Annotated in this window: 56 protein-coding genes and 4 tRNA genes (1 of these 60 cut by a window edge); 22 read left to right on the top strand and 38 right to left on the bottom strand. The window is 60.3% G+C overall.

Annotation, left to right across the window (positions count from 1 at the left end; genetic code table 11):
* The 7 genes from B3M58_RS16750 to B3M58_RS16720 all read right to left on the bottom strand — a co-directional run.
* Positions 1-741: the 5' portion of a cupin domain-containing protein gene (locus B3M58_RS16750; protein WP_296220805.1), read on the bottom strand. It extends 426 nt beyond the left edge of the window; only the first 741 of its 1,167 coding nucleotides appear in the window; its start codon is at positions 739-741; the stop codon falls past the left edge of the window.
* Positions 742-819: 78 nt separating this feature from the next.
* Positions 820-2,190: an adenylosuccinate lyase gene (gene purB, locus B3M58_RS16745; protein ID WP_296220804.1), complete on the bottom strand. Its 1,371-nt coding sequence runs from the start codon at positions 2,188-2,190 to the stop codon at positions 820-822.
* Between the two features lie 87 nt (positions 2,191-2,277).
* A complete protein-coding gene (locus B3M58_RS16740) occupies positions 2,278-3,135 on the bottom strand; it encodes a DMT family transporter (protein ID WP_414704102.1) in 858 nt (285 codons plus the stop codon).
* A 2-nt stretch (positions 3,136-3,137) separates the two neighbouring features.
* Positions 3,138-3,758, bottom strand: coding sequence for a high frequency lysogenization protein HflD (gene hflD / locus B3M58_RS16735; RefSeq protein WP_296220801.1), 621 nt, complete (start codon positions 3,756-3,758; stop codon positions 3,138-3,140).
* On the bottom strand, positions 3,755-4,873 hold the full coding sequence (mnmA, locus tag B3M58_RS16730; RefSeq protein ID WP_296220800.1) for a tRNA 2-thiouridine(34) synthase MnmA: 1,119 nt from the start codon (positions 4,871-4,873) through the stop codon (positions 3,755-3,757). The genes hflD and mnmA overlap by 4 nt, the downstream gene beginning before the upstream one ends.
* 75 nt (positions 4,874-4,948) lie before the next feature.
* The gene (locus tag B3M58_RS16725; protein WP_296220798.1) at positions 4,949-5,395 is read right to left on the bottom strand and encodes an NUDIX hydrolase; all 447 of its coding nucleotides are present in this window, start codon (positions 5,393-5,395) and stop codon (positions 4,949-4,951) included.
* 123 nt (positions 5,396-5,518) lie between these two features.
* Positions 5,519-7,744: an NADP-dependent isocitrate dehydrogenase gene (locus tag B3M58_RS16720; RefSeq protein ID WP_296220797.1), complete on the bottom strand. Its 2,226-nt coding sequence runs from the start codon at positions 7,742-7,744 to the stop codon at positions 5,519-5,521.
* A 356-nt stretch (positions 7,745-8,100) separates the two neighbouring features.
* On the opposite strand from B3M58_RS16720, the gene icd reads away from it, so the two are divergent.
* Positions 8,101-9,357 (top strand): NADP-dependent isocitrate dehydrogenase, encoded by a 1,257-nt coding sequence (gene icd / locus B3M58_RS16715; RefSeq protein ID WP_296220795.1) that lies wholly within the window; start codon positions 8,101-8,103, stop codon positions 9,355-9,357.
* A 71-nt stretch (positions 9,358-9,428) separates the two neighbouring features.
* Here icd and cspD read toward each other — a convergent pair whose 3' ends face one another.
* Entirely contained in the window at positions 9,429-9,692 is a 264-nt protein-coding gene (gene cspD, locus B3M58_RS16710) for a cold shock domain-containing protein CspD (RefSeq protein ID WP_296220794.1), read from the bottom strand.
* A gap of 229 nt (positions 9,693-9,921) precedes the next feature.
* On the opposite strand from cspD, the gene clpS reads away from it, so the two are divergent.
* Both clpS and clpA read left to right on the top strand, forming a co-directional pair.
* A complete protein-coding gene (gene clpS / locus B3M58_RS16705) occupies positions 9,922-10,284 on the top strand; it encodes an ATP-dependent Clp protease adapter ClpS (RefSeq protein ID WP_296221042.1) in 363 nt (120 codons plus the stop codon).
* A gap of 29 nt (positions 10,285-10,313) precedes the next feature.
* Positions 10,314-12,584 carry an ATP-dependent Clp protease ATP-binding subunit ClpA gene (gene clpA, locus B3M58_RS16700; RefSeq protein WP_296220792.1) on the top strand — a complete coding sequence of 757 codons (2,271 nt, stop codon included), beginning with the start codon at positions 10,314-10,316 and terminating at the stop codon, positions 12,582-12,584.
* 71 nt (positions 12,585-12,655) lie between these two features.
* Here the strand turns inward: clpA and infA are convergent, their stop codons facing one another.
* The 4 genes from infA to trxB all read right to left on the bottom strand — a co-directional run bounded on the left by infA (position 12,656) and on the right by trxB (position 15,419).
* On the bottom strand, positions 12,656-12,874 hold the full coding sequence (gene infA, locus B3M58_RS16695; RefSeq protein ID WP_002553999.1) for a translation initiation factor IF-1: 219 nt from the start codon (positions 12,872-12,874) through the stop codon (positions 12,656-12,658).
* A 100-nt stretch (positions 12,875-12,974) separates the two neighbouring features.
* A complete protein-coding gene (locus B3M58_RS16690; RefSeq protein WP_296220790.1) occupies positions 12,975-13,682 on the bottom strand; it encodes an arginyltransferase in 708 nt (235 codons plus the stop codon).
* Between the two features lie 54 nt (positions 13,683-13,736).
* Positions 13,737-14,417: a leucyl/phenylalanyl-tRNA--protein transferase gene (gene aat / locus B3M58_RS16685; RefSeq protein ID WP_296220789.1), complete on the bottom strand. Its 681-nt coding sequence runs from the start codon at positions 14,415-14,417 to the stop codon at positions 13,737-13,739.
* Positions 14,418-14,468: 51 nt separating this feature from the next.
* Positions 14,469-15,419 (bottom strand): thioredoxin-disulfide reductase, encoded by a 951-nt coding sequence (gene trxB / locus B3M58_RS16680; protein WP_296220787.1) that lies wholly within the window; start codon positions 15,417-15,419, stop codon positions 14,469-14,471.
* A gap of 243 nt (positions 15,420-15,662) precedes the next feature.
* Between trxB and ftsK the strand changes: the two genes are divergently transcribed.
* The 6 genes from ftsK to cysG all read left to right on the top strand — a co-directional run bounded on the left by ftsK (position 15,663) and on the right by cysG (position 23,235).
* Complete coding sequence (ftsK, locus tag B3M58_RS16675; RefSeq protein WP_296220785.1) at positions 15,663-18,065, top strand: DNA translocase FtsK; 2,403 nt, start codon at positions 15,663-15,665, stop codon at positions 18,063-18,065.
* Positions 18,066-18,094: 29 nt separating this feature from the next.
* Positions 18,095-18,721: an outer membrane lipoprotein chaperone LolA gene (gene lolA, locus B3M58_RS16670; protein ID WP_296220783.1), complete on the top strand. Its 627-nt coding sequence runs from the start codon at positions 18,095-18,097 to the stop codon at positions 18,719-18,721.
* Positions 18,722-18,740: 19 nt separating this feature from the next.
* A complete protein-coding gene (locus B3M58_RS16665; RefSeq protein WP_296220782.1) occupies positions 18,741-20,066 on the top strand; it encodes a replication-associated recombination protein A in 1,326 nt (441 codons plus the stop codon).
* Positions 20,063-20,437, top strand: a complete 375-nt coding sequence (gene crcB, locus B3M58_RS16660) for a fluoride efflux transporter CrcB (RefSeq protein ID WP_296220781.1) — start codon at positions 20,063-20,065, stop codon at positions 20,435-20,437. The genes B3M58_RS16665 and crcB overlap by 4 nt, the downstream gene beginning before the upstream one ends.
* Positions 20,438-20,453: 16 nt before the next feature.
* Entirely contained in the window at positions 20,454-21,734 is a 1,281-nt protein-coding gene (gene serS, locus B3M58_RS16655) for a serine--tRNA ligase (RefSeq protein ID WP_296220780.1), read from the top strand.
* A gap of 118 nt (positions 21,735-21,852) precedes the next feature.
* Positions 21,853-23,235 carry a siroheme synthase CysG gene (gene cysG, locus B3M58_RS16650; RefSeq protein ID WP_296220779.1) on the top strand — a complete coding sequence of 461 codons (1,383 nt, stop codon included), beginning with the start codon at positions 21,853-21,855 and terminating at the stop codon, positions 23,233-23,235.
* A gap of 65 nt (positions 23,236-23,300) precedes the next feature.
* Here the strand turns inward: cysG and B3M58_RS16645 are convergent, their stop codons facing one another.
* The 7 genes from B3M58_RS16645 to B3M58_RS16615 form a co-directional block, all read right to left on the bottom strand.
* A complete protein-coding gene (locus B3M58_RS16645; RefSeq protein ID WP_296220777.1) occupies positions 23,301-24,302 on the bottom strand; it encodes a glutathione S-transferase family protein in 1,002 nt (333 codons plus the stop codon).
* Positions 24,303-24,398: 96 nt separating this feature from the next.
* A complete protein-coding gene (locus B3M58_RS16640) occupies positions 24,399-25,382 on the bottom strand; it encodes a glycosyl transferase family protein (protein ID WP_296220775.1) in 984 nt (327 codons plus the stop codon).
* The gene (locus tag B3M58_RS16635; RefSeq protein WP_296220773.1) at positions 25,379-25,714 is read right to left on the bottom strand and encodes a TusE/DsrC/DsvC family sulfur relay protein; all 336 of its coding nucleotides are present in this window, start codon (positions 25,712-25,714) and stop codon (positions 25,379-25,381) included. The genes B3M58_RS16640 and B3M58_RS16635 overlap by 4 nt, the downstream gene beginning before the upstream one ends.
* The gene (gene tusB / locus B3M58_RS16630; protein WP_296220771.1) at positions 25,711-26,010 is read right to left on the bottom strand and encodes a sulfurtransferase complex subunit TusB; all 300 of its coding nucleotides are present in this window, start codon (positions 26,008-26,010) and stop codon (positions 25,711-25,713) included. Before tusB ends, B3M58_RS16635 begins: the two co-directional genes overlap by 4 nt.
* Entirely contained in the window at positions 26,010-26,369 is a 360-nt protein-coding gene (gene tusC / locus B3M58_RS16625) for a sulfurtransferase complex subunit TusC (protein ID WP_296220770.1), read from the bottom strand. The genes tusB and tusC overlap by 1 nt, the downstream gene beginning before the upstream one ends.
* 1 nt (position 26,370) lies before the next feature.
* Positions 26,371-26,763 (bottom strand): sulfurtransferase complex subunit TusD, encoded by a 393-nt coding sequence (gene tusD / locus B3M58_RS16620; RefSeq protein WP_296220768.1) that lies wholly within the window; start codon positions 26,761-26,763, stop codon positions 26,371-26,373.
* A gap of 110 nt (positions 26,764-26,873) precedes the next feature.
* Positions 26,874-27,542, bottom strand: a complete 669-nt coding sequence (locus tag B3M58_RS16615; protein WP_296220767.1) for a Bax inhibitor-1/YccA family protein — start codon at positions 27,540-27,542, stop codon at positions 26,874-26,876.
* A 135-nt stretch (positions 27,543-27,677) separates the two neighbouring features.
* Between B3M58_RS16615 and B3M58_RS16610 the strand changes: the two genes are divergently transcribed.
* The 9 genes from B3M58_RS16610 (at position 27,678) to galU (ending at position 33,975) form a co-directional block, all read left to right on the top strand.
* Positions 27,678-27,767, top strand: a tRNA-Ser gene (locus B3M58_RS16610).
* A gap of 158 nt (positions 27,768-27,925) precedes the next feature.
* On the top strand, positions 27,926-28,570 hold the full coding sequence (uvrY, locus tag B3M58_RS16605; RefSeq protein ID WP_296220766.1) for a response regulator transcription factor GacA: 645 nt from the start codon (positions 27,926-27,928) through the stop codon (positions 28,568-28,570).
* Between the two features lies 1 nt (position 28,571).
* Entirely contained in the window at positions 28,572-30,395 is a 1,824-nt protein-coding gene (gene uvrC / locus B3M58_RS16600; protein ID WP_296221041.1) for an excinuclease ABC subunit UvrC, read from the top strand.
* A gap of 33 nt (positions 30,396-30,428) precedes the next feature.
* Entirely contained in the window at positions 30,429-30,989 is a 561-nt protein-coding gene (pgsA, locus tag B3M58_RS16595; RefSeq protein WP_296220764.1) for a CDP-diacylglycerol--glycerol-3-phosphate 3-phosphatidyltransferase, read from the top strand.
* Between the two features lie 67 nt (positions 30,990-31,056).
* Positions 31,057-31,132 (top strand) — tRNA-Gly (locus tag B3M58_RS16590).
* A gap of 39 nt (positions 31,133-31,171) precedes the next feature.
* Positions 31,172-31,245, top strand: a tRNA-Cys gene (locus B3M58_RS16585).
* A gap of 112 nt (positions 31,246-31,357) precedes the next feature.
* A tRNA-Leu gene (locus B3M58_RS16580) sits at positions 31,358-31,444 on the top strand.
* Positions 31,445-31,732: 288 nt separating this feature from the next.
* Positions 31,733-33,094, top strand: coding sequence for a UDP-glucose dehydrogenase family protein (locus B3M58_RS16575; protein ID WP_296220763.1), 1,362 nt, complete (start codon positions 31,733-31,735; stop codon positions 33,092-33,094).
* A 41-nt stretch (positions 33,095-33,135) separates the two neighbouring features.
* Positions 33,136-33,975: a UTP--glucose-1-phosphate uridylyltransferase GalU gene (gene galU, locus B3M58_RS16570; protein WP_296220761.1), complete on the top strand. Its 840-nt coding sequence runs from the start codon at positions 33,136-33,138 to the stop codon at positions 33,973-33,975.
* A 45-nt stretch (positions 33,976-34,020) separates the two neighbouring features.
* Here the strand turns inward: galU and B3M58_RS16565 are convergent, their stop codons facing one another.
* On the bottom strand, positions 34,021-34,443 hold the full coding sequence (locus B3M58_RS16565; RefSeq protein ID WP_296220759.1) for a VOC family protein: 423 nt from the start codon (positions 34,441-34,443) through the stop codon (positions 34,021-34,023).
* A gap of 95 nt (positions 34,444-34,538) precedes the next feature.
* Here B3M58_RS16565 and gorA point away from each other — a divergent pair, with 95 nt between their 5' ends.
* From gorA to B3M58_RS16550, 3 genes are read left to right on the top strand one after another with little or no spacing between them, the layout of a single operon-like run.
* On the top strand, positions 34,539-35,897 hold the full coding sequence (gorA, locus tag B3M58_RS16560; protein ID WP_296220756.1) for a glutathione-disulfide reductase: 1,359 nt from the start codon (positions 34,539-34,541) through the stop codon (positions 35,895-35,897).
* Between the two features lie 7 nt (positions 35,898-35,904).
* The gene (locus tag B3M58_RS16555) at positions 35,905-36,528 is read left to right on the top strand and encodes a trimeric intracellular cation channel family protein (protein ID WP_296220754.1); all 624 of its coding nucleotides are present in this window, start codon (positions 35,905-35,907) and stop codon (positions 36,526-36,528) included.
* Positions 36,529-36,530: 2 nt separating this feature from the next.
* The gene (locus B3M58_RS16550) at positions 36,531-36,941 is read left to right on the top strand and encodes a VOC family protein (RefSeq protein WP_296220752.1); all 411 of its coding nucleotides are present in this window, start codon (positions 36,531-36,533) and stop codon (positions 36,939-36,941) included.
* On the opposite strand, the gene B3M58_RS16545 is transcribed toward B3M58_RS16550, so the two are convergent.
* The 10 genes from B3M58_RS16545 to ribBA all read right to left on the bottom strand — a co-directional run bounded on the left by B3M58_RS16545 (position 36,938) and on the right by ribBA (position 48,052).
* Positions 36,938-37,774, bottom strand: coding sequence for an HD-GYP domain-containing protein (locus tag B3M58_RS16545; protein WP_296220750.1), 837 nt, complete (start codon positions 37,772-37,774; stop codon positions 36,938-36,940). The two genes, B3M58_RS16550 and B3M58_RS16545, sit on opposite strands and share 4 nt — an antisense overlap.
* A gap of 404 nt (positions 37,775-38,178) precedes the next feature.
* Positions 38,179-39,543 (bottom strand): purine-cytosine permease family protein, encoded by a 1,365-nt coding sequence (locus tag B3M58_RS16540; protein ID WP_296220747.1) that lies wholly within the window; start codon positions 39,541-39,543, stop codon positions 38,179-38,181.
* Positions 39,544-39,548: 5 nt separating this feature from the next.
* Entirely contained in the window at positions 39,549-40,223 is a 675-nt protein-coding gene (locus B3M58_RS16535; protein WP_296220746.1) for an isochorismatase family cysteine hydrolase, read from the bottom strand.
* 335 nt (positions 40,224-40,558) lie between these two features.
* The gene (locus tag B3M58_RS16530) at positions 40,559-41,602 is read right to left on the bottom strand and encodes an LLM class flavin-dependent oxidoreductase (RefSeq protein ID WP_296220745.1); all 1,044 of its coding nucleotides are present in this window, start codon (positions 41,600-41,602) and stop codon (positions 40,559-40,561) included.
* A gap of 267 nt (positions 41,603-41,869) precedes the next feature.
* Positions 41,870-42,355 (bottom strand): flavin reductase family protein, encoded by a 486-nt coding sequence (locus B3M58_RS16525; protein WP_296220744.1) that lies wholly within the window; start codon positions 42,353-42,355, stop codon positions 41,870-41,872.
* Between the two features lie 315 nt (positions 42,356-42,670).
* On the bottom strand, positions 42,671-43,825 hold the full coding sequence (locus B3M58_RS16520) for an ABC transporter ATP-binding protein (RefSeq protein ID WP_296220743.1): 1,155 nt from the start codon (positions 43,823-43,825) through the stop codon (positions 42,671-42,673).
* 17 nt (positions 43,826-43,842) lie between these two features.
* Positions 43,843-44,652, bottom strand: a complete 810-nt coding sequence (locus B3M58_RS16515) for an ABC transporter permease (RefSeq protein ID WP_296220742.1) — start codon at positions 44,650-44,652, stop codon at positions 43,843-43,845.
* A 6-nt stretch (positions 44,653-44,658) separates the two neighbouring features.
* Complete coding sequence (locus tag B3M58_RS16510; RefSeq protein ID WP_296221039.1) at positions 44,659-45,495, bottom strand: ABC transporter permease; 837 nt, start codon at positions 45,493-45,495, stop codon at positions 44,659-44,661.
* A 79-nt stretch (positions 45,496-45,574) separates the two neighbouring features.
* Positions 45,575-46,600 (bottom strand): ABC transporter substrate-binding protein, encoded by a 1,026-nt coding sequence (locus tag B3M58_RS16505; RefSeq protein WP_296220741.1) that lies wholly within the window; start codon positions 46,598-46,600, stop codon positions 45,575-45,577.
* A gap of 342 nt (positions 46,601-46,942) precedes the next feature.
* The gene (gene ribBA, locus B3M58_RS16500) at positions 46,943-48,052 is read right to left on the bottom strand and encodes a bifunctional 3,4-dihydroxy-2-butanone-4-phosphate synthase/GTP cyclohydrolase II (protein WP_296220740.1); all 1,110 of its coding nucleotides are present in this window, start codon (positions 48,050-48,052) and stop codon (positions 46,943-46,945) included.
* Positions 48,053-48,145: 93 nt separating this feature from the next.
* On the opposite strand from ribBA, the gene B3M58_RS16495 reads away from it, so the two are divergent.
* Positions 48,146-48,439 (top strand): DUF1330 domain-containing protein, encoded by a 294-nt coding sequence (locus B3M58_RS16495; RefSeq protein ID WP_296220739.1) that lies wholly within the window; start codon positions 48,146-48,148, stop codon positions 48,437-48,439.
* A gap of 12 nt (positions 48,440-48,451) precedes the next feature.
* Here B3M58_RS16495 and B3M58_RS16490 read toward each other — a convergent pair whose 3' ends face one another.
* The 8 genes from B3M58_RS16490 to B3M58_RS16455 all read right to left on the bottom strand — a co-directional run bounded on the left by B3M58_RS16490 (position 48,452) and on the right by B3M58_RS16455 (position 55,307).
* Positions 48,452-49,015, bottom strand: a complete 564-nt coding sequence (locus tag B3M58_RS16490) for an NUDIX hydrolase (RefSeq protein ID WP_296220738.1) — start codon at positions 49,013-49,015, stop codon at positions 48,452-48,454.
* Positions 49,016-49,019: 4 nt separating this feature from the next.
* Complete coding sequence (locus B3M58_RS16485) at positions 49,020-49,772, bottom strand: GntR family transcriptional regulator (RefSeq protein ID WP_296220737.1); 753 nt, start codon at positions 49,770-49,772, stop codon at positions 49,020-49,022.
* 78 nt (positions 49,773-49,850) lie between these two features.
* Positions 49,851-50,240: a carboxymuconolactone decarboxylase family protein gene (locus B3M58_RS16480; RefSeq protein WP_296220736.1), complete on the bottom strand. Its 390-nt coding sequence runs from the start codon at positions 50,238-50,240 to the stop codon at positions 49,851-49,853.
* 24 nt (positions 50,241-50,264) lie between these two features.
* Positions 50,265-51,716, bottom strand: a complete 1,452-nt coding sequence (locus B3M58_RS16475) for an NAD-dependent succinate-semialdehyde dehydrogenase (protein WP_296220735.1) — start codon at positions 51,714-51,716, stop codon at positions 50,265-50,267.
* A 141-nt stretch (positions 51,717-51,857) separates the two neighbouring features.
* Complete coding sequence (locus B3M58_RS16470; protein ID WP_296220734.1) at positions 51,858-52,343, bottom strand: flavin reductase family protein; 486 nt, start codon at positions 52,341-52,343, stop codon at positions 51,858-51,860.
* 35 nt (positions 52,344-52,378) lie between these two features.
* Positions 52,379-53,860, bottom strand: coding sequence for an aldehyde dehydrogenase (locus tag B3M58_RS16465; protein ID WP_296220733.1), 1,482 nt, complete (start codon positions 53,858-53,860; stop codon positions 52,379-52,381).
* On the bottom strand, positions 53,857-54,690 hold the full coding sequence (locus B3M58_RS16460; RefSeq protein WP_296220732.1) for an alpha/beta fold hydrolase: 834 nt from the start codon (positions 54,688-54,690) through the stop codon (positions 53,857-53,859). The genes B3M58_RS16465 and B3M58_RS16460 overlap by 4 nt, the downstream gene beginning before the upstream one ends.
* A gap of 26 nt (positions 54,691-54,716) precedes the next feature.
* Entirely contained in the window at positions 54,717-55,307 is a 591-nt protein-coding gene (locus B3M58_RS16455) for an amino acid synthesis family protein (RefSeq protein WP_296220731.1), read from the bottom strand.
* Positions 55,308-55,687 lie beyond the last annotated feature (380 nt).

The raw sequence follows: 55,687 nt of genomic DNA, 5'->3' as shown, positions 1-55,687 counted from the left end.
GTTGGCCGGTTGCGCGTCGGCGTCGCTGTAGCGCTCTTCCTCGGGCAGGAATTGGCCGAGGAAATCAGTGAAATGGGTCAGTACTTCAGCGGCGCTGGGCGCGCGGAAGCCTACGGAATACGTCATACAATCATCCTCAGCGGTACCACAGTGAGCCAGGAGTGGCGGCAGGTAGAGCATGTCGCCGGGTTCCAGGACCCATTCTTCAGTTTTAGCGAATTCAGCGAGGATCTTCAGATCCACGTTTTCCAGCAGCGGGCTGTCGGAGTTGCACATCTGGCCCACTTGCCAGCGACGCTTGCCATGGCCTTGCAGGAGGAACACGTCGTAGTTGTCGAAGTGCGGGCCCACGCCACCACCCGGTGCGGCGAAACTGACCATCACGTCGTCGATGCGCCATTTGGGCAAGAACTTGAATGCTTCCAGCAGCTCGGCCACTTCCGGAACGAATTGGTCGACGGCTTGCACCAGCAGGGTCCAGTCGCGCTCGGGCAACTGGGCGAAGGCATCCTCGGCGAAGGGGCCGCGGCGCAGCTCCCAGGGACAGGCGCCATGCTCGAGCACTAGGCGCGACTCGACTTCTTCTTCGAGGGCCAGGCCGGCCAGCTCGTCCGGTGAGATCGGGCTTTCGAAGCCGGGGATGGCTTGGCGTACCAGCAGCGGCTTTTTCTGCCAGTAGTCGCGCAGAAATGCACGGGGTGTCAGGCCGCCTAGCAGTTGCAGTGGAGTATCAGGATTCATCGCTAAGCCCTTGAAGTGAATAAATACCCATAAATAAAAACGCCCGGCGCAGCCGGGCGTCGGGAGGGCTGTTGCCGCTTAGATGCGTTTGGCCTGGGCCACCGCATTGCCAATGTAGTTGGCTGGAGTCAGCAACTTGAGTTCGGCTTTGGCCTCTGCCGGCATGTCCAAGCCATCGATAAAGCTCAGCAGCGCCTCGGGGCTGATGCCCTTGCCACGGGTCAGCTCTTTGAGCTTCTCGTAGGGGTTTTCGATAGCGTAGCGGCGCATGACGGTCTGGATCGGCTCGGCGAGTACTTCCCAACAGGCGTTCAGATCATCAGCAATACGTTGAGCATTGAGCTCCAACTTACTGATTCCCTTGAGGCTGGCCTCGTAGGCAATCACGCTATGAGCGAAGCCGACGCCGAGGTTGCGCAGCACGGTGGAGTCAGTCAGGTCGCGCTGCCAGCGCGAGATCGGCAGCTTGCTGGCCAGGTGTTGGAACAGCGCGTTAGCGATACCCAGGTTGCCTTCGGAGTTCTCGAAGTCGATCGGGTTGACCTTGTGCGGCATGGTCGAGGAACCGATCTCACCAGCGATGGTGCGCTGCTTGAAATAGCCCAGGGAGATATAGCCCCAGATATCGCGGTCGAAGTCGATCAGGATGGTGTTGAAGCGGGCGATCGCATTGAACAGCTCGGCAATGTAGTCGTGCGGCTCGATCTGCGTGGTGTAGGGGTTGAACTGCAGGCCCAGGTCACCTTCGATGAACTGGCGAGCATTGGCTTCCCAGTCGATCTGTGGGTAAGCCGAGAGGTGGGCGTTGTAGTTGCCCACCGCGCCGTTGATCTTGCCCAGCAGCGGCACGGCGGCCACTTGGGCAATCTGCCGCTCCAGGCGGTAGACCACGTTGGCCAGCTCCTTGCCCAGGGTGGTCGGCGACGCCGGCTGACCGTGGGTGCGCGAGAGCATCGGCACGTCGGCGAATTTGATCGCCAGCTCGCGGATGGCTTCGGCTGTCTGACGCATCAGCGGCAGTAGCACGCCGTCGCGGCCTTCGCGCAGCATCAGCGCGTGGGACAGGTTGTTGATGTCTTCGCTGGTGCAGGCGAAGTGGATAAATTCGCTGACCTTGTCCAGCTCAGGCAGCTTGGCAGCCTGTTCCTTGAGCAGGTATTCCACGGCCTTGACGTCGTGGTTGGTGGTGCGCTCGATTTCTTTCACGCGCTCGGCATGCTCGACGGCGAAGTTATCGGCCAGCTCATTGAGCACGGCCTGGGCTTCGGCGGAGAACGGTGCAACTTCACTGACGCCTTCATGGGCGGCCAGGCGCTGCAACCAGCGCACCTCGACCAGCACGCGGAAACGGATCAGGCCGTATTCGCTGAAAATCGGGCGCAGAGCGCTGGTTTTGCCGGCATAGCGGCCATCAACGGGGGAAACCGCGGTGAGCGAGGAAAGCTGCATGGGAGGCGTTCTCGGACAATCGGGCATTGAAAAGGGCGCATATCATACATGAAATCGGCGCCTGGACTGTGATTGCGCGACAGCCGTTCAGCGCTCGCGTCGGCTAATCGACAGCAGGCTGGCGGCGAATATCAGTGCTGCGCCGGCTAGCGACGTCGCATCCGGGGTTTCGCCCCAACGCCACCAGGCAATTGCCCCGGCAAATACGATGGCCAGGTACGCAACCGGGCCAATCGCCCCGGGCGGTGCCAGCCCATAAGCCTTGGACATGATCAGTTGGCTGGCGGTGGCCAACAGGCCGATGCCCAGCAACAGGCTCAGTTGATGATCGCTTAACGGTTGCCAGGCCCACGCCAGCGGAATCGCTGAAATCAGGGCACTAAACAGCGAGAAGTAAAAGACGATGCGATAGGCCGGTTCGGTGTCGCTCATTTCGCGAATCGAGACGAACGCAAAGGCGGCCATGATGCTGGCCGCCAGGCCAATCAGGGCCTGGCTATCGAGCAGGGCAGCCGAAGGTTTGGCTACCAGCAGCACGCCAACCAGGCCAAACCCGGTCGTCGCCAGTATGCGCTTGCTCAGCGGCTCCTTGAGCCACCACCAGGCGATCAACGGGGTGAACAGGGGCGCGGAATAGGTGAACAGCATGGCATCGGCCAGCGGCAGGTGGGCGATGGCGTAGAAGAAGCAATACATCGCCGCCAAACCGTAGCCGGTGCGGCCCAGGTGCGAAGCCAGACGGTTGGTGCGTAGCGGGCGCACGCCCTTGAGCAGGATCAGCGGCAAGAAGAACAGCACGCCGACCAGATTACGAAAGAACACCACCGATTCGTTATTGACGCTGCCGGACACTTCGCGCACGCCGACGCCTATCAGCGCGAACAGCAGTGCTGAGAGCGCCAGCAGTGCGGCGCCCTGCATGGGTTTGTCCATGCGGCTGCTCATGATCAGCCGCGCAGCAGTGGATAGAGTTCCTTGAGCAGCTTGCCGCGACTGAACACCAACTGCCAGCGATGGCCGCCCAGTTGGCGCCAGAGGCGGGCCGAGCGAATACCGGCGAGCAGCAGTGCGCGGATTTTCGAGGCGTTGCTGGCTTGTTGCAGGTGGCGCATATCGCCTTGCACCTGAATCCGCTGGCGGAAGGTGCTGATGGTGTCCTGGTACAGGCTGCCGCAGGAGGCGATCACGTTTTCGTGCGCTACGCCGAAGTGCTCGACCTGCTGCTGGATCTGATCGAGGCGGCTGCCCATGACTTGCAGCAAGTCATCGCGCTTGGCCAACTGCCGCTCAAGGGCAAGCAAGGCCAGGGCGTAGCGCAAAGGATCGCGTTGCAGGCTGGCCGGGTCGCGCTCCAGCGAGCTGACCAGCGCACGGTAGCCGTCGCGCAGGTTGAGGTCGTCGCCACCGTATACGTCCAGCGTGCTTGGCGGATCGCGTACCAGCAGGCTGCCGAGCATGCAGGTGACGGCCGGCTCGCCGATCTGGCCGGTACGGGCCAGTTTGTCGACCAATACCGAGGCCTCGAAGACCGCGCCGAGGGCGACCAGTTGTTCCTGGGTGGGGCTCATGGATGCTTATCCTTACTGCTCCAGGGTTCGGCGATTTCGATTACACCACCACCGAGGCAGACTTCACCGTCATAAAACACCACCGATTGCCCGGGGGTGACTGCGCGTTGCGGCATGGCGAATAGGGCGCGATAGCCGGCAGCGGTTTTTTCCAGCGTGCAAGCCTGGTCGCCTTGACGGTAACGGACCTTGGCGGTCAGCGGACGCGGGCTGCTCAGGTCAAGCGGATTGACCCAGTAAATCTCCGAGGCAAGCAGGGCACTGGAGAACAGCCACGGGTGATCGTTGCCCTGGCCGACCACCAGCACGTTGCGCTCGAGGTCCTTGAACAGCACATACCAGGGCTCGTCGCTGGCGTCCTTAAGGCCGCCGATACCCAAGCCCTGGCGCTGGCCGATGGTGTGGTACATGAGGCCGTGGTGGCGGCCAATCACTTCACCCTCGGTGGTTTCGATGTCGCCTGGCTGGGCAGGCAGGTACTGCTTGAGGAAGTCGCTGAAGCGCCGCTCGCCGATAAAGCAGATGCCGGTGGAGTCTTTCTTCTTCGCCGTGGCCAGATGGTACTTCTCGGCGATGGCGCGCACTTGCGGCTTTTCCAACTCGCCGACCGGGAACAGGGTCTTGGCAATCTGCTCACCGCCCACCGCATGCAGGAAGTAGCTCTGGTCCTTGTTCGGATCGAGGCCCTTGAGCAGTTCGGTGCGTCCGTCGATGTCGCGGCGACGCACATAGTGGCCGGTGGCGATCAGGTCGGCGCCGAGCATCAGGGCGTAGTCGAGAAACGCTTTGAATTTGATCTCACGGTTGCACAGGATGTCCGGGTTCGGCGTGCGACCGGCCTTGTACTCGGCGAGGAAGTGCTCGAACACGTTGTCCCAGTACTCGGCAGCGAAGTTGGCGGTATGCAGCTTGATGCCGATCTTGTCGCACACGGCCTGAGCGTCGGCCAGGTCGTCCATGGCGGTGCAGTAGTCGGTACCGTCGTCTTCGTCCCAGTTCTTCATGAACAGACCTTCCACCTGATACCCCTGCTCAAGCAGGAGAAGGGCGGAAACGGAGGAGTCGACACCGCCGGACATGCCGACGATTACGCGCTGGGTAGTTGGATCTTGCATGGGGATCGTGTGCACAGGCTTGAAAAGGAGGCGATTCTAGCAGGGCGGGCGGTCTTGCGGCGACCGCCACGGCCGTCAGGCGGGATCGCGGATCAGACTCAGCGGGAAAGGCTCGCTGCCGAGGTAGTCGTCGATGCAGCGCAGCACCAACTCGCTGCGCCAGCGTTCGGGCTGGGCGGCCAGTTCGTCGCGGCTCAGCCAGCGCGGGCCAATGATGCCGTCGTCCAGCGGGTGCTCGGGACGGTGGCGCAGCGCTTTGGCGGCAAAGCACACGCGCTGGTAGGTCACGCCGTTGCTCGGTGCGGTGTACAGGTAGATGCCTGTGACCCCGGTCAGCTCGACATCCCAGCCGGTTTCCTCAAGGGTTTCGCGAATCGCCGCCTGCGGCAGGCTTTCGTTGGCCTCCAGATGACCGGCCGGCTGGTTGAATACTGCGCGGCCCTCGGCCAGTTCTTCGACCAGTAAAAAACGGCCCCGGTCTTCGATGACCGTGGCCACGGTGATGTGCGGCTGCCAAGCCATATAAATGCTACCTGTCATGACAAAAGGCGATCATATCGCGGTTCTGCCAGGCCAGAATGCACAAACCCCGGCGCCGGGCCGGGGTTTGTGTTGCAGCAGCGCCTGGACGCCGGGTGTGACGCCTTACGCCAGTGCGGCGAGCGCGGCGTTGAAGGTCGAACTCGGACGCATGACCTGGCGGGCCAGCTCCGGAGTGGCGCGGTAGTAGCCGCCGATGTCGACAGGCTTGCCCTGCACGGCGTTGAGCTCGGCCACGATGGCTGCCTCGTTGTCGCTCAGGGTTTTCGCCAGCGGGCTGAAGTGCGCTTGCAGTTCGAGGTCCTCGCTCTGCGCGGCCAGTTCCTGGGCCCAGTACAGGGCCAGGTAGAAGTGGCTGCCACGGTTGTCCAGCTCACCGGTCTTGCGCGACGGCGACTTGTTGTTGTCCAGCAGTTTGCCGGTCGCGGCGTCGAGGGTTTTACCCAGCAACTTGGCTTTCGGGTTGCTGCTCATGATCCCGGTTTCCTCCAGAGACACCGCCAGGGCCAGGAACTCGCCAAGCGAGTCCCAGCGCAGGTGGTTTTCTTCGGTCAGTTGCTGCACGTGCTTGGGTGCCGAACCGCCGGCGCCGGTTTCGTACATGCCGCCGCCAGCCATCAGCGGGACGATGGAGAGCATCTTGGCCGAGGTGCCCAGCTCCATGATCGGGAACAGGTCGGTCAGGTAGTCGCGCAGCACGTTGCCGGTCACCGAGATGGTGTCCTGACCACGAATCAGGCGTTCCATGCTCACACGAATGGCTTCGTTGTAGCCCATCATGCGGATATCCAGACCGGTCAGGTCATGTTCCTGTAGGTAGGCTTCGACCTTCTTTTGCAGTTCGCGGTCGTGGGCGCGCTCCGGATCCAGCCAGAAGACTGCTGGCGTGGCGGACTGGCGGGCACGGGTTACGGCCAGCTTGACCCAGTCGCGGATCGCCGCGTCTTTGGTCTGGCAGGCACGCCAGATGTCACCGGCTTCGACTTCGTGCTGCATGAGCACGCTGCCGTCAGCCGACACCACGCGCATGCTGCCGTCGACGGTCATTTCGAAGGTCTTGTCGTGGGAGCCGTATTCTTCGGCCTTCTGCGCCATCAGGCCGACGTTCGGTACGCTGCCCATGGTGATCGGATCAAACGCGCCGTTGGTCTTGCAGAAGTTAATCATCTCCTGATAGATACGGGCGTAGGTGCTTTCCGGCATCACCGCCTTGGTGTCTTTCAGCTTGCCATCCTTGCCCCACATCTGCCCGGAGCTGCGGATCATCGCCGGCATCGAGGCATCGACGATCACGTCGCTCGGAATATGCAGGTTGGTGATGCCCTTGACCGAGTCGACCATGGCCATTTCCGGGCGACCGCTGTAGCAGGCGTGGATGTCGTGCAGGATTTCTTCCTGCTGCGAGGCCGGCAGGGATTTGATTTTGTCGTAGACGCTGCTGATGCCGTTGTTCGGATTGACGCCGATTTCAGCGAATACCGCAGCGTGCTTATCGAAGGCTTCTTTGTAGTAGACGCTGACGGCGTGGCCGAAAACGATCGGGTGGGACACCTTCATCATGGTCGCCTTGACGTGCAGCGACCACATCACGCCAGTTTCTTTGCAGTCCTGCAGGGTTTTCTCGAAGAAGTCGCGCAGCTTGCGGCAGCTCATGAACATGCTGTCGAACACTTCGCCTTCCTGCAGGGCGAGTTGCTTCTTGACCTCGACCTTGCCGTCCTTGCCCACGAACTCGATGCGCACGTCACCGGCCTTGGCCATGGTGATCGACTGCTCGCTGGAGAAGAAATCGCCGCCACGCATGTAGTCAGCATGGGACTGCGACGCCATGCTCCACTTGCCCATGGAGTGCGGGTGTTTGCGGGCAAAGGCCTTGACCGCGGCCGGAGCGCGGCGGTCGGAGTTGCCTTCGCGCAGCACCGGGTTGACCGCGCTGCCGAGCACTTTGCTGTAGCGTGCGCGGGCTTCTTTCTCGGCGTCGGTCTGCGGGTCTTCCGGGAAATCGGGGATGTTGTAGCCCTGAGCCTGCAACTCGGCGATAGCGCCCTTGAGTTGCGGCACGGAGGCGCTGATGTTCGGCAACTTGATGATGTTGGCGTCTGGCGAAGTGGCCAGCACGGCCAGCTTGGCGAGGTCGTCGTCGATCTGCTCGTCGGCATCCAGTTGATCGGCAAAGCTCGCAAGGATGCGTCCTGCAAGAGAGATGTCGCGTGTTTCGACGGCAATGCCAGCGGAGGCGGCGAAGGCTTCTACAATAGGCAGAAGCGAATAAGTGGCGAGGGCTGGGGCTTCGTCGGTGAAGGTATAGATGATCTTCGAACGGGTGGACATTTAGGGTTAACTCTCTTCTTCGCTGAGCGTGCACAGCCCCTCGACATGCGCAGGTAGGCGCTGCGGCTCGCCGTGTAAGCGCGCCGAAAGTCGAGGACTTGCCGCGGTGATGTTGGATGCACCAGTAGAGTGTCGAGCATTTCGAGCCGTCGAACCGCGGTGGCAATTCGGCGGATTCAAGGGGTGAGGACCGGCCAACCCCTTATGACTTGTTAGTCATCCGGCCAGTATACCACCGCGTCAGGGCGCCGCAGAATGCTCTTGCGCATAAGACCAATGAACATGTGGTTTCACCCGATTCAAGTGGGTTACTCTCGGGGGATGCGCACTGTTTTAACCACAAGATGGAGTCCAGCATGGGATACCAAAAGATCCAGGTGCCAGCAATCGGTGACAAAATCACCGTTAATGCCGATATGTCCCTCAACGTACCGAATAACCCGATCATTCCTTATATTGAAGGTGATGGCATCGGCGTTGATATCAGCCCGGTAATGATTAAGGTCGTCGATGCGGCCGTGGAAAAAGCCTACGGCGGCCAGCGCAAGATTTCCTGGATGGAAATTTATGCTGGCGAAAAGGCCACCCAGGTGTATGACCAAGATACCTGGCTGCCTCAGGAAACCCTGGACGCGGTCAAAGACTACGTCGTTTCCATCAAAGGCCCGCTGACCACACCGGTTGGTGGTGGTATTCGCTCCCTCAACGTTGCCCTGCGTCAGCAACTCGACCTGTACGTTTGCCTGCGTCCAGTGCGCTGGTTCGAGGGCGTGCCTAGCCCGGTGAAAAAGCCAGGCGATGTCGACATGACCATCTTCCGTGAGAACTCGGAAGACATTTACGCCGGTATCGAGTGGAAAGCCGGTTCGCCTGAGGCGAACAAGGTCATCAAGTTTCTCAAGGAAGAAATGGGCGTCACCAAGATCCGTTTCGACCAGGACTGCGGTATTGGCGTCAAGCCAGTTTCCAAGGAAGGCACCAAGCGCCTGGCGCGCAAGGCTCTGCAATATGTGGTTGATAACGACCGCGACTCGCTGACCATCGTGCACAAAGGCAACATCATGAAGTTCACCGAAGGTGCCTTCAAAGAGTGGGCCTACGAGATTGCCGCTGAAGAGTTCGGCGCAACCCTGCTCGATGGCGGCCCTTGGATGCAGTTCAAGAACCCGAAAACCGGTAAGAACGTCATCGTTAAAGACGCCATCGCCGACGCCATGCTGCAGCAAATTCTACTGCGCCCGGCCGAATACGACGTGATTGCCACCCTCAACCTGAACGGCGACTACCTGTCCGATGCACTGGCGGCGGAAGTGGGCGGCATTGGTATCGCGCCTGGCGCGAACCTGTCCGACACGATTGCTATGTTCGAAGCCACCCACGGCACCGCACCGAAGTATGCTGGCAAGGACCAGGTGAACCCAGGTTCGCTGATCCTCTCCGCAGAAATGATGCTGCGTCACATGGGCTGGATCGAAGCGGCTGACTTGATCATCAAGGGCACCAATGGCGCAATCTCCGCCAAGACCGTGACCTACGACTTCGAGCGCTTGATGGAAGGCGCCAAGTTGATGTCCTGCTCGCAGTTCGGCGATGCCATGATCACTCACATGTAAGCCGATCAGCGCAAAGAAAAAGGCCGGTCATTTGACCGGCCTTTTTTGTGGGCAACTGATTACCCTAATATTCAGACTTCAACCGTTGTGCCCTGAGGCTGGCTTACCGCAGCGGGTGTTTCGGCAGAAACCGAAAGTGCGCTGATGTTCACGGCGTGGAGTCCTTTAGGACCTTGAATAATATCGAAGCTTACCGGCTGGCCAGCTTTAAGCGTTTTATAGCCGTCCATCTGGATAGCCGAGTAGTGGGCGAACAGGTCCTCATCTCGGCCGTCGGCGAGGATGAATCCATAGCCTTTAGCGTTGTTGAACCACTTGACCTTACCGCTGAGCATGCTGATATCCCTCTGCAAAGGACTCCATCACTGGAGTATCATCCACTTCGATTCCGCGCGCGAATCAACCGGTTGGGCGAGGGCGCGGAACCCCTCATACCCGTAAAGGGGTATTCATTGTTTGTAACACCGTTTTGCCGATAGTCAAGGCCATGCTGCAACTGGCTGAGAAGCCGGTCAAACTCCGTCTAGCATCCGTACTCGTCCAACCATGAACCTTTATTCCAGCATGCATGCAAGTAGCCAGATTCGACTAACATTCAATCAGGATCGCCCAGCAACGCACGAGGACGATTCCTCCGGCTTGGCCGTGCAGGAATCCAAGCCCGCGCTGCAGGCACCACCGCTGTATAAGGTGGTCATATTCAATGACGATTACACACCGATGGATTTCGTGGTCGAAGTGCTCGAGGTGTTTTTCAACCTAAATCGGGAGCTGGCGACCAAGATCATGCTGACCGTCCATACAGAGGGACGTGCCGTATGCGGAGTGTTTACCCGCGACATCGCCGAAACCAAGGCAATGCAGGTCAACCAGTACGCGAGAGAAAGCCAGCATCCACTACTCTGTGAGATCGAGAAGGACGGTTAACGCCGGCCGCTTGGGCATGAGGTGAAGCTATGTTAAATCGAGAGCTCGAAGTCACCCTCAATTTGGCCTTCAAAGAGGCTCGCACCAAGCGTCATGAGTTCATGACGGTTGAGCACCTCCTGCTGGCTCTACTGGATAACGAGGCCGCCGCCAGCGTATTGCGCGCATGTGGCGCCAACCTCGACAAACTGCGGCATGACCTGCAGGAGTTCATCGATTCCACCACCCCGCTAATTCCGCAACATGATGAAGAGCGCGAAACCCAGCCGACGCTAGGCTTCCAGCGTGTATTGCAGCGCGCGGTATTTCACGTGCAGAGCTCCGGCAAGCGTGAAGTCACGGGCGCCAACGTGCTGGTGGCGATTTTCAGCGAGCAGGAGAGTCAGGCGGTGTTTCTGCTCAAGCAGCAGAGCGTTGCCCGCATCGACGTGGTCAACTTTATCGCCCACGGCATCTCCAAGGTGCCCGGTCATGGCGGCCACTCGGAAACCGAGCAGGAAATGCAGGACGAAGAGGGCGGCGAGTCGTCAACCTCCGGCAATCCGTTGGACGCCTATGCCAGCAACCTAAACGATTTGGCCCGCCAGGGACGGATCGACCCACTGGTTGGGCGCGAGCTGGAAGTCGAGCGTGTGGCGCAGATTCTGGCCCGCCGCCGTAAAAACAATCCATTGCTGGTTGGCGAGGCAGGCGTAGGCAAGACCGCGATTGCCGAAGGCCTGGCCAAGCGCATTGTCGATAACCAGGTGCCTGATCTGTTGGCCGACAGCGTCGTCTACTCCCTTGATTTGGGTGCGCTGTTGGCGGGCACCAAATACCGTGGTGATTTTGAAAAGCGCTTCAAGGCGCTGCTCAATGAACTGCGCAAGCGCCCGCACGCCATTCTATTTATCGACGAAATCCACACCATCATCGGTGCTGGCGCCGCGTCCGGTGGCGTGATGGATGCCTCCAACCTACTCAAACCGATGCTGTCTTCCGGTGAGATCCGCTGCATAGGATCGACCACCTTCCAGGAGTTCCGGGGGATTTTTGAGAAAGATCGCGCCTTGGCGCGGCGCTTCCAAAAGGTCGACGTAAGCGAACCGTCAGTGGATGACACCTACGGCATTCTCAAGGGCCTCAAGGGGCGTTTCGAGCAGCACCATGGCATCGAGTACAGCGATGAGGCTTTGCGCGCCGCCGCCGAGCTGGCATCGCGCTATATCAATGACCGTCATATGCCGGACAAGGCCATCGACGTGATTGACGAAGCCGGCGCCTATCAGCGTCTGCAACCGGAAGAGAAGCGCGTTAAGCGCATCGAGGTGGAGCAGGTCGAGGATATCGTGGCGAAGATCGCACGGATTCCGCCGAAGCACGTCAGCAGCTCCGACAAGGAGTTGCTGCGTAACCTCGAGCGCGACCTCAAGCTCACGGTGTTCGGCCAAGATGCGGCGATCGACTCGCTGTCGACGGCGATCAAGCTTTCCCGCGCCGGCCTCAAAGCCCCCGACAAGCCGGTTGGCTCCTTCCTTTTTGCCGGTCCGACTGGGGTCGGTAAAACAGAGGCTGCGCGTCAATTGGCCAAGGCCATGGGTATAGAGTTGGTGCGCTTCGACATGTCCGAGTACATGGAGCGGCATACCGTCTCGCGCTTGATCGGCGCTCCACCTGGGTATGTAGGTTTCGATCAAGGCGGCTTGCTGACCGAGGCCATTACCAAGATGCCGCATTGCGTCTTGCTGCTCGATGAAATCGAGAAGGCCCATCCGGAAGTCTTCAACCTGCTGCTGCAGGTGATGGATCACGGCACCCTGACCGATAACAATGGCCGCAAGGCAGATTTCCGCAACGTGATCCTGATCATGACCACTAATGCCGGCGCAGAAACCGCAGCGCGCGCCTCCATTGGCTTTACCTACCAGGACCACTCGTCCGACGCCATGGAAGTGATCAAAAAGAGCTTCACGCCGGAGTTCCGCAATCGCCTGGATACCATTATCCAGTTCGGTCGCTTGAGCCACGAAGTGATCAAGAGCATTGTCGACAAGTTCCTTACCGAGTTGCAGGCGCAGCTCGAGGACAAGCGCGTCATGCTCGAAGTCAGCGATGGCGCTCGCGGCTGGCTAGCGGAGCAAGGATACGACGTGCAAATGGGCGCTCGCCCGATGGCGCGGTTGATCCAGGACAAGATCAAGCGTCCACTGGCAGAGGAAATTCTGTTTGGCGAGTTGGCCGAGCACGGCGGCGTGGTGCATATCGATATCGAAAACGGTGAGCTGACGTTCGAGTTCGAAACCACGGCAGAAATGGCGTGAAGCGTTACGGCTAACAAAACCGCACCAACAAAAACGCCCGGCATTGCCGGGCGTTTTTACTGGTGCTTAGCTTAGCGGGCGCGGTATGTAATGCGACCTTTGCTCAAGTCATAAGGTGTCAGCTCAACGCGAACCTTATCGCCAGTCAGAATGCGGATATAGTTTTTGCGCATCTTTCCGGAGATGTGCGCAGTAACGACGTGCCCATTTTCCAACTCCACACGGAACATGGTGTTGGGCAGGGTGTCGACGACAGTGCCTTCCATTTCGAAGCTGTCTTCTTTCGACATGCAGTAAAGCCCTCGGTATCCAATGAATGGCCCGGCGCAACTGGCCCCAGGCAAAAGCGGCGTGCATTGTGCCCGAAAATTGTGGTTTCCGCCAAGGACTTCAGGTAAGCGTGATCCAGCGTTGATTGACGAACAGCTCAATCGGGCGGTATTGGGTCTTGTAATTCATTTTTCGGCAGTTCTTGATCCAGTAACCCAGGTAGACGGCGTTCAGCCCTAGCCGTGCGGCTTCGCCGATCTGCCAAAGGATCGCAAAGCGCCCCAGGCTGCGGCGCTCTTCACTGGGCTCATAGAAGGTATACACCGCAGAAAGCCCATTGGGCAGGACATCGGTGACGGCGATGGCCAGCAATTGGTCTTTTTGGCGGAACTCATAGAAGCGCGAGAACGGCAGGTCGCGTACCAAAAACGTCGAAAACTGCTCACGGCTTGGCGGGTACATGTCGCCGTCCGCATGGCGCTGCTCGATATAGCGAACGTAGAGGCTGTAATACTCCTCGGTGAACGCGGGGCGAACCGCGCGCACCTGAACATCCAGGTTACGTTTGAAAATACGCCGCTGCTGGCGATTCGGAGTGAATTGCGCAGCCGGTATACGGGCGGGCACGCAAGCGGTACAGCGTTGGCAATGCGGGCGGTAGAGATGATCGCCGCTGCGACGAAAACCCATTTCCGAGAGTTCAGCGTACACCTGCACATCCATCGGCTGGCTGGGGTCGAGGAACAAGGTTGTGGCCTGTTCTTCGGGCAGGTAGCTGCACGGATGGGGCTGAGTGGCATAAAACTTCAGGCGGGCCAGCTCGGTCATGATCGACTCTCGGGATAAGCCTTGAGTAAGTGTATGCCAGGCAGCAGCACTCGCCTAGGCAAGCCAATCGGCATAGTTTGGCAAGTCGAGATGGCGCTCTAGATAGGCCGCGAAATCGCTGCGGGGAATGGCTCGCGCGCCAAAGCTATGCAGGTGCTGCGTAGGCATTTGACAGTCGATCAGGGCAAATCCCCAGGCTGCCAAGTGTTCGACCAGGGTGGCAAAGCCAACCTTGGAGGCATTGTCGGCGCGGCTGAACATCGACTCGCCAAAAAACAGCTGGCCGATTGCCAGGCCGTACAGGCCGCCGACCAGTTTGTCGTCGCGCCAGACTTCGACCGAGTGGGCAATGCCGCGCCGATGCAGCTCGAGGTAGGCGTGTTGCATAGGGGGGGTGATCCACGTGCCGGCGGCATAGTCGCGAGGCGCGGCACAGGCCTGGATTACCTCGGCGAACGCTTGATCGAACGTCACGCGGTAGCGTGCCTGGCGCAACACCTTGTTCAAGCTGCGAGAAACATGTAGCTCATGCGGGAACAGCACGGTGCGCGGATCGGGCGACCACCAGAGAATCGGTTGGCCATCCTGATACCAGGGGAAGCAGCCGTGCCGGTAGGCCTGAATCAAGCGTTCGGCACTCAAGTCGCCCCCTGCGGCGAGTAACCCATTGGGTTCGTGCAGGGCTTTGGCGAGTGGCGGGAAGCTCAGGGAGTCGCGTTGCAACCAGGTCAGCATGTGCGTAGCCGGAGGAGGGTAGGGCAGGCATTGAGCGCCTGCCCTGGGCTATCAGTTGTCGTCGAGGAACTTCTCGACGTCCAGTGCGGCCATGCAGCCGGCGCCGGCCGAGGTGATCGCCTGGCGGTAGACGTGATCGGCCACGTCGCCGGCGGCAAACACGCCGTCGATACTGGTGGCGGTGGCGTTGCCTTCGCTGCCGCCTTTGATCAACAGGTAGCCGTCGCGCATTTCCAACTGCCCGTGGAACAGCTCGGTGTTGGGTTTGTGGCCGATGGCGATGAACACGCCTGCCAGCGGCAGCTCGCTACTGGTGCCGGTGCTGGTGTCTTTCAGGCGCACGCCGGTCACGCCGCTGGCATCGCCGAGCACTTCATCCAGAGTGTGATTCCAGTGCAGGCGCACGTTGCCGTTGGCGGCCTTATCGAACAGTTTGTCCTGAAGGATCTTCTCCGAGCGCAGCTTGTCGCGGCGATGGATCAGGTGCACTTCCTTGGCGATATTGGCCAGATACAGCGCCTCTTCTACAGCGGTATTGCCGCCGCCGATCACGGCAACCACCTGGTTGCGGTAGAAAAAACCATCGCATGTGGCGCAGGCGGATACGCCCTTGCCGGCAAATGCCTCCTCGGAAGGCAGGCCGAGGTACTGGGCGCTGGCGCCCGTGGCGATGATCAGCGCATCGCAGGTATAAGTGCCGTTATCACCCTTGAGGGTAAAGGGGCGGGTTTGCAACTCGGCGGTATGGATGTGGTCGTAGATGATCTCGGTATCGAAGCGCTCGGCATGCTTTTGCATGCGATCCATCAGTGCCGGACCAGTCAGACCTTCAACGTCACCGGGCCAGTTGTCGACTTCGGTGGTGGTGGTGAGCTGGCCGCCAGGCTGAATGCCGGTAATCACTACGGGCTTGAGGTTGGCGCGAGCAGCGTAGACGGCAGCGCTGTAACCGGCGGGGCCGGAGCCTAGGATGATCAGGCGTGAATGCTTGACTTCGCTCATAAAAACACCTCATAAGCCTTTGTCACAAAAGAGAATGCATGCTCCAATTGAGCCGCATGGAAGATGTTGGCGGATATGCTACACCGAAGCGGGGGACGAGCGGGAGCCGACGACTGAGCTTCCACCGAACAGGCTGCAGCACCGCTGCGTGGCGTGGCATCGACCAGGCAAACCCGTACAATAGGCCACATTTTTACTGTTAACCGATCATTCGGCGCGCCGCGGCGCAGGAACAGATGCGTTTTGAAGAACTCTAGCCCTACAGCCCAGGCTCCCGTCTGGCGCCAGCAATTGCCTTACCGCTTGAAGGAAGGTGCCTTGATTGCCCTCGGGGCACTCTGCCTTTATCTGTGGATGGCATTACTGACCTACGACCCCGCTGACCCCGGCTGGACGCACACCAGCAATGTCGAGCAGGTGCAGAACGCGGCTGGGCGTGCGGGTGCGTGGTTCGCCGACATTCTGTTTATGGCCCTCGGTTACTTCGCCTACCTGTTTCCGTTGCTGCTCGGGGTCAAGACCCTGCAGGTTTTCCGCTCCCGGCATCAGCCTTGGCAGTGGAGCGGCTGGCTGTTTTCCTGGCGCCTGATCGGTTTGGTCTTCCTGGTGCTGTCTGGCGCCACATTGGCCTATATCCATTTTCACTCCAGTGCCAACATGCCAGCCTCGGCGGGCGGTGCGCTGGGTGAAAGCCTGGGACAACTGGCCATCAACGCGCTGAACGTGCAGGGCAGCACCTTGCTGTTCATCGCTCTGTTTCTGTTTGGCTTGACCGTATTTACCGATCTTTCCTGGTTCAAGGTCATGGACCTGACCGGCAAGATCACCCTGGACCTGCTCGAGTTGATCCAAAGCCTGGTCAACCGCTGGTGGAGTGCACGACTTGAGCGCAAACAGCTGGTTGCCCAGCTGCGCGAGGTCGATGAGCGGGTCAGCGAAGTTGCCGCGCCGATGGTGCGCGACCGCCGCGAACAGGCCAAAGTCAAAGAACGACTGATCGAGCGTGAGGAAGCGCTGAGCAAGCACATGAGCGAGCGCGAAAACCGTCCCGCGCCGATCATCACGCCGCCCGCCGCGCCGAAAGCTGCGGAACCGAGCAAGCGCGTGCTCAAAGAAAAGCAGGCGCCGTTGTTCGTCGACAGCGCCGTCGAAGGCACCTTGCCGCCGATTTCCATTCTCGACGTAGCCGAGAAGAAACAGAAAAAATTCTCTCCCGAGTCCTTGGAGGCCATGTCGCGCCTGCTGGAGATCAAGCTCAAGGAGTTTGGCGTCGAGGTCATGGTCGAGTCCGTGCATCCCGGCCCGGTGATTACCCGTTTCGAAATTCAATTGGCAGCCGGGGTCAAGGTCAGCCGTATTTCCGGGCTGGCCAAGGACTTGGCACGTTCGATGGCAATCATCAGCGTGCGGGTAGTCGAAGTGATTCCCGGCAAGACCACTGTCGGTATCGAAGTGCCCAACGAGGACCGGCAGATCGTGCGCTTCTCCGAAGTGCTGTCGTCCCCCGAATACGATGAAGCCAAGTCGCCCGTCACCCTGGCGCTGGGCCATGACATCGGCGGTAAGCCGGTGATCACCGATCTGGCCAAGATGCCGCACCTGCTGGTGGCCGGCACGACCGGTTCGGGCAAGTCGGTCGGGGTCAACGCAATGATCCTGTCGATTCTGTTCAAGTCCACGCCGGAAGAGGCGCGCTTGATTATGATCGACCCGAAAATGCTTGAATTGTCGATCTACGAGGGCATCCCGCACCTGCTGTGCCCGGTGGTGACCGACATGAAGGAAGCCGCCAATGCTCTGCGTTGGAGCGTTGCCGAGATGGAGCGACGCTACAAGCTCATGTCGAAGATGGGCGTGCGCAACCTGGCCGGCTTCAATCGCAAGGTCAAGGACGCCGAGGACGCGGGAGAGCCGCTGGCCGATCCGCTGTACAAACGCGAAAATATTCACGATGAAGCGCCGCTGCTGAAAACCCTGCCGACCATTGTGGTGGTGGTGGATGAATTCGCCGACATGATGATGATCGTCGGCAAGAAAGTTGAAGAACTCATCGCCCGTATCGCCCAGAAAGCCCGTGCCGCAGGGATTCACTTGATCCTTGCGACTCAGCGCCCGTCGGTGGATGTGATCACCGGCCTGATCAAGGCCAACATTCCCACCCGCATGGCATTCCAGGTGTCGAGCAAGATCGACTCGCGCACCATCCTCGATCAGGGCGGTGCCGAGCAGTTGTTGGGTCACGGCGACATGCTCTATCTACCGCCGGGTACGGGTTTACCGATTCGCGTACACGGTGCGTTTGTTTCCGACGAGGAAGTGCACCGTGTGGTCGAGGCCTGGAAGTTGCGCGGCACGCCGGATTACATCGAAGACATCCTGGCAGGCGTCGAGGAGGCCGGCAGCGGCTTCGATGGCAGCAGCGAGGGAAGCAGTGAAGGCAGCGAAGAAGACCCGCTGTACGATGAGGCCGTGCGCTTCGTCACCGAAAGCCGCCGCGCCTCGATTTCCGCCGTGCAACGCAAACTGAAGATCGGCTACAACCGTGCCGCGCGGATGATCGAGGCCATGGAAATGGCCGGCGTAGTGACATCGATGAATACCAATGGCTCGCGCGAAGTCATCGCGCCCAGCCCCACTCGCGATTAACGCCTAGAAACCGATGTATGAGGAGTTCCATGCGCCTGATTCGCATGTTGTTGCTGACCGTTTTGAGCCTTTCCAGTGTTTCCGTCCTGGCCGACGACGAGGTGGCCGTGCAGCGCCTGACTCAGTTGCTCAACCAGGCGCAGACCATCACCGCGCGCTTTTCCCAGCTGACCCTGGATGGCAGTGGCACCCAGTTGCAGGAAACCGCCGGTCAACTGGCCCTCAAGCGTCCAGGCCTGTTCCGCTGGCACACCGACGAGCCGATGGAGCAGTTGTTGGTGTCGAACGGCAAGAAAGTCTGGCTGTATGACCCGGACCTTGAGCAAGTCACTATTCAAACCCTCGATCAGCGCCTGACCCACACCCCGGCGTTGCTGCTGTCCGGTGATGTGTCGAAGATTCGTGAGAACTTCGAAATCAGCTTCAAGGAAGGCGGCAATGTGGTCGACTTCATTCTCAAGCCGAAATCCAAGGACACCCTATTCGACAGCCTGCGTCTGTCGTTCCGTAGCGGGGTTCTGAACGACATGCAGTTGATCGACAGCATCGGTCAACGCACCAATATCCTGTTCCTCAATGTCAAGATGAACGAAACCCTGGATAACGCGCAATTCAGCTTCGATGTTCCCGAAGGCGCAGACGTCATTCAAGAGTAAGAGGCCTTAGCCCGGCACCATGGATCTGTTTCGCAAAGCCCCCGTCGCTCAACCCCTGGCCGCGCGTTTGCGCGCCGCCAGTCTGGATGAGTACGTCGGTCAGGAGCATCTCCTGGCCCGCGGCAAGCCGCTGCGCGAAGCGCTGGAGCAGGGCGCACTGCATTCGATGATTTTCTGGGGCCCGCCGGGCGTCGGTAAAACCACCCTGGCGCGGCTGCTGGCACAAGTCTCCGATGCACATTTCGAGACGATTTCTGCCGTACTCTCCGGGGTCAAGGAAATCCGTCAGGCGGTAGAGATTGCCCAACAGCACGCCGCTCAATATGGCCGCCAGACCATTCTGTTCGTCGATGAAGTGCACCGCTTCAACAAGTCGCAACAAGATGCGTTCTTGCCCTACGTAGAAGACGGCACGCTGATTTTTATCGGTGCGACCACCGAAAACCCATCGTTCGAGCTGAACAACGCGTTGCTCTCGCGGGCGCGTGTCTACGTGCTCAAAAGCCTCGACGAAGAAGCCTTGCGCAAGCTGGTGACACGCGCACTCAGCGACCCCAAGGGATTGGCCGAACGGCAACTGACGCTGCCCGAGGCAAGCTTCAAAATTCTTATGAGCGCAGCAGACGGCGATGGCCGGCGCTTGCTGAACTTCCTGGAGAACGCCGCGGACCTTGCCGAGGACGGCGGCGAAATCAGTAGCGAGCTGTTGCTGGACCTGCTGGGCGACAGCCGTCGACGCTTCGACAAAGGCGGCGAAGCCTTCTACGACCAGATTTCCGCGCTGCACAAATCAGTGCGCGGTTCCAGCCCGGACGGCGCGCTGTACTGGTTCGCGCGCATGCTCGATGGCGGTTGCGACCCGCTGTACATCGCGCGCCGCGTAGTGCGCATGGCCAGCGAAGATATCGGCAACGCCGACCCGCGCGCCCTGACCCTGTGCCTCAATGCCTGGGATGTGCAAGAGCGCCTGGGCAGCCCGGAAGGCGAGTTGGCGGTGGCCCAGGCCATCGTTTACCTGGCTTGCGCGCCGAAGAGCAATGCGGTGTACAGCGCCTTCAAGGCTGCCATGCGCGATGCTGCGGAGCATGGCTCGCTGGAAGTGCCGCTGCATTTACGCAATGCCCCGACCAAGCTGATGAAAGAGCTGGGCTACGGCGATGAATACCGTTATGCCCATGACGAGCCGGATGCTTACGCGGCGGGAGAGGATTACTTTCCCGAACAGCTAGCCTCGCGCCAGTACTATCAGCCGGTACCGCGCGGTCTGGAACAGAAAATCCGCGACAAGCTCGCCCATTTGCAGCAGCAAGATGCGAACAGTCCACGCCAGCGGAGAAAACCATGATTGGCGTAGTGCTCGCCGTGGCCGCCGGAGGCGCCAGCGGTACATTGCTGCGTTACGCCAGCGGCAATTGGATCAACGCCAATTGGCCGCAGTATTTTTATACCGCGACCCTGGCGGTCAATATCGTCGGCTGCCTGTTGATCGGATTCCTCTATGGCTTGTTCCTGTTGCGCCCGGAGATTCCGCTGGAGTTGCGAGCGGGCTTGATTGTCGGCTTTCTGGGCGGCCTCACTACCTTTTCTTCCTTTTCCCTCGACACCTTGCGCCTGCTGGAAAGCGGCCAGGTGCCGCTGGCCTTTGGCTATGTGGCGCTCAGCGTGTTGGGTGGCCTGCTCGCGACCTGGGCGGGCCTATCTTTCACCAAACTCTGATTGACGAGAACCTGACATGCTCGACTCCAAACTGGTGCGCACCCAACTGCACGACATTGCCCAGCGCCTCGCTTCCCGCGGCTTTCAGCTGGATGTCGTGCGCTTCGAAGCGCTGGAAGCTCAGCGCAAGACCGTGCAGACCCGCACCGAGCAACTGCAGGCCGAGCGTAACAGTCGCTCCAAGAGCATCGGGCAGGCCAAGCAGCGTGGCGAAGACATCGCTCCGCTATTGGCGGATGTCGATCGCATGGGCAGCGAGCTGGAAGAGGGCAAGCGCGAGCTGGATGCCATTCAGCTCGAACTGGATAACCTGCTGCTGAATATTCCCAACCTGCCGCATGAGTCGGTGCCGGTCGGCGAGGACGAAGACGGCAACGTCGAAGTGCGCCGCTGGGGTACGCCGAAAGCGTTCGATTTCACCATTCAGGATCACGTCAGCCTGGGCGAACGGTACGGCTGGCTGGATTTTGAAACTGCCGCCAAGTTGTCCGGCGCGCGCTTCGCCCTGCTGCGCGGGCCGATTGCCCGGCTGCACCGCGCCCTGGCGCAGTTCATGATCAACCTGCACACCAACGCGCATGGTTACGAAGAGGCTTACACGCCTTACCTGGTACAAGCGCCGGCTCTGCAAGGCACGGGACAGTTGCCGAAGTTCGAGGAGGATTTGTTCAAGATCAGCCGCGAGAACGAGGCTGACCTGTACCTGATCCCAACCGCCGAAGTGTCGCTGACCAATATCGTTGCCGGCGAGATTGTCGATGCCAAGCAGCTGCCGTTGAAATTCGTCGCGCACACCCCGTGCTTTCGCAGCGAAGCCGGCGCGTCGGGTCGGGACACCCGCGGCATGATCCGTCAGCACCAGTTCGACAAAGTCGAAATGGTGCAGATCGTCGAGCCGGACAAGTCCTACGAGGCCCTGGAAGAGCTGACCGCTAACGCCGAGAAGGTGCTGCAACTGCTGGAACTGCCTTACCGCGTACTGGCCTTGTGTACCGGCGACATGGGTTTCAGCGCGAGCAAGACCTACGATCTGGAAGTCTGGGTGCCGAGCCAGGATAAGTACCGCGAGATTTCCTCGTGCTCCAACTGCGCAGACTTCCAGGCCCGTCGCATGCAGGCGCGCTATCGCAACCCGGAAACCGGCAAGCCTGAGCTGCTGCACACCTTGAACGGCTCCGGTCTGGCCGTTGGCCGCACCCTGGTGGCCGTGCTGGAGAACTACCAGCAGGCCGATGGCTCTATCCGCGTACCGGACGTGCTCAAGCCCTATATGGGCGGCCTCGAAACCATCGGTTAAGCGACGTATCTCGGGCGGGTTGCAGTCCGCCTGGACCGACAGCAGTGGTGGGCTTCAGCTCACCCTGCGGCTGCTCAGCTTCTACGCTCACCTTACTGATTCGCGCGGACCTTGCCCCATGGACTTTCTCCCCCTGTTCCACAACTTGCAGGATCGCCTGGTGCTGGTGGTCGGCGGCGGCGAAGTGGCCCTGCGCAAGGCGCGCCTGCTGGCCGATGCCGGCGCACGGTTGCGCGTGGTGGCGCCCGAAGTACGTGACGAGTTGCGCGAACTCGCAGGCGAGGTGTTGTTACGTGGCTACCAGGCGGATGATTTGTGCGGAGTGGTGCTGATTATTGCCGCCACTGACGACGAACCGCTCAATGCGCAGATCTCCACGCAGGCACAGGCACTGGGGATTCCGGTGAATGTGGTGGACGCGCCCAAGCTGTGCAGCGTGATTTTCCCGGCCATCGTCGACCGCTCGCCACTGATCGTCGCCGTTACCAGCGGTGGCGATGCGCCCGTGCTGGCTCGGCTGATCCGCGCGAAGATCGAGACCTGGATTCCAGCGACTTACGGCCAGCTCGCCGGCTTGGCCAAGCGCTTCCGGGCGCAAGTCAAAGGCTTGTTTCCCGATGTGCAGCAGCGTCGAGTGTTCTGGGAAGAGGTATTCCAAGGGCAAATCGCCGAAAGCGTGTTCGCCGGAAAACTGCAGGAAGGCGAACGCCTGCTCGAGGCAAAAATCGCCGGTGCTGCGCCGCGTGCCTTGGGCGAGGTGTACCTGGTGGGCGCGGGCCCTGGCGACCCGGATTTGCTGACGTTTCGCGCCCTGCGCCTGATGCAGCAGGCTGATGTGGTGCTCTACGATCGCCTGGTTGCTCCAGCGATCATAGAGTTGTGTCGCCGCGACGCCGAGCGCATCTATGTCGGTAAGCAACGCGCGGAACATGCCCTGCCGCAGGAGCAAATCAATCTGCGCCTGGTCAGCTTGGCCAAAGAGGGCAAGCGGGTTTTGCGCCTGAAGGGCGGCGACCCGTTTATCTTCGGCCGCGGTGGTGAAGAGATCGAGGAGCTCGCGGCGCACGGTATTCCGTTTCAGGTCGTGCCTGGTATTACCGCGGCTAGCGGCTGCGCGGCCTACGCGGGGATTCCGCTGACCCATCGCGACCATGCGCAATCGGTGCGCTTCGTCACCGGCCACCTCAAGGATGGCAGCTGCGATTTGCCTTGGAGCGAGCTGACGGCGCCCAGCCAAACCCTGGTGCTGTATATGGGTTTGGTCGGTTTGCCGATGATTTGCCAACAGTTGATCGCCCATGGGCGGGCCGCAAGCACGCCGGCGGCCCTGATCCAGCAGGGCACCACACGCAACCAGCGCGTCTTTACGGGCACTCTGGCGAATTTACCGGAGTTAGTCGCTCAGCATGAAGTGCATGCCCCAACCTTGGTGATTGTCGGCGAGGTGGTGCAACTGCGGGACAAACTGGCCTGGTTCGAAGGCGCTCAGGCGCACGTCTGAGTTTCGCCGGCGAACTGCGCGAGGGTGGGCTAAACCCGGCCTACACGCGTTGAGTAGCCTCGGCTTTACGGCTTTCGCCACACTCCGCTACCGGGCAAGCGCTGGCGATCATGGCCGTGGATAAAGTGCTGTGCGGGGCCTCGCGGCACGATGCCGGTGGGGTTGATGGTGTGATGGCTGGCGTAGTAATGGCTTTTGATATGTTCGAAGTCCACCGTTTGCGCAACGCCCGGCCACTGGTACAGCTCGCGCAACCAATTAGACAAATTGGGATAGTCCGCGATACGCCGCAAGTTGCACTTGAAGTGGCCGTAATACACGGCGTCGAAGCGAATCACTGTGGTGAACAGGCGCCAGTCGGCCTCAGTGAGATATTCGCCGGCTAGATAACGGCGCTGACCGAGCAGCGTGTCCAGTCTGTCCAACTCGTCGAACAGCTCGACGAAGGCTTCCTCATAGGCGGCCTGCGTGGTGGCAAACCCCGCGCGATACACGCCGTTATTGACTGCCGGATAGATGCGTTGATTGAGTGCGTCGATCACGTTACGCAGTGCATCCGGATAAAAATCCAGACGATTACCGGTCAAGTCGTCGAAGGCCGAGTTGAACATGCGGATGATTTCCGCCGATTCATTGCTGACGATGCGTTGTTGCTGCTTGTCCCAGAGCAGCGGGACCGTGACCCGCCCGGTGTAGCCCGCATCATCGACGGTATAGCGCTGATGCAGGAAGCTGAAGCCGTCCAGCGCATCGCCAGTGGAACCCTGCTTCGGGTCGAACGTCCAGCCGTCCTCGCGCATCAGCCAGCTGACCACCGAGACGCCGATCAGGCTGTCGAGGCCCTTCAGTGCACGCAGAATCAAGGTGCGATGAGCCCATGGGCAGGCGAGGGAAACGTAGAGGTGATAGCGACCTGGTTGTGCCTGGAAACCGCCTTCGCCGCTCGGCCCAGGGCTGCCATCGACGGTGATCCAGTTGCGCCGCTGGGCGCTCTCGCGCTGGAAACGCCCACCTTCGCCCGTGTCGTACCACTGGTCGTGCCAGCGCCCTTCGATCAGCAAGCCCATTCCTAACTCCTCTAGCGTTTAGCATTGCGGCTTCGGCAGTCAGTCTAACCAGAGGCACGTGATCGAACGGTGCAAAAATCTGTCCCGATGAATCGACTATTTAGATGTGCGGCGAGCATCCCAACGCAGTTGCGCTTGTATAAAGGCCTCTTCGCGCGGCAAGCCCAGGGCACGTAGTGCCAAAGCCATGCTGCTGAGCACGGCAAGCTGACCGTAGTCGTCCTGCACCTCACCATCCCAGAACGCGCGCAAGTGCTCGGGCTGCAAAGACTCGGGCTTGACGTGACGAAGAGGGGAAAGCGCGGGCCAGTCTTCGTCCCAATTCTCGCCATGGGCGGTGCCATACAGATGGCTGATGGCGTCCGGGTTGATCTCGATCTCACCGCCTTCGCCTTTGATTACCAGGGCCGTGTCGCCGAGCAATTGGCTGGCCTCGCGGTGCACCGCCTGGTAACCGGGATGAAAGATACTTTGCAAACCACAGCGCGCCGACAACGGGTTGAGGATGCGCGTCAACGAGTGGATCGGCGAGCGCAGGCCGAGGGTGTTGCGCAGGTCGATCATGCGCTGCAATTGCGGCATCCAGTCGCCCAGGGGGAAAAATGCCAAGCGCTCTTGCTGCAAGGCCTGCTCGACCGCAGCCCAACTGCGGCACAGCGGAATAGCCAGACCATCGAGCAATTGCTCGCTGTACATACGGCCCGCCGTGTGTGCGCCGCCGCCGTGCAGCAAGATACGCACGCCGCTTTGCGCCAGGGCTTTGGCCGCCAAGAGGAACCACGGCAGGTGACGCTTCTTGCCGGCATAGCTCGGCCAGTCCAGATCAATCTCGATCGACGGCGCCTGCAGACGCTCACGCACGGCCTCGGTAAATCCGGCCATTTCTTCGGCGCTTTCCTCTTTGTGCCGCAACAGCATCAGGAAGGCGCCAAGCTGAGTGTCCTCGACCTTGCCGTCAAGCAGCATGCCCATGGCCTCGCGTGCTTCTGCGCGGGTCAAGTTGCGCGCGCCACGCTTGCCTTTGCCAAGGATGCGCACGAACTGGGCGAAAGGGTGCTCGGGTGGGGTAACCAGGTTCATAGGCAATTCGTCGGTTTGGGCAGGCCCGCCAACTTGGCGGCAAGTTTGGCGGGAGTGCCGTTGAACAAGCGATTGAGGTGCAGGCTGTTGCCTTTTTCCGGGCCCAGTTTAAGCGCCACGTACTTGATCAGTGGCCGATTGGCTGGCGACAACTGGAATTCGTCATAGAACGCGCGCAGCAACTGCAACACCTCCCAATGCTCGACACTCAGACTCAACCCTTCCTGCTGCGCCAAAGCCTCGGCCACCGCTTCCGACCAATCGGCCAGATCGATCAGGTAGCCATCTGTATCCAGCGCGATATACCGCTCACCGATCATCAGTTCAGTCATAGCCAGCTGTTGACCTTGTCGAAATGGCAACTGAGCGCGACGAACCCTGGGTAGTCGACCAGGCTGATTCGCTCCGGCGCTTCGACAGCGCGTGCGATCAGGTCTTCCTGCAAGGCGAATAGGCCAATAGTGGCCGGCATCAAGTCCAAGGCTTGGCGCTGCGCCGTCCCGGCTTGCAGGGCATACACCGCATCGCCACACAACAACAGGCCGTCGTCAGGGCCGAGCAGGCGCAAACAACTGCTCAGGCGGCTGTCGCTGAACGGTGAATGGGACAGTACATGTAGGGTCGTCATCAGAGGGTAATCACTTGGTCATAACGCTCGATAAGCCCGGTCAGGGCAGCATCGTCCAGCACCTCGACTGCCAGCGTCAGAGGCTCGGCGGCCAAGCCGCGCTCCAGCAGGCTGCGTGCTGATGCGTACAGCGCCTCCACGCCAAACAGTGGCAGCGCCTGCAAGTTGGCGCTCAGGTCTTTCTGTTGCAGGGCGCTGGGTTGCTGCGCCGCAGAGAGTTGAAACACCCCATCGTCGAGAAACAGCAGGCCAATCGGTAAATCGAAGGCGCCGCCGGCCAAGACAATGTCCAGTGCCTCGCGCGCGCCAGGCCCGGACCACGGTGCTTGACGGCTGACAATCAGCAGCGATTGGCTCATCTCAAGGCCCTCCAAAACACACCAGGCGATCCGCCATCTGCGTCGCCTCGTGCAACTGGCCCAACCCGGAAAGCTCCCAGGGTGCGTCCAGGTTGGCGGCCACACGGCCATAGCGCTGGGCCTCTTCGTCGTTCAATACACCACGGCGCAACGCCGCGGCGATGCACACCACGCCGTCGAGTTGCTGCTCGCGCACGAAGTCGCGCCACTCGCCGGTTACGCTCAGCTCGTCCTGCGCAGTGACCACGTTGCTTGAGGCGCTGTGCACGCCATCCTGGTAGAAAAACAGCCGGACGATCTCATGGCCACCGGCCAGCGCAGCTTGAGCAAAACGCAGGGCGCGGCGCGAGGAGGGTGCCTGCGGCGGGGAGAAGAGGGCGATAGCGAATTTCATAGAGAGCCCGGCAAGGTGATCTGGCGGCATGATAAAGCTTGAGCAGGCAAGATGCTCGCCACAGGCATGAAAAAGCCCGCCGAAGCGGGCTTTTCAGTGTCGCGAATCGATCAATCGTCGCTGCCCATGATGCCGAAGATTTGCAGCAGGCTGACGAACAGGTTGTAGATCGATACATACAGGCTGATGGTCGCCATGATGTAGTTACGCTCACCACCGTGGATGATCGCACTGGTTTGAAACAGGATACAGGCCGAGGAGAACAGTACGAAACCAGCACTGATCGCCAGTTGCAGACCGCTGATCTGGAAGAAGAACCCAGCAACCATAGCGCCCAGCAGAACGAAGAACCCGGCGGTGATGAAGCCGCTGAGGAAGCTCATGTCCTTGCGTGTGGTCAGTACATATGCGGACAGGCCGCAGAACACCAGCGCCGTCATCATGAACGCGGAGCTGACAACTTCGGCGCCGTTGGCCATGCCCAGATAACGGTTGAGGATCGGTCCGAGGGTGTATCCCATGAAGCCGGTCAGGGCGAGGGTGGAGACCAGCCCCCAGGGCGAGTTACGCAGTTTTGCCGTGAGGAAAAACAGGCCGTAGAAGCCAATCAGCACCACGAAGATATTCGGATAGGGCACATTGGCGCGCTGCGCCAGGAACGCCACCAAACCACTGAAGGCCAGGGTAATGGCCAACAAGCCATAGGTGTTGCGCAGAACGCGGCTGACTTCCTGCTGCTCAACCTGCGCGTGATTGAGTGCGTAATCTTGTTCGTGCATGGCAACACTCCTATAAAGGCTAATTGGTTCCGTGACCAGGGTCGTAGACGATCATAACAGAGCCTTGCACGCTGCCAACCCAGAGAGTTTGACAGTGTGTTGCGTTCCGGTAAGATTGCCGCCCGCACTAACGCCGGAAGCGTGGCAGAGCGGTTGAATGCAACGGTCTTGAAAACCGTCGAAGGGGAAACTCTTCCGTGAGTTCGAATCTCACCGCTTCCGCCATCTTCTTGTTGCAGATCGATCAGCCATACGCAGTATTTTGACGTTTGCTTTTTGACTGCCATGCGCCAAGCTAGGTCTAGCCGGAGCTTTTTGCTAAGGTGACCGGCATTCCAACAAGACCGCTGCCTTGAGCGGCTGACGCAGAACGAGGTGTCCGCTTGATTAGGGTGCTTGTGGTCGACGACCACGATCTGGTTCGTACAGGTATCACGCGCATGCTGGCCGACATCGATGGCTTGCAAGTGGTCGGACAAGCCGAGTCTGGTGAAGAGTCACTGAAAAAAGCCCGCGAATTGAAACCGGATGTCGTCCTGATGGACGTCAAAATGCCCGGTATTGGCGGTCTCGAAGCAACCCGCAAGCTGATCCGCAGTCACCCCGACCTGAAAATCGTTGCCGTTACGGTGTGCGAGGAAGATCCATTTCCTACGCGCCTGCTGCAAGCAGGTGCCGCCGGCTACCTGACCAAGGGCGCCGCACTGGAAGAAATGGTCCATGCCATTCGCCTGGTGTTTGCCGGGCAGCGGTACATCAGCCCGCAGATTGCCCAGCAACTGGCGCTCAAGTCCTTTCAGCCGCACACCAATAACTCGCCCTTCGACCTGCTCTCGGAACGCGAGATTCAGATTGCCCTGATGATCGCCGGCTGCCAGAAGGTGCAGAGCATCTCCGACAAGCTATGCCTGTCACCCAAAACGGTGAACACTTACCGTTATCGGATCTTCGAGAAGCTGTCGATCACCAGCGATGTAGAGCTGGCCTTGCTGGCTGTACGTCATGGCATGGTCGATGCCACCAGTTGAAATGACCACCACGTTCGACCCCAGCGCCTTCCTTGCCACGTGTAGCAGCCGCCCCGGCGTGTACCGCATGTTCGACGCGGACACCAAACTGCTTTATGTAGGTAAAGCGAAGAACCTGAAAAAACGCCTGTCCAGCTACTTCCGTAAGACTGGACTGGCGCCGAAAACAGCGGCGCTGGTCGGCAAGATTGCCCAGGTCGAAACCACCATCACCGCCAACGAAACCGAAGCGCTGCTGCTCGAGCAAACGCTGATCAAGGAATGGCGGCCGCCGTACAACATCCTGCTGCGCGACGACAAGTCCTACCCCTATGTATTCCTTTCCGATGGCGACTACCCGCGCCTGAGCATTCACCGCGGCGCGAAGAAACAAAAAGGTCGCTACTTCGGCCCCTACCCGAGCGCGGGCGCGATACGTGAAAGCTTGAACCTGCTGCAGAAAGCCTTTCTGGTGCGTCAGTGCGAAGACAGCTATTTCAAGAACCGTACGCGGCCGTGCCTGCAGTACCAGATCAAACGCTGCAAGGGGCCGTGTGTTGGCTTGGTCGAACCGGCGGAATATGCCGAGGATGTGCGTCACTCGGTGATGTTTCTCGAAGGACGCAGCAATGCACTGAGCGATGAGCTGTCCAGCGGCATGCAAAAAGCCGCCGGTGAACTGGACTTCGAGCGCGCAGCCGAATTGCGCGATCAGATTTCCTTGCTCCGCCGCGTGCAAGATCAGCAAAGCATGGAAGGCGGCACCGGTGATGTCGACGTAGTCGCCGCCATGGTCAACCCGGGCGGCGCTTGCGTGCACTTGATCAGCGTGCGCGCAGGCCGCGTGCTGGGCAGTAAGAACTTCTTCCCACAAGTGGCGATCGAGGAGGAGGGTAATGCGGTGCTGCTGGCGTTCCTGGCCCAGTACTACCTGGGCAGCCAGGAGCGCGACCTTCCCAGCGAGCTGATCGTCAACGCGCAACATGAAGACTTCCCTACGCTGATCGCAGCTATCGATGAAATGCGCGGCCGTGAATTAAGCATCAGTTACCGCGTGCGAGGCACCCGCGCGCGCTGGCAGCAATTGGCGGTGACCAATGCCGAACAGGCGCTCGGCGCACGCCTGGCCAATCGACAACACGTGGCCGAGCGTTTTGAGGCGCTGGCAGAAGCGCTACACATGGATGAAGTGCCACAACGACTCGAGTGTTTCGACATCAGCCACACCAGCGGTGAAGCCACTGTCGCTTCGTGCGTGGTATTCGGTCCGGAAGGTCCACTGAAATCCGATTACCGCCGCTACAACATCGAAGGCGTGACTGCCGGCGATGATTACGCCGCCATGCACCAGGCGCTCACTCGGCGCTTCAGCAAGATCAAGGATGGTGAGGGCAAACTGCCGGATATATTGCTGGTCGACGGCGGTAAAGGTCAGTTGACCATGGCCCGCGAGGTGCTTGAGGAGCTGGCGGTTCCCGATCTGATCCTGCTGGGCGTGGCCAAGGGTACGACCCGCAAACCCGGGCTGGAAACGCTGTACCTCAACGATGCAGCCCATGAATTCACCCTGCCAGGCAATTCACCGGCGCTGCATTTGATTCAACAGATTCGCGATGAATCGCACCGGTTTGCTATCACCGGGCACCGCGCGCGCCGCGGCAAAGCGCGTCGCACCTCTAGCCTGGAGGAGGTTGCCGGGGTTGGCCCGAAGCGCAGGCGCGAATTGCTCAACCACTTTGGCGGCCTGCAGGAATTGTCCCGCGCCAGCGTCGAAGAAATCGCGAAAGCCCCCGGGATTAGTAAAAAGCTTGCTGAGTTGATTTATGCCGCATTGCACAGCGAGTAGAATGCCGGATCACCTCGCAGCCTAGTTGTGCCGATGAATATCCCCAACCTGCTTACCGTGCTTCGTGTTCTGCTGATTCCGATCTTCATCCTGTTGTTTTATATGCCATTTTCATGGAGCTATTGGGCAGCCAGTGCGGTGTTCGCTTGCGCGGCCGCGACCGACTGGCTGGATGGCTACCTGGCGCGCCGCTGGGAGCAAAGCACGCCCTTTGGTGCGTTTCTTGATCCGGTGGCCGACAAATTGATGGTGGCCGTCGCCTTGGTGCTGCTGGTGGCCGAGCACGCCAATCTTTGGTTGACCCTACCTGCCGCGATCATCATTGGTCGTGAAATTGTCGTGTCGGCCCTGCGCGAATGGATGGCCGAACTCGGTGCGCGGGCGCATGTTGCCGTATCCAACCTCGCCAAGTGGAAAACCGCGGCGCAGATGGTTGCGTTGATCACATTGCTGGCCAACCCGCCCTTATTCACATTCTGGGTTGTGGTCGGTTATGTACTGCTGATTATCGCGGCGGTGCTCACCCTGTGGTCGATGTTGCAGTACCTGCTGGCTGCCTGGCCGCACCTCAGCACGACCGCGGAAAAGAAATAAGCTTTTTTGAATCAAGGGGTTGACGGGGCGTTCTGAAGCTATAGAATGGCGGCCGTCAGTAAGACAAGCGGGAATAGCTCAGTTGGTAGAGCACGACCTTGCCAAGGTCGGGGTCGCGAGTTCGAGTCTCGTTTCCCGCTCCAATTTCAACGGGCCGTTTAGAACGGCCCGTTTAGTTTCAAGGCTGAGTAGCAGAGTGGTTATGCACCGGATTGCAAATCCGTGAACGCCGGTTCGATTCCGACCTCAGCCTCCAATTAGAAAGCCTCGTAGATCTATGATTTACGAGGCTTTTTCATTAATGATTGGAAGTCTTGCGAGGCATACACGGGCTGTATATAGTCCATGCCTCGTTTTCAAGCGCTACCGCCCGAATGGCGAAATCGGTAGACGCAAGGGACTTAAAATCCCTCGGGGGTAACCCCGTGCCGGTTCGATTCCGGCTTCGGGCACCATTAAGAATCAAGCACTTAGGCCAACCTCACAAGGGTTGGCCTTTTTGCTTTCTGCTGTGCTGTAAGCGTCCTGCACTTGATCGATTCCACCATCTGGGCAGCTAACACTTCGCTCACCAGATTTGAGCAAGCGCTCGCGACCAGCTCACATCAGCGCTGTTTATAAGCCGGTTGAGTGAAGCCCACCCGCTTTTAGCTTAAATGCCTGTCACATGACTGTCGCGCTGACGTCATACGCCTGCCATTCGCTTTAGTTGCAATCGCTGTAACTCATCTGGAGGTGCGGCGATGCGAATTTGCGTGATCGGAGCAGGCTATGTGGGGTTGGTATCAGCGGCGTGCTTTGCCGAAATGGGCAACCGGGTGGTTTGCGTCGAGCGAGATCCGTTTCGTGTTGCGCGCCTTGCGCGTGGCGATGTGCCGATTTATGAACCAGGCCTGGAAGTCATGGTCAACGCGCACCTTGCTAGCAATCAATTGAGTTTTACCCCGCACCTGGCCGAGGGGATCAAGCAGGCCGAAATCATCTTTATCGCCGTCGGTACGCCAAGTGGTGAAGACGGCTCGGCAGATTTATCGCATGTCTTGGCGGTGGTCGACGAACTGGGCGGCTGTCTGGATCACGCCTGCGTGGTGGTGGATAAATCCACCGTGCCTGTAGGCACCGGCGAGCGGGTCGCCAGGCGAATCAATATGCACTTGAGTCGGCGCGGAAAAAACTTCCAGATTGCGCTGGCGAGTAATCCCGAATTCCTCAAGGAAGGCTCTGCCATCGATGATTTCATGCGTCCGGACCGAGTGATCATTGGCTGTGACGACGTCGCCGCTACTGAGGTACTGCGCCGTTTGTATGCGCCGTTTTTACGCAATCATGAGCGCCTGCTGTGCATGAGCATGCGCGCCGCGGAGTTCAGCAAATACGCGGCCAATGCGTTTCTTGCCACCAAGATTTCCTTTATCAACGAGATGGCGGGGCTGTGCGCACGACTCGGGGTGGATATCGAAGACGTTCGCCGCGGCATTGGCAGTGATAAGCGCATCGGCACGCACTTTATCTATGCCGGCTGCGGGTATGGCGGCTCTTGTTTCCCTAAAGATGTACGTGCGCTGATTCGCGCAGCGGAGCAGGAGGGCATTGAGCCCAGCATCCTGCGGGCAGTCGAAGCCCGTAATGCCCTGCAGAAGACCTTGTTGTTTCAGGCCGTACGCGAACATTTTTCAGGCTATCTGCAGGGGCGCGTCGTAGCAATTTGGGGCTTGGCATTCAAGCCGGGCACCGATGATCTGCGCGAAGCCCCCAGCCTGGTTCTGCTCGATGCATTACTGGCTGCCGGTGTAGCGGTACAGGCCTGCGACCCGGTGGCAAACGCCGGTATCGCTCAGCGCTACGCTCAGGCCGTGACGAGTGGCCAGTTGCGCTTGAGTGAGTCGCCCTACAGCGTGACTGAAGGCGCCGATGCGTTGGTGCTGGTGACCGAGTGGAAACAATTCCGTCAGCCGGATTTCGTGAGAATTCGCGGCCTGATGCGCATGCCGGTGCTGTTCGATGGACGCAATATCTATGACGCCAAACAACTGGCCGAACTGGGTTTTCTCTACCGCGGGATTGGCAGGCCGGCGCTCGGCCATTGTAAGGCCAGTGCAGCCTGATAGACTGCGCAGGCCTTTTTGTTCCCCTGTTAAGGAGTCCCATGATTAAGAAATGCTTGTTCCCGGCAGCCGGTTACGGCACCCGCTTTCTACCTGCGACCAAGGCCATGCCCAAGGAAATGCTGCCGGTGGTGAACAAGCCGCTGATCCAGTATGGCGTCGAAGAGGCGCTCGAAGCTGGGCTGACGGAAATTGCCATGGTCACCGGCCGTGGTAAGCGGGCATTGGAAGACCACTTCGATATCAGTTACGAACTGGAGCACCAGATTCGCGATACCGACAAGGAGAAATACCTGGTTGGCATCCGCCGTCTGATCGACGAGTGCAGTTTTTCCTACACCCGCCAAGTGGAGATGAAAGGCCTCGGTCACGCAATTCTCTGTGGTCGTCCGCTGATTGGTGACGAACCCTTTGCCGTGGTGCTGGCCGACGACCTGTGCTTGAACCTGGAAGGCGATGGCGTACTGACCCAGATGGTCAAGTTGTACAACCAGTTCCGCTGCTCGATCGTCGCGATTCAGGAAGTGCCGCCCGAAGAAACCCACAAATACGGCGTGATCTCTGGTGAGATGATTCGCGATGACATCTACCGGGTTAACAGCATGGTCGAAAAGCCCAGACCAGAAGATGCACCGTCGAACCTGGCGATCATTGGCCGCTATATCCTGACGCCGGATATCTTCGCCCTGATCGAACAGACGGAGCCGGGCAAAGGTGGCGAGATCCAGATTACCGATGCGCTGATGAAGCAAGCCCAGGACGGCTGCGTACTGGCCTATAAGTTCAAAGGTCAACGCTTCGATTGCGGCGGTGCCGAAGGGTATATCGACGCCACCAACTTCTGCTTCGAGAACCTATACAAAACCGGGCGCGCCTACTAAGCCCGGTTGCGTCGAACACAAGCCACCTTCGGGTGGCTTGTGCGTTTAGGGGATGGCCATGTGCTCGGAGCCCGGCCCTAAGGGTTGGCCGTAACTGAACTCGACATAATTGCCTGCCGGGTCGCGTAGCCCACAGTAATACCCGACAGGGTAGGGCTCGTCACGCGGCGGCCAGATCAAACAGCCCGCGCGGTGTGCCCTGGCGGCCAGCGCGTCGACCTGCGTACGGCTGGCCACGGCAAAACCAAAATGGCTGTAATCGTTCTCGGCGAGCTGCCGACTCTGCCCGCCGGGCATGATCACCAGAATAAACCTGTGCTCTTGACCGGGCTCGGCCATCCAGACGATGCGCGAACCTTTGCCGGCGCGTTCGTGGATTACCCGCATGCCGCAGAAGTCCGCGTAAAACGCCACGCAGGCATCCAGGTCGGGGACATGCAAGGCCAGGTGGGTGAGGGTGGGATGCATAACGAATCTCCTCTTGGCAGCCCTTCAAGCTTAGGCTCAAGCACAGGGTTTCAGTTCGATTAGGTTATGCTGGCGACCTGTTTAGGAGGCTGACCATGACCTACGATTTCGACCTGTTTGTAATCGGCGCCGGTTCCGGCGGTGTGCGGGCCGCACGCTTTGCTGCGGGCTATGGCGCCCGCGTGGCCGTGGCCGAGAGCCGCTACCTGGGCGGCACCTGCGTGAACGTCGGCTGCGTGCCCAAGAAGCTGTTGGTGTATGGCGCGCACTTTGCCGAGGACTTCGAGCAGGCCCAGGGGTTTGGGTGGTCGCTGGGCGAAGCGCGTTTCGATTGGGCCACGCTGATCGCCAATAAAAACCGCGAAATCGAGCGGCTCAACGGCATCTACCGCAATTTGTTGGTCAACAGTGGCGTGACGTTGCTTGAGGGCCATGCGCGCCTGCTCGACGAGCACAGCGTCGAGCTCGGCGGTCAACGATACAGCGCCAAGCATATCCTGATCGCCACCGGTGGCTGGCCGCACATTCCCGAGATTCCCGGGCATGAACATGCGATTGCCTCGAACGAAGCGTTCTTTCTCAAACGACTGCCCAAGCGCGTGCTGGTAGTCGGTGGCGGCTATATCGCGGTCGAGTTCGCTTCGATTTTCCACGGCCTGGGCGCCGAGACAGCGTTGCTGTATCGCGGTGACTTGTTTTTGCGCGGCTTCGATGGGGCCGTGCGCAAACACCTGCACGAAGAGCTGAACAAGCGTGGGCTGGATTTACAGTTCAATAGCGATATCGAACGCATCGACAAGCAGGCTGACGGCAGCCTTCAAGCCACGCTGAAAGATGGCCGCGTGCTGCACGCCGACTGTATTTTTTACGCCACAGGCCGGCGCCCGATGCTGGACAACCTGGGCTTGGAAAATACCGCCGTGACGCTGGATAAGAAGGGCTTTGTCCAGGTAGACGAGCAGTACCAGACTGCCGCACCGTCGATTCTGGCAATAGGCGATGTGATCGGTCGGGTGCAGCTGACGCCGGTCGCACTGGCTGAAGGCATGGCCGTTGCCCGGCGGCTGTTCAAGCCGCAGGAGTATCGCCCGGTCGATTACCAGACGATCCCGACAGCCGTATTCAGCCTGCCCAACATCGGTACCGTCGGTTTGAGTGAGGAGCAGGCAAAGGCGGCGGGCTACTCGCTCAAGGTATACGAGAGCCGCTTCCGGCCGATGAAACTGACACTCACCGAATGCCAGGAACGCACCTTGATGAAGCTGGTGGTGGATGCCGCCACCGACCGCGTGCTGGGTTGCCACATGGTCGGCCCCGAAGCCGGTGAAATCGTCCAGGGCCTGGCCGTTGCACTGAAAGCCGGGGCGACCAAACAGTTGTTTGACGAGACCATCGGCGTCCACCCGACTGCCGCAGAGGAGTTTGTTACCATGCGCACCCCAGTCGCATCCTGAAGGCAGCATGACGCAACTCTTCTACCTGGCCGACCTGTTTGGCGTCGCGGTTTTCGCCATCACCGGCGCCTTGATGGCGGGGCGCAAGTCCATGGATCTATTCGGTGTCTTGGTGATTGCCGTGATCACCGCGCTGGGCGGCGGCACCTTGCGCGACGTGATTCTGGATAACCACCCGGTCAGCTGGATTCGCGACGACACCTATATCATCGTGGCCTCGCTAGCCGCTGTAGGCACGGTGATCTGGGTACGCCTGACCCAGCCGATTCACGAGAAGGGTTTGTTGATCGCCGATGCTTTTGGTTTGGCGGTCTTCACCGTCATCGGCACCGAGGTGGCGTTGCAGCACAACGTACCGCTGAGCACGGCAGTGATCATGGGCGTGATGACGGGCGTCGCCGGCGGGGTAATGCGCGATGTGATCTGCAATGAAATCCCGCTGATTTTCCAGAAAGAAATCTACGCGACCGCCTGCATTGCCGGGGCGTTGGTGTTTATCGCTTTGCGTGCGCTGGATACCCCACACTGGCTCGATACCGGGGTGGCTATGCTCACCGTGCTGTTTATCCGTCTGGCGGCGATACGCTGGCGTTTTTCGCTGCCACGCTTTCATTTGCTGGATCGAGACTGAGCATGATTGAACGACTGGATCACTTGGTACTGACCGTTGCCGATATCGCGCGCACGCTCGATTTCTATCAACGCGTGCTCGGCATGCAGCACGAAACCTTTGGCCAGGGGCGCAGCGCCTTGCTGTTCGGTCAGCAGAAATTCAACTTGCATCAACATGGTCATGAGTTCGAGCCGAAGGCCAAACGACCGACCCCAGGCGCCATCGACCTGTGCCTGATCACCCGTTGGCCGATTGCTGCTGTGCTCGAACACCTGGCGGAGCAGGGCGTCGAGATCGAGGAAGGGCCCGTGCCACGCACAGGCGCTACAGGGCCGATCGAATCGGTGTATTTCCGCGACCCCGATGACAATCTGATCGAAGTCAGCCGCCTGCTGGGCGACCAGCACACGGCCTGCGGGCAGGCGGTCTAACGGGCGGAACGCTCCACCGCTTGCAGGATATGCCGCGAGGTTTCCTGAACGAATCGGCCGATCAGCTCTTCATCCGCCTGCGGCTTGAGGTCGCCCGGATCACCTCGGACGCCCGTCGCGACGGCCAGTAGCGATGCATCCAGCTGGTAATCCGCGCCGCACGAGCGGCAATACACGTGATCATTCGGCTGACTCGATTGGCGCAAGACCAGCGTAGGTCCACACATGACGCAGCGCTGCAAGGGGATGCCATGATCGCTGTGGCCGATGATATGCGCGAGTTGGTTTTCCTCACCCAAGGCAATGAAACAAGCGCCCAAATCAGCATCGAATTGACGCCCAAGATTGCCGGCGATGATCTCGAGCGCCTGCTCCTGAGGCATGCCGATTCGGTAAGGGCGGGTGCTGGTCATCGCATCGAAGGCATCACAAATGCCGACTATTCTTGCCATTTGCGGAATCTGCTCGCCTGTTAGCCCCTGCGGATAGCCTTTGCCATCCGGTGTTTCGTGGTGCAAACGCACCGCATCGGCGACCAGCGCTGCCAGTGGATGGGCGTGCAGCATGCGGTAGCCGACCTCCGGGTGGGTTTTGATCACCGCATATTCGTCATCGGTCAGCCGGTCGCGCTTGTTGAGTACCGCATCCGGAATGGCGACCTTGCCCAGGTCATGCATAAAGCCACCAATGGTGACCTGGGCAATCTCAAGCGTACTCAAACCGGCTTTTCTGGCCAGCAACTCTGAGAACCGTGCGACACGCCATAGGTGCCCGCCGGTATACGGGTCGCGCGCTTCCACCACCCAAGCCATTACCAACAGGCTGGCCAGCAACTGCTCATTGATCGGCAACGCATCTGTATCTGCCTGCACCTTATTGAGCTTGGCGTGCTTGAACAATCGCATCAAATGCATTGAAGCCTCCGCTAATTATGGATAACCGCCATCCATGCATGGGCCCATGGCGCCGTGATCGCCGGGGGCGCTAACCGCAAATAGAGTGCTCTGCCGCCATGACAGCACCGACCAAAAGCCCTTTGCACACACTGACTAGTAGAGTGACGAGCGCGGTTGCTGTTACACGATTACAGGCTGTGTGCAAAACCTTATGCCACAGCGATGACGCCGCAATCGGGTTGCACGGGCTTCCGATAAAAAACTCCCGGACAACATGCTCTCCGGGAGTTCGAGTGCGAGTGGGGATAGCCCCTCTCCGCGCAGGAGAGGAGCTTAGCGGATCAGGACGAGAGTACTCGCCTACCTGCCGTTGCCAGTTTGCGTTTCATCAGCCCGAAGTAGACCAGGGCCGGCACCAGTAAGCCGATCACCCATGCCAAGTCGATGCCGTCGAGGGCATGGGCGATGGGGCCGACGTAGAAGGTGGTGTTCATGAACGGCACTTGCAGCAGGATGGCCAGTACGAAGCTGCCGCACGCGATCAGATTGACCCGACCGTAACGGCCGTCCATATCGAAGATGTCGGGCACGCAATAGTCGCCTTTCCTCAGGCAGTAGTAGTCCACGAGGTTGATGGCGGTCCAGGGGATGAGGAAGTAGCTCATAAAGAAGATGAAGTTGAGGAAGAAGGTGAGGAAGTTCTCCTGACTGATGGTGCACAGCGCAGTGGCGACCGCGCTGATCAGCAACATGAACACCCCTCTGACCACAGGCGTCACGCGAAGGCGGGCGAAAGGCTCGATCACCGTGACCGTGGACATGAAGGCACCGTAGAGGTTGAACACATTGATCGCCACCTGGCCGTAGACGATGAACACGAACAGCAACACAGCGCCAGGCCCGAACAGCTGCGCCAGATGGCTGCCGACGTTGTCGGAGAAGCCTGCGATGGCGACGCTGAGCACTGCGCCGAGGATCATCATCCAGGCACCGCCGGCCACGGTGCCGGCGTAGCTGAACCAAAATACCCGGGACATCGGCGTTGAACTCGGCAGGTAGCGCGAGTAGTCGGCCACATAGGGGGCGTAGGAGAGCTGCCAGGTCACTGCGATGCTCACGGCGACCAGAAACTTCGACAGGGAGAAGCCGGCCGGCGACCACTGTTCCGCGGGAATCGGCAGGCCAAGGGCGAGTGCCGTCGCCACCAGGAACACCAGGATGGAGAGGATCGATAGTACCTTTTGCAGGCGATGAATCAGTCGGTAGCCGTAGAGCGCCACCACGAAACACAGCGCGCCGATCAGGTAGATGTTGCCGTTGCCGCCCAGAGGGCTGACCGATTCGATGGCCTGAGCAGCCAGCAAGGTGTTGCTGACGAAGAAACCCAGGTAGATCAGCATGACGAACAGTAGCGGGAGTATCGCACCAATCACGCCGAATTGAGCGCGGCTCTGGATCATCTGAGGGATGCCCAGCTTGGGACCCTGGGCCGAGTGTGAGGCCATGAAAATGGCACCGATTAGCGAGCCGAGAATGATCGCCACGGCGCTCCAGAACAGGTTCAGGCCAATCACTACCGGCAGTACCCCGGAGGCGATGGTGGTGATGTTCATGTTGGCCCCGAACCAGATGTAGAGCAGCGAGCTTGGCTTGCCGTGGCGCTCGCTTTCGGGAATGAAATCGATGCTTCTTTTTTCGACATTCATAGCGGTCACTCCTGCGGCGTAAGGCTGGATTGCAGATGGGCGATGGCCTGGAACAGTGTGTCGGGCCGGTGCGCAAACAGGTCTGGGGCGCTCGGCTTGCAGGAGGTGAAGGCCTCCCCGCGCAGGGCGTGCAGGTACTGTTCGCAGTTGAACAGCTCGATGGAGTAAACCCAGTTGGCCATGATCAGCAACGAGGAATAGTGCGCCGCGCTGGTGGTCGAGGTGCAGGCGTCGGTGATCAGGTCGACCCGGTAGCCCAGGGCGAAGGCATCGAACACGGTGGCCAGCACACAGGCGTCGGTGAGTACGCCGGAGATCATCAGGCGGTTAACGCCGAGGCCCTTCAGTTGCGCATCCAGCTCAGTGCGGTGGAAGGCGCTGTAGCGCGGCTTGTCGATCACGTAGTCGCCTGCTTGTGGCGCCAGGCGTGGGAGAATTTCCACCTGACGCGTAGCGGCGCAGTAGCTGGCTGGGCGCCCGTTGCGGTCCAATGGCTCGTCGGGCGGCAGGTCTGAAGCATCTGCATTGTTGATATGGCGCGTGTAGATCAGCGGAATGCCGGCAACACGCGCGGCGCAGATCAATGCGGCGCAGTTGTCGAGCACGGTCGCGAAGTCATGCAGGGGGAAGCCATCCTCCTGCTGCATATCGATGACCAGGTAGGCGATATGGTTTCTCATGGGCAACTCTTGTTCTTGTGCAGTAAATACTGACGAGCCGCGCTCTGGCGCCGTTGATACGGATACCAGGGCCGCGAGCCGGCTGTCAGGTGCGTTCAGCGGGGGGAGTTGCTCAGGAAACTAGTGCCCAGAAGCCGTTCTGCTTGGCTGCGACGGCGGGGCGCAGACGTTTCAGGCGAACGTGCGCAGAGGTGCACTTGCCCCGTAGGTAAGCCATTGCGGCTCCGGGCAGTGGTTGGGTGTTGCAGGTGAGCAGGCCAATGTTCATGGGGCTGTCGACCATTTGCACGGGAGGCGTAGCCGGATCGACCGATCCGGCTACGTGACGCGATGACTCAGTTGAACGCGGGCACCACATGCTTGATGAAGAGTTCCAGCGATTTCTTCTTCTCGGCATGCGACAGGCTGTTGTCGGCCCAGAAGCTGAACTCGTCGACGCCCAGTTCCTGATAGTGGCGGATGCGCGCGATGATTTCTTCGGGCGTGCCGATCATGGTGTTCTTGCGGATATTCTCCAGCTCGAACTCGGGGCGGTCCTTGAACTTCTCTTCGGGGCTCGGCTGGAGAATGCCGTTAAGCGGGGTTTGCTTGTTGCCGAACCAGGCATCGAAGGTGCGGTAGAAGCGCGAGATGGCGGCTGCGCCGACCTTCCAGCCATCGCTATCTTCAGGGCTGTAAACGTGGGTGTGGCGCAGCACCATCAGTTGCGGGCGCGGCACTTCCGGATTGTTGGCCAGGGCGGCTTCGAATTTGTTCTTCAGGTCGACCACTTCCTCGTCGCCCTTCATCAATGGCGTGACCATCACGTTGCAGCCGTGCTTCACCGCGAAGTTGTGCGAGTCTGGATCACGCGCGGCGATCCAGATTGGCGGGGTGGGCGTCTGGATCGGGCGGGGCGAGGAGGTCGAGGTGGGGAACTTCCAGATCTCGCCATCGTGGGCGTAGTCGCCTTGCCACAGGGCCTTGACCGCAGGAACCATCTCGCGCAAGTGCTGGCCACCGGAAGAAGCCGGCATGCCACCGGCCATGCGGTCGAATTCATACTGGTAGGCGCCACGGGCCAGGCCGACTTCCATGCGCCCGTTACTGATCACGTCGAGCAGGGCGCATTCGCCGGCAACCCGGATGGGGTGCCAGAACGGCGCGATGATGGTCCCGGCACCGAGGCGAATGGTCGTGGTCTTTGCCGCCAGGTAAGACAGGAGTGGCATCGGGCTTGGCGAGATGGTGTATTCCATCGAGTGGTGTTCACCAATCCATACCGTGCAAAAGCCGCCGGCCTCGGCCATCAGCGTCAGTTCGGTAAGATTCTCGAAGAGCTGGCGGTGGCTGACGTGCTCGTCGTAGCGCTCCATATGCACGAACAAAGAAAATTTCATGATGCGTTCCTCAACTCTGTTTTTGTTCGGCCCCGGATCGGCCGGCTACGGTGAAGCGTGCACTGCGCCTCTGTCTTGGCGGTTCCGCGCGTCTCAGGACAACGCTGCAAGCAAGACGAAATGAATCATTAAATATTGGTATACCATAATACGAATTTGCTGCAAGATTTTTCTATCGCCATCATTGGTCAGCTTTGCGCTGCACGCGTTGCTCGGGCTGACGGCCACTGGGCGCGCATATTTTCGGCTGACGGCGCACCGTGAGGGCTAGGCGAAAGCCTGCAACGCGCCCATCTTGCCGTGGCAGTAAATCATCGGCACAACCTGCTGCTGCGGCACTATCAGGTTCTTGACTGCGCCGACCATGATGGCGTGATCGCCCCCTTCGTACTCGCGCCAGAGTTCGCACTCAATGATCGCGGTGGCATTACTCAACAGCGGGTTGCCGCGCTCGCTCAGCCGCCATTCGATGCCTTGTGCTTTGTCTTTGCCCTTGCTGGCGAATGCATAAGCTTCCTGCTTCTGGTCGGCGGTCAGCAGGTGGATGGCGAACTGCTTGCGAGCGATCAGGATCGGATAGGAATCGGAGCTGTAGTTAGGGCAAAACAGCACCAGGGCTGGATCCATGGACAGCGAACTGAAGGCGCTCGCCGTCAGGCCAACCATCTCACCCTCGTCATTCAGGGTGGTGATCACCGTGACGCCCGAGGGGAAGGAGCCCATAACCTGCTTGTAGACGACTGGATTGATCATTTCGTGCAGCCTCTATTGTTCGTATGCGGTGGCGTTGTGGTCTTATGGTATACCATAATATTGATTGTGCAAGCCCTCCCACGATCTGCAGAACTCTATTTATCGGACGTTACGCCGCAGTGATTGCGCTTGCCTGGCGTACTCAGTCAGATGGTGAGGGCCGGACGATTTCTCCGCGAAAATCTTTGACCACTGAAGCGCTTTCGCGGCTAAAGCCGCTCCCACGTGACGGCGCTCGGCATCAACATTTAACGGCTACAGAGCCATGAAAAAGCCCCAGTCTCTGCCGAGGCTGGGGCTCTTTTGTGACGGCGGTCAGTGGCTGCCAGCGGCCTTGGTCAGGTCGCTTTCGTTCCACTCGCTGTAGACGCAGGCATCGGCCGCGGCCCAACGGACCCGCACGCGGGTTCCCGCTTGCAGCGGTTGCAGGTCGTTGGACAGGGCTTTGAGGGTCAGGCTGCAGCCGCCGGGGGTGACGACGCTGCAGGTCAGGCTTTCGCCAAGGAACACCACTTCGCTGACCTGCGCCGAGATTTCGTTCCAGCCGGCTGGCAACGGAGTCTGCTCGGCGTGCTCCTGGACCAGCACCAAGGCTTTCTCGGGGCGCACCATCAGCAGCACTTGCTGGCCGTTTTGCAAGGCGGTGGTCGGCCGGATCGCCAGGGGCTGCTGCTCGAACTGCACCGAGGCGTTGCCCGTCACCTGCGCCTTGAGGAAATTCGAGTTGCCGAGGAAGGAGGCGACGAAGGCATTCGGCGGGTTCTGATAGAGGTCGTAACCGCTGCCCAGACCGACGATCTTGCCGTGGCTGAAGATGGCGATGCGTTGCGACAAACGCATGGCTTCTTCCTGGTCGTGGGTCACGTAGACGATGGTGATGCCGAGGCGACGGTGCAGGTGACGCAGTTCATCTTGCAGCTCTTCGCGCAGTTTTTTATCCAGCGCGCCAAGCGGCTCGTCCATCAGCAGGATGCGCGGCTCGTAGACCAGGGCGCGAGCAATCGCCACGCGTTGTTGCTGACCCCCAGAAAGCTGGGCGGGGCGGCGGTGGGCGAACTGTTCCAGTTGCACCAACTTGAGCATGGCGTCGACCTGGCGCTCGCGTTCGGCGGCCGGAAGTTTGCGGATACTCAGCGGGAAAGCGATGTTGTCGCGCACCGAGAGATGCGGGAACAGCGAGTAGCGCTGGAATACCATGCCGATGCCGCGCTTGTGCGGCGGCACCTTGATCAGTGATTTGCCTTCTACCTGGATTTCTCCAGAGCTGGGCGTTTCGAACCCAGCGAGCATCGACAGGGTCGTGCTCTTGCCGGAGCCGCTGGAGCCGAGAAAGGTCAGGAATTCGCCTTCCTGGATATCCAGGGAAATATTGTCCACTGCGGCGAAGTCGCCGTAGTGCTTATTCAGGTTGCGCAGGCTGACCAGGGGACGCTGATCGGCTGGGGCGGACTCTTGGATCACAGCACTCATATCGTTCTCCTCGGCGCTTAGGCGCTGACTTCATTGCGCCGACGCAGGGCAGCGGCGATGACCATTATCAGGACGGACAAACCGATCAACAGCGTCGAGGCGACGGCGATCACCGGCGTCAGGTCCTGGCGCAGGGTGGTCCACATTTTTACCGGCAGGGTTTGCAGGGTCGGGCTGGCCATCATCACGCTGAGGACCACCTCGTCCCAGGACACCAGAAAGGCGAACAGCGCGCCGGCGACCATGCCCGGACGGATGGCCGGGAAGGTCACGCGGTATACCGCCTGGAGGCGCGAAGCACCGCAGATCACCGCGGCATCCTCGATCGACTGGTCAAACAGCTTCAGCGAATTGATGATCGAGATGATGGTGAAGGGCAGCGCGACTATCACGTGGCTGACCACGAAGGAAAACAGCGTGCCGGTATAGCCCAACTTGAGAAACAGCGCATACACCGCCACCGCGATAATCACCAACGGCACGATCATCGGCAGCGTGAACAGGGCATAGAGCAACTCGCGCCCCGGAAAGCGTCCGCGCACCAGGGCGAAGGCGCTCGGTAGGCCCAAGGCGACCGCGCACAGGGTGGTGATCACGGCGACCTTCAAGCTGGTCAGTACCGAGGCCATCCACTCCGGATTGGAGAAAAACTGCTCGTACCATTTCAGCGTCCAGCCCGGTGGCGGGAAGACCAGCCACTGCGAGGAGCCGAACGACAGCAGCACGATGAACACAATCGGCAGCAGCAGGAACAGGGCGATCACCGCCGTGGTGAAATAGAGGCCGATGCGCAAGCGCGGCCCCATGGCATTGGGGGTCAGCAACATGTCGGATTACCTCGCATTGCTGGCGCCGACCGGCGATTCCGGCTGGAGCTTCAGGTAGACGTAGAACAACACCAGGGTGATCGCGATCAGTAGCGCGGCCGCGGCGCTGGCGATGCCCCAGTTGAGGAAGGACTGCACCTGCTGAATGATGAACTCCGGCAGCATCATGTTCTGTGCGCCGCCGAGGAGAGCCGGGGTCACGTAGTAGCCGAGGGACATGACAAAGACCATCAGCCCGCCAGAGAACAAGCCAGGGCGGCACAGCGGCAGGAAAACCCGGAAGAAGTTGCTCCACGGGCTGGCGCCACAGATGGCGCCAGCCTGCAACACCAGCGGATCGATGGCTTGCATGGTGGCCTGCAACGGCAGAACGATGAACGGGATCATGATGTAGCTCATGCCGATTACCACGCCGGTGAGGTTGTGCACCATCTCCAGCGGCTGGTCGATGATGCCCAGGGCCATCAGGGTTTTATTGATCACCCCGGAGGCTTGCAGCAGCACCAACCAGGAGTAGGTGCGTGCGAGCAGGCTGGTCCACATCGAGAGCAGCACGATGCTCAGCAGCCAGCGGCCCCAGCCGCGCGGCACCAGGGTAATCGCCCAGGCCAGGGGAAAGCCCAGCAGCAGGCTGATCACCGTGACCAGGCCGGCCACCGAGAAGGTATTCAGCAGCACGCGGGTGTAGGCCGAGTTGGCAAACAGTTGTTCGTAGTTGCTCAGTCCGAGGCTGGGCTCCAATACCCCGCGCAGCAGCAAGCCGATCAGGGGCGCGAGGAAGAACAGGCCGAGGAACAGCAGCGCCGGCAGCAGGTTGGAAAAACCCCGCCAGCGCTGTGCCATCGGACGGTTTGCCGTGCTGGCGGCGCGCAAGGCACCGCTAGCGACTTGGGGGGATTGGTTGGACTGGGCGGTAGTCATGTTATTTGACCAGCCACTCGTTCCACTGCGCGGAAATGGCTTCGCCATGCTTGGCCCAGTAGGCGTAATTGAGGTTGACCTGGTCCTTGACGTGGGCGGTCGGCAGGTTCGGCGCAAGATCGGCGTTCAGTTGCTCGACGCTGTTGACGTTAACCGGGGCATAGGCCGTCAGGTTGGCGAACGTGGCCTGACCTTTGGCGCTGCTGGCGTTGGCCAGGAACTTCATGGCCGCCTCCTTGTTTTTCGCACCCTTGGGGATGACCAGAAAGTCGGCCATGACCAGGTTCTGTTTCCAGCTCACGCCAACTGGCGCGCCATCTTGCTGCAGGGCATAGATGCGGCCGTTCCAGAACTGGCCAAGGCTGGCTTCACCGGAGGCCAGCATCTGCTGCGATTGCGCGCCGCCGCCCCACCAGATGATGTCCTGCTTGATGGTGTCGAGTTTCTTGAAAGCGCGCTCGAGGTCCAGCGGGTACAGCTGGTCGGCGGCTACGCCGTCGGCGAGCAGGGCCAGTTCGAGTACGCCCGGGCTGGCCCACTTGTACAGCGCGCGCTTGCCAGGGTAGGCAGCGGTATCAAACAGCGCGGTCCAGTCTTGCGGAGCGTTGCCGCCGACCTTGCCCTGGTTGTAGCCGAGCACGAAGGAGAAGTAGAAGGAGCCGACGCCATGGTCGGAGACGAAGCGCGGGTCGATCTGGTCGCGCTGAATCACGCCAAAGTCCAGTGGCTCCAACAGGCCTTCGCTGGCGGCGCGCAGGGCGAAGTCGGCTTCGACGTCCACGACGTCCCACTGCACATTGCCGCTTTCGACCATGGCCTTGAGCTTGCCGTAGTCGGTCGGCCCGTCCTGTACGACACGGATGCCGCTGGATTCGGTGAAGGGCTCGGCCCAGGCCTGCTTCTGCGCATCCTGGGTGGTGCCGCCCCAACTGACGAAGTTCAGGCTTTCCGCTGCAACTGCACTGCCTGCGCTTGCCACCAGGGCCAGAGCGGCGAGGGTGGCGGTGACGGAGTTTCTCTGCAACATGCTGTATTCCTCGATTTTGTAGTTGTTGTCGAGCTGCCATGCATGAACATAAAGCTTGATTTGCTGTGGCTATGGATTCTAGGTCGTCGGCTATAAATGCCCGGCCTATGGAATATCATATTATGGTATTCCAAGATTTCTGCAAGCCCTGAGTCTCGACTGGGGCTGTCGAGCGGACTGGGTCGACGGATGGCAGTAAGCGACAGCGCGCAGGGGCTCGCAGCCTCGGTCGATGACTAGAGTTTAGGACACGTAGGGAAGGTGGCTCGCAGCGCGGCGGGGCGGGTGTTGCGCAGAGGAGGTCGAGCGCTGGAGGGGTTTTTCCCCTCCAGGCAACAGGTGTTATTCAGTGAAGGCGAGGGTCTCCACGACTTCCAGGTCGTAGCCCGTGAGGCCCGCATATTTCAGCGGCGCGCCGAGGTGGCGCAGTTTGCCGACGCCGATATCTTGAAGAATCTGCGCGCCGGTGCCGACTTCGGAGTAGATACGCGATTGTGAGCGGCTGAACTGCTGGCGTGGTTGGGTCAGTTGCGGTACCCGCTCCAGCAGCGCTTGCGACGACTCGTTGTTGGCCAGCACCACGACCACGCCGCGACCTTCTTCGGCGACCTTTTGCAGCGCCGCCCACAGCGTCCAGTTCTTCGGCCCGGTGTACTCGGCGCCGACCAGGTCACGCAGGGGATCGATCACGTGCACGCGGACCAAGGTCGGTTCGTCACGGTTGATCTCACCCATGACCATGGCCATGTGCACACCCCCTTCGATACGGTCTTCGTAGGTAATCAGGCGGAAATCGCCGTGCACGGTGGGTAGTTCGCGTTCGCCAATGCGGCTGACGGTATGTTCGGTGCTCAAGCGATAGTGGATCAGGTCGGCGATGGTGCCGATCTTAATCCCGTGCTGGCTGGCGAACGCCTCCAGATCGGGGCGTCTGGCCATGCTGCCGTCTTCATTCATCACCTCGACTATGACTGCTGCCGGGCTGAAGCCGGCCAGGCGCGCCAGATCGCAGCCGGCTTCGGTGTGTCCGGCACGGTTCAATACGCCACCGTCGCGGGCGCGCAACGGGAAAATATGCCCTGGCTGGACCAGATCCTCGGCCTTGGCGTCCGCCGCGACGGCGGCGAGCACGGTGCGCGAGCGGTCGGCAGCAGAGATTCCGGTGGTGACTCCCGTAGCCGCCTCGATGGAAATGGTAAACGCGGTGGAGAAGGCACTGCCGTTGCTCGGCACCATTTGCTCCAGGCCCAGGCGCTGACAGTGTTCGTCGGTCAGGGTCAGGCAGATCAGGCCGCGCGCTTCGCGGGCCATGAAGTTGATCGCGGCCGGTGTGCAGGCCTCTGCGGCCAGCAGCAGGTCGCCCTCGTTTTCGCGGTCCTCGTCGTCGACCAAGAGAACCATCTTGCCCTGGCGAACGTCTTCGATGATTTCTTCGATGCTATTGAATGGCATGCCGGTGCTCTCGGGGTTGCGGTAGGTGATGGTTGCTCAGCGGCCTTTATGGTATACCATATTACGAATATCCTGCGAGTAACCGAGGTAACGATGAAGGCTTATTGGATTGCCCATGTCGATGTAACCGATCCCGAGCAGTACCTGGAATATACCCGCCGGGCACCAGCAGCCTTCCTCAAGTATGGCGGGGTTTTTCTCGCTCGGGGCGGGCGGGCCGAGGCGCTGGAAGGTCGGCCTACACCACCGCGCAATGTGCTGATCGAATTCGCGTCCTATGAACAGGCGCTGGCCTGCTACCGCTCGGCCGAGTACCAGCAAGCCTGCGGCCACCGCCAGGGCGCGGCCCTGGCAGAGGTGATCATCGTCGAGGGTTGCGCGCCCTGAGAGTGGGCTGATTCAGCGGATAAAGTGAACCTTGCCGCTGTCGTCGTTGCCGATGTAGATGCCGTAGACCCCGGCCTGGCGCTCCTCAATGTAGCGTTCGAGAATCTGCCGAATGGCCGGGTAGTAGATGCTTTCCCAGGGAATATCCTCAGGCGCGAAGAAGCGGTAGTCGAGGGTTTCCGGGCCGAACTGGCCGGTCACTTCAAGGGCCACGGCGCGAAAGATGATGTACACCTCGCTGATCTTCGGCACGCTGAAGATCGAATAGGGCGAGACGATGTCCGCGCGCACGCCGCTTTCTTCCCATACTTCGCGCAGGGCGGCTTGCTCGGTGGTCTCGCCGTTTTCCATGAAGCCGGCCGGCAGTGTCCAGGTGCCAGGGCGCGGCGCGATGGCGCGCTGGCAGAGCAGGTACTTACCGTCCTGCTCGATGATGCAGCCGGCGATTATCTTCGGGTTTTCGTAGTGTATGTAGCCGCACCCTGCGCAGACCAGGCGCTGGTGAGTGTCTCCGGGCGGTTGCTGACGGCTCAAGCGGTCAGCGCCACAACTGGGGCAGAAGCGCGGGGTTGCCATGCTCTCAGCGTCCTATACGCGGCTCTTTGAGGGCGATCGGTGTGGCGATGTCACGTACGCTACCAACCACCTCTTGTTTGGATTTCAGGTAGTCCAAGGCTACCTTGGCGGCGGCGCGTACATGGTCGACCGACGCCTGGTGGGCGGCGAGTGGATCACCGCTCTTGATCGCCTCGACGATGCGCTCCATTTCGTTATTGCTCGCGCCGCGCCGGTTGGCCTGAGACACCGAGGTGGCCCGCAGGTAGCTGATGCGCGCTTGCAGCTGACGCAGTTGGGTGGCGGCGATGTGGTTGCCGGAACCCTCCAATAGCACGTCATAGAAACCCTGGACCGAGTCGAGCACCTGTTGCAACTCGCCCTCTTCGAGCACCCTGCGGTTTTCCTCGAGAGCGCGCTCCAGAGCCCGGATTTCCTTGGCTTTGGCGTTCAGGGTAAACAGTTGCACGATCAAGCCTTCAAGCACACAGCGTAGCTCGTAGATATCGCGGGCATCTTCCAGCGTGATGATCGCCACCCGCGGCCCCTTGGCATCGGCAAACTCGACCAGTCCTTCCGACTCAAGGTGGCGCAGGGCCTCACGCACCGAGGTGCGGCTAACGCCCAGACGATCACAGAGGTCGCGTTCTACCAGGCGGTCCCCAGGCATCAGTTGGAAGTTCATGATGGCACTGCGCAATTTATCCAGCACGATTTCGCGCAGGGTAATGGGGTTGCGATTGACCTTGAAGCTGTCGTCGAGAGGCAATCGTTTCATTGGGTCCGCTCTGTTTGGGCTGTTTGAAGGAAAGCACAGAAGCGCCCGAGCATTCGACTCAGGGCGCTGCAGCCGCTGTTAAGGTTGGCTTTCGGCATCGGCTTGCGCGAAGGCTTCGCGGGCAATGCGAAAACTGTCCACGGCCGCCGGCACGCCACAGTAAATACCGACCTGTAGCAGTATTTCGCGTATCTGCTCACGGCTGAGGCCGTTGCGCAAGGCTCCGCGAATATGCAGCTTGAGTTCATGCGGTCGGTTGAGCGCTGAAATCATCGCCAAGTTTATCATGCTGCGTTCCGCCAGCGACAAACCCTCCCGCCCCCAGACATGCCCCCAGCAGTACTCGGTGACCAGCTCCTGCAGGGGCCGGTTGAAGTCGTCGGCATTCTCGATCGACGTGTTGACATAGGCCTCGCCCAGCACCTGTGTGCGGATCGCTAGGCCCTTGGCGTACTTGTCGTTGCTCATGGTGTTCTCCTCGGCTTGCCTGAATTAGAGGCCGCCCATCAGGGTGTATTTGATTTCGAGGTAATCCTCGATGCCGTACTTGGAGCCTTCGCGGCCGAGACCGGAGGATTTGATGCCGCCGAAGGGCGCGACCTCGGTGGAGATCAGGCCTTCGTTGATCCCGACCATGCCATATTCCAGCGCTTCGCTCATGCGCCAGGCGCGGCCCAGGTCGCGGGTGTAACAGTAGGCGGCCAGGCCATATTCGGTGTCGTTGGCCAGTTGCACGGCCTCGGCTTCATTGCTGAAGCGGAACACTGCGGCCAGCGGACCGAAGGTTTCCTCGCGGGCCACCTTCATGGTCAGGTCCAGGTCGGCCAGCACTGTCGGCTGGAAGAAACCGTGGCCGAGGGCATGCCGCTCGCCGCCACAGAGCAGGCGCGCGCCTTTGCTCAGGGCATCCTGCACATGCTCTTCGACCTTGGCCACCGCACGCTCGTTGATCAGCGGGCCCTGGTTCACATCGACGGTGAAACCATCGCCAACCTTGAACGCGCCGACGCGCTCGGCAAGGCGGCTGACGAAGGCCTCGTAGATACCGTCCTGCACCAGGAAGCGATTGACGCAGACGCAGGTCTGCCCGGCATTGCGGTACTTGGCGACCAGCGCGCCCTCAACCGCGCGCTCGAGATCGGCGTCGTCGAAGACGATAAACGGGGCGTTGCCGCCCAGCTCCAGGGACACTTTTTTCAGGGTCTTGGCGCACTGGGCCATAAGCAGTTTGCCGATCGCGGTGGAGCCGGTGAAGGACAGTTTGCGCACATCCGCACTGTCAGTCAGCTTGCCGCCGATGGCCACGGCATCGCCGGTGAGCACATTGAAAATGCCCGCCGGGATGCCCGCTTGTTCCGCCAGCGCGGCCATGGCCAGGGCAGAGAAGGGGGTTTCCGGGGCGGGCTTGACGATGCATGGGCAGCCGGCGGCAAGGGCCGGGCCAGCCTTGCGGGTGATCATCGCAGCGGGAAAGTTCCACGGCGTGATGGCGGCGACCACGCCGATCGGCTCTTTGCTGACGACGATGCGGGCATCGCCCTTGTGGCTGGGGATGGTGTCGCCGTAGATGCGCTTGGCCTCTTCGGCGAACCATTCGATAAAGCTGGCGGCATAGAGGATTTCGCCCTTGGCCTCGCTGAGGGGCTTGCCTTGCTCCAGGGTGAGGATCTCGGCCAGGGCATCGGCATGCTCGAGCATCAGCGCATGCCAGCGCTTGAGGATATTGCTGCGCTCCTTGGCGGTGCGTGCGCGCCAGGCGGGCCAGGCAGCGGTTGCAGCCGCAATCGCGCGCTGGGTTTCCACTTCACCCATGTTTGGCACCCGGCCAATGCTGGCACCATTGGCCGGGTTGAAGATTTCTTGGGTGGTTGCATTCTGTGCGTCACACCATTGGCCGTCGATAAAGGCCTGCTGGCGGAACAGTTGTGCGGCTGCTGGGGTCATGTTGGCTCCGAAAATAAAAAAAGGGTCGCCACCAGCATGTATGGCGAACGACCCCAAAAGACTCTATGGCGATCTAGCCGGCGGTTGAAAAACCACCTGCGTTGCCGGTGCCTCGCCTAGGTTTTTCAACGGCCTGCCTGCTCAGACGATGGAGGGTAGAGCGCCCAGCTTGCCGCGGTGGTAGACCATCGGCGTCACTTCGGTTTTGGGAAGAATCAGGTTCTTCACCGCACCGACGATGATCGCGTGATCGCCACCGTCGTACTCGCGCCACAGCTCGCATTCGATGATCGCCGTGGCCTTGCTCAGCAGCGGGTTGCCCCGCTCGCTGAGATGCCATTCGATGCCTTTGGCTTTGTCCTTGCCTTTGCCGGCAAAGGCGTAGGCTTCGGCCGTCTGGTCGGCGGACAGCAGGTGGATGGCGAACTGTTTGCTGGCGCACAGCACCGGGTAGGAGTCCGACGCGTAGTTGGGGCAGAACAGCACCAGTGCCGGGTCTATCGACAGGGCGCTGAAAGCGCTGGCGGTGATGCCGACTATGCCGCCATGTTCGTCGAGACAGGTGACCACCGTGACACCCGAGGGAAACGAGCCCATCACTTCTTTGTAAATGCCTGGTTCGATCATTTTTTGCTACCTCTGAAAGTCTCGCAGTGAACGTCTCAGCGCATCACAAAGGGGTCGGCCATTGGCGTCTGCGACAGGTTGATCCACACGGTTTTCTGTTCGGTATAGGCGAGCACCGAATCGATGCCGCTCTCGCGGCCGTAGCCGCTGTTCTTGAAACCACCGATAGGGGCCATGGCCGAGACGGCGCGGTAGGTATTGACCCAGATAATGCCCGAGCGCACATCGCGGGCCAGGCGGTGGGCGCGACCGAGATCGCGGGTCCAGATACCGGCGGCGAGGCCGAATTGCGAGTTGTTGGCGATCGCCAGTGCTTCGGCTTCATCCTTGAAGCGGATCACCGAGGCGACCGGGCCGAAGACTTCTTCCTGCATGATTTTCATTGAGTTGCTGTCGCACTCGAACAGCGTCGGTTCGTAGTACCAGCCATTACCGTCAATCTCTGGGCGCTTGCCGCCCAGGCGCAGCTTTGCACCTTCGGCCAGAGCGTCGGCAACCAGGCCTTCGACCACGGCCAGTTGTTGCGCGGTAGCCATGGGGCCCATCTCGCTGCGGTCATCTTGCGGGTTGCCGATACGGATGCGCTTGGCCCGCTCGACCAGGCGTTCGACGAACTCGTCGTAGATCTCGTCCTGTACCAGCAGGCGCGAACCGGACACGCAACTCTGCCCCGATGCGGCATAGATGCCGGCGATCGCGCCATTGATCGCACTGTCCAGATCGGCGTCGGCAAAGATGATATTCGGCGACTTGCCGCCCAGCTCCAGCGACAGCTTGGCGAAGTTCTCGGCGCTGCTGCGCACCACATGGCGAGCGGTGGCGGCGCCGCCGGTGAAGGCGATCTTGCGCACCAGTGGGTGACGGGTCAGGGCCGCACCGGTGCTGGCACCGTAACCGGTGATCACGTTGACCACGCCTGCTGGAATGCCGGCCTCCAGGGCCAGGCGAGCCAGTTCGAGAATGGTCGCCGAGGCGTGCTCGGAAGGCTTGATGACGATGCAGTTGCCGGCGGCCAGAGCGGGAGCCAGCTTGATCGCGGTCAGGTACAGCGGGCTGTTCCAGGGAATTATCGCGGCCACGACGCCGAGCGGCTCGTGCACGGTGTAACCGAACAGGTCGGTCTTATCCAGGGGCAGGGTGCCGCCTTCGAGTTTGTCGGCCAGGCCGGCGGTGTAATAGAAGAACTCCGGCAGGTAGCTGACCTGGCCGCGGGTTTCGCGGATCAGCTTGCCATTGTCGCGGCTCTCCAGTTGCGCCAACTGTTCCTTGTTCTCGGCGATCAAGTCACCCAGGCGGCGCAGCAACTTGCCCCGTGCGGTGGCCGTCAGGTTGCGCCAGGCCGGGCTTTCGAACGCATGCTGCGCGGCCTGGACCGCGCGCTCCACGTCAGTTTCGTCGGCGTCGGGCAATTGCGCCCAGGGTTCGGCGAGGGCCGGGTTCAGGCTTTGGAAGGTTTTGCCGGACAGGGCATCGACCCACTGGCCGTCGATGCACATCTGAAAGCGGGTGAGTGTCATGCAACGATCCCCTGTGTTGGGTTCTGTGAGCTCTGCGTCTGCTTGAGGAAGTCAAGCAGCATCTGGTTGACCAGGCGCGGCGATTCCACCGGCATCATATGGCGCTGTTCCGCGAGCACGGCGACTTGCGCCCCGGGAATCCGTGCGGCCAGCTCTCTGGCCATTTGCGGGGTCGAGCCGGGGTCCAGCTCGCCGGTGGCGATCAATGTTGGCGCGCAGATGCTGCCCAGTTGATCCGCCTGATACATGTCCTGAGTGGCGAACAATTCATAGGTGGTCAAATAGCCTTGCGGATCGTTGCTGGCCAGGGTTTGGCGCAGCGCGGCGATTTGCGCCGGGTTGGCGGCCTGGTACTCGCGGCTGAACCAGCGCGACAGGGCCGCCTCGGCGTTGGCATTCGGGCCATATTGGGCGACCTGGCGGGTGCGCTCGATCACCCCGGCACTTTGTTCGGGATTGCGGTTGAACACGCTGTTGAGCACCACCAGGCCTTGCAGACGCGAGGGGTAGTGCAGGGCGAATGCTCGCGCCACCAGGCCACCCATCGAGAAACCGATGATGGTAGCCTGGGGCAGCTGTAGGTGTTCGAGCAGCTCGCGCAACTGCTCGGCATAGCCGAGCAAGTCGGTGCCTGGGGCAGGGCGCTGACTGGCCCCGTGGCCGAGCATGTCGTAGGCAATCACCCGGTAGTGCGGCGCAAGACCGACGATCTGGCCGCCCCACATCTCTTTGTTCAGGCCTACGCCGTGAATCAGGACCACAGGCTGTCCCTGACCAGTCGCCAGGTAGCTGGTCCCGGCGGGGGTGCGTTCAGCGGTAAATACCATCATGGCTTGCTCCTGCACTGACCCGGGGGTTACTGCGCTTGCTCGGCGGCCAGTTCTTCCAGGTCGATGTAGCGATTGCCGATGCGCGGATGCAGACGGCCACCGTTAGCAGCGCCCAGGACCACGACGATTTCGTCGGCACGCGGAGCGTCTTCGATCTGCATTTCCAGGGTGATGTAGTGCGAGCGCAGGCCTTCGTCATCCTTGTGCATCATCGGAATCTGGATCGAGGTGCCTGGGCCGCCGCGCTTGTTGGTGAAGCTCAGGTAACTCTTGGCGTTGACCGCCTGACGGTAGTGATTGCCAAAGCGCAGGGTGTGGATAACGGCCGAGGCGTGCTCGATTTCACCGTCGGCACCGACTACGGCGGCTTTACCGTAGGCTTCGATCTTCTCGGCACCGCCAATGCTGTCGAGCAGGCGCTTGACCATCATCTCGCCCAGTTCGGAGCAGTTGGCCTTGATTTCCGGCTTCAGGTCTTCGACAAAACCACGGCCTAGCCAGGGGTTCTTCATCACGACGGCAAGGCCCACCATGGTCACGGGCTTGTCGGTTGCCTTGCCACCTTCGATGAGGGTTTCTTCTACATAGCTGACAATTTTGCGAATTTCGAAACTCATAAAGCTCTCCTGGATAAATAAGGCAGTGCGTGGCGCAATGTGCCGACCTGGTAACATGGTATACCATAATACGGCAGTTGCAAGTCAAGCATTCGACGGCTGCAACTGGTCGGCTTGCATCCGCGCAGTCACTGACCTGAACCGGTTGTACCGATTGTCGACGGGCAGGCTTTGCTTTCGTTTTTAGGTCTATGGTATACCGTAATACAAGCGAACATTTCTACTCACGGTTACAGACTGTGAGTGGCTGCCGAGACTGTTGGCTCGTCACTGGCGGCAGACAGGAGTCGTTCGCGATAAGCACTTAGCTGTGCCCCATACATGCGGATTCCACGCTGACTCGAACACCCATTCCACGCACATCCGGACAGTGATTCCAC

It is taken from the genome of Pseudomonas sp. UBA2684, assembly GCA_002354655.1.
GTDB lineage: Bacteria > Pseudomonadota > Gammaproteobacteria > Pseudomonadales > Pseudomonadaceae > Aquipseudomonas.
This window is presented reverse-complemented; position numbering and strand designations above follow the sequence as displayed.

Coding starts and splice junctions, on each gene's coding strand:
- purB (WP_296220804.1), bottom strand. CDS start 2,190: ATGCAGCTTTCCTCGCTCACCGCGGTTTCCCCCGTTGATGGCCGCTAT.
- B3M58_RS16740 (WP_414704102.1), bottom strand. CDS start 3,135: ATGAGCAGCCGCATGGACAAACCCATGCAGGGCGCCGCACTGCTGGCG.
- hflD (WP_296220801.1), bottom strand. CDS start 3,758: ATGAGCCCCACCCAGGAACAACTGGTCGCCCTCGGCGCGGTCTTCGAG.
- mnmA (WP_296220800.1), bottom strand. CDS start 4,873: ATGCAAGATCCAACTACCCAGCGCGTAATCGTCGGCATGTCCGGCGGT.
- B3M58_RS16725 (WP_296220798.1), bottom strand. CDS start 5,395: ATGGCTTGGCAGCCGCACATCACCGTGGCCACGGTCATCGAAGACCGG.
- B3M58_RS16720 (WP_296220797.1), bottom strand. CDS start 7,744: ATGTCCACCCGTTCGAAGATCATCTATACCTTCACCGACGAAGCCCCA.
- icd (WP_296220795.1), top strand. CDS start 8,101: ATGGGATACCAAAAGATCCAGGTGCCAGCAATCGGTGACAAAATCACC.
- cspD (WP_296220794.1), bottom strand. CDS start 9,692: ATGCTCAGCGGTAAGGTCAAGTGGTTCAACAACGCTAAAGGCTATGGA.
- clpS (WP_296221042.1), top strand. CDS start 9,922: ATGCATGCAAGTAGCCAGATTCGACTAACATTCAATCAGGATCGCCCA.
- clpA (WP_296220792.1), top strand. CDS start 10,314: ATGTTAAATCGAGAGCTCGAAGTCACCCTCAATTTGGCCTTCAAAGAG.
- infA (WP_002553999.1), bottom strand. CDS start 12,874: ATGTCGAAAGAAGACAGCTTCGAAATGGAAGGCACTGTCGTCGACACC.
- B3M58_RS16690 (WP_296220790.1), bottom strand. CDS start 13,682: ATGACCGAGCTGGCCCGCCTGAAGTTTTATGCCACTCAGCCCCATCCG.
- aat (WP_296220789.1), bottom strand. CDS start 14,417: ATGCTGACCTGGTTGCAACGCGACTCCCTGAGCTTCCCGCCACTCGCC.
- trxB (WP_296220787.1), bottom strand. CDS start 15,419: ATGAGCGAAGTCAAGCATTCACGCCTGATCATCCTAGGCTCCGGCCCC.
- lolA (WP_296220783.1), top strand. CDS start 18,095: ATGCGCCTGATTCGCATGTTGTTGCTGACCGTTTTGAGCCTTTCCAGT.
- B3M58_RS16665 (WP_296220782.1), top strand. CDS start 18,741: ATGGATCTGTTTCGCAAAGCCCCCGTCGCTCAACCCCTGGCCGCGCGT.
- crcB (WP_296220781.1), top strand. CDS start 20,063: ATGATTGGCGTAGTGCTCGCCGTGGCCGCCGGAGGCGCCAGCGGTACA.
- serS (WP_296220780.1), top strand. CDS start 20,454: ATGCTCGACTCCAAACTGGTGCGCACCCAACTGCACGACATTGCCCAG.
- cysG (WP_296220779.1), top strand. CDS start 21,853: ATGGACTTTCTCCCCCTGTTCCACAACTTGCAGGATCGCCTGGTGCTG.
- B3M58_RS16645 (WP_296220777.1), bottom strand. CDS start 24,302: ATGGGCTTGCTGATCGAAGGGCGCTGGCACGACCAGTGGTACGACACG.
- B3M58_RS16640 (WP_296220775.1), bottom strand. CDS start 25,382: ATGAACCTGGTTACCCCACCCGAGCACCCTTTCGCCCAGTTCGTGCGC.
- B3M58_RS16635 (WP_296220773.1), bottom strand. CDS start 25,714: ATGACTGAACTGATGATCGGTGAGCGGTATATCGCGCTGGATACAGAT.
- tusB (WP_296220771.1), bottom strand. CDS start 26,010: ATGACGACCCTACATGTACTGTCCCATTCACCGTTCAGCGACAGCCGC.
- tusC (WP_296220770.1), bottom strand. CDS start 26,369: ATGAGCCAATCGCTGCTGATTGTCAGCCGTCAAGCACCGTGGTCCGGG.
- tusD (WP_296220768.1), bottom strand. CDS start 26,763: ATGAAATTCGCTATCGCCCTCTTCTCCCCGCCGCAGGCACCCTCCTCG.
- B3M58_RS16615 (WP_296220767.1), bottom strand. CDS start 27,542: ATGCACGAACAAGATTACGCACTCAATCACGCGCAGGTTGAGCAGCAG.
- uvrC (WP_296221041.1), top strand. CDS start 28,572: ATGACCACCACGTTCGACCCCAGCGCCTTCCTTGCCACGTGTAGCAGC.
- pgsA (WP_296220764.1), top strand. CDS start 30,429: ATGAATATCCCCAACCTGCTTACCGTGCTTCGTGTTCTGCTGATTCCG.
- B3M58_RS16575 (WP_296220763.1), top strand. CDS start 31,733: ATGCGAATTTGCGTGATCGGAGCAGGCTATGTGGGGTTGGTATCAGCG.
- galU (WP_296220761.1), top strand. CDS start 33,136: ATGATTAAGAAATGCTTGTTCCCGGCAGCCGGTTACGGCACCCGCTTT.
- B3M58_RS16565 (WP_296220759.1), bottom strand. CDS start 34,443: ATGCATCCCACCCTCACCCACCTGGCCTTGCATGTCCCCGACCTGGAT.
- gorA (WP_296220756.1), top strand. CDS start 34,539: ATGACCTACGATTTCGACCTGTTTGTAATCGGCGCCGGTTCCGGCGGT.
- B3M58_RS16555 (WP_296220754.1), top strand. CDS start 35,905: ATGACGCAACTCTTCTACCTGGCCGACCTGTTTGGCGTCGCGGTTTTC.
- B3M58_RS16550 (WP_296220752.1), top strand. CDS start 36,531: ATGATTGAACGACTGGATCACTTGGTACTGACCGTTGCCGATATCGCG.
- B3M58_RS16540 (WP_296220747.1), bottom strand. CDS start 39,543: ATGAATGTCGAAAAAAGAAGCATCGATTTCATTCCCGAAAGCGAGCGC.
- B3M58_RS16535 (WP_296220746.1), bottom strand. CDS start 40,223: ATGAGAAACCATATCGCCTACCTGGTCATCGATATGCAGCAGGAGGAT.
- B3M58_RS16530 (WP_296220745.1), bottom strand. CDS start 41,602: ATGAAATTTTCTTTGTTCGTGCATATGGAGCGCTACGACGAGCACGTC.
- B3M58_RS16525 (WP_296220744.1), bottom strand. CDS start 42,355: ATGATCAATCCAGTCGTCTACAAGCAGGTTATGGGCTCCTTCCCCTCG.
- B3M58_RS16520 (WP_296220743.1), bottom strand. CDS start 43,825: ATGAGTGCTGTGATCCAAGAGTCCGCCCCAGCCGATCAGCGTCCCCTG.
- B3M58_RS16515 (WP_296220742.1), bottom strand. CDS start 44,652: ATGTTGCTGACCCCCAATGCCATGGGGCCGCGCTTGCGCATCGGCCTC.
- B3M58_RS16510 (WP_296221039.1), bottom strand. CDS start 45,495: ATGGCACAGCGCTGGCGGGGTTTTTCCAACCTGCTGCCGGCGCTGCTG.
- B3M58_RS16505 (WP_296220741.1), bottom strand. CDS start 46,600: ATGTTGCAGAGAAACTCCGTCACCGCCACCCTCGCCGCTCTGGCCCTG.
- ribBA (WP_296220740.1), bottom strand. CDS start 48,052: ATGCCATTCAATAGCATCGAAGAAATCATCGAAGACGTTCGCCAGGGC.
- B3M58_RS16495 (WP_296220739.1), top strand. CDS start 48,146: ATGAAGGCTTATTGGATTGCCCATGTCGATGTAACCGATCCCGAGCAG.
- B3M58_RS16490 (WP_296220738.1), bottom strand. CDS start 49,015: ATGGCAACCCCGCGCTTCTGCCCCAGTTGTGGCGCTGACCGCTTGAGC.
- B3M58_RS16485 (WP_296220737.1), bottom strand. CDS start 49,772: ATGAAACGATTGCCTCTCGACGACAGCTTCAAGGTCAATCGCAACCCC.
- B3M58_RS16480 (WP_296220736.1), bottom strand. CDS start 50,240: ATGAGCAACGACAAGTACGCCAAGGGCCTAGCGATCCGCACACAGGTG.
- B3M58_RS16475 (WP_296220735.1), bottom strand. CDS start 51,716: ATGACCCCAGCAGCCGCACAACTGTTCCGCCAGCAGGCCTTTATCGAC.
- B3M58_RS16470 (WP_296220734.1), bottom strand. CDS start 52,343: ATGATCGAACCAGGCATTTACAAAGAAGTGATGGGCTCGTTTCCCTCG.
- B3M58_RS16465 (WP_296220733.1), bottom strand. CDS start 53,860: ATGACACTCACCCGCTTTCAGATGTGCATCGACGGCCAGTGGGTCGAT.
- B3M58_RS16460 (WP_296220732.1), bottom strand. CDS start 54,690: ATGATGGTATTTACCGCTGAACGCACCCCCGCCGGGACCAGCTACCTG.
- B3M58_RS16455 (WP_296220731.1), bottom strand. CDS start 55,307: ATGAGTTTCGAAATTCGCAAAATTGTCAGCTATGTAGAAGAAACCCTC.